This window comes from Leptospira dzoumogneensis (assembly GCF_004770895.1).
GTDB classification, from domain to species: domain Bacteria; phylum Spirochaetota; class Leptospiria; order Leptospirales; family Leptospiraceae; genus Leptospira_B; species Leptospira_B dzoumogneensis.
The window spans coordinates 1-57,671 of record NZ_RQHS01000001.1; the positions used below are offsets into that span (position 1 = coordinate 1).

General features: G+C 41.0%; 48 protein-coding genes (1 of these 48 running past the window's edge). 26 read left to right on the forward strand and 22 right to left on the reverse strand.

What is annotated here, in order from left to right:
* Window positions 1–226 precede the first annotated feature (226 nt).
* Window positions 227–1,141, reverse strand: coding sequence for an NAD(P)/FAD-dependent oxidoreductase (locus tag EHR06_RS00005; RefSeq protein WP_135755139.1), 915 nt, complete (start codon window positions 1,139–1,141; stop codon window positions 227–229).
* Window positions 1,142–1,290: 149 nt separating this feature from the next.
* Between EHR06_RS00005 and EHR06_RS00010 the strand changes: the two genes are divergently transcribed.
* Window positions 1,291–2,208, forward strand: coding sequence for a LysR family transcriptional regulator (locus tag EHR06_RS00010; RefSeq protein WP_135755140.1), 918 nt, complete (start codon window positions 1,291–1,293; stop codon window positions 2,206–2,208).
* 11 nt (window positions 2,209–2,219) lie between these two features.
* On the opposite strand, the gene EHR06_RS00015 is transcribed toward EHR06_RS00010, so the two are convergent.
* On the reverse strand, window positions 2,220–3,362 hold the full coding sequence (locus EHR06_RS00015; RefSeq protein ID WP_135755141.1) for a TauD/TfdA family dioxygenase: 1,143 nt from the start codon (window positions 3,360–3,362) through the stop codon (window positions 2,220–2,222).
* A gap of 199 nt (window positions 3,363–3,561) precedes the next feature.
* On the opposite strand from EHR06_RS00015, the gene EHR06_RS00020 reads away from it, so the two are divergent.
* Window positions 3,562–6,792: an acetyl-CoA carboxylase family protein gene (locus EHR06_RS00020; protein ID WP_135755142.1), complete on the forward strand. Its 3,231-nt coding sequence runs from the start codon at window positions 3,562–3,564 to the stop codon at window positions 6,790–6,792.
* A gap of 97 nt (window positions 6,793–6,889) precedes the next feature.
* Window positions 6,890–7,249 carry an LIC10280 family protein gene (gene lfb1 / locus EHR06_RS00025; RefSeq protein WP_135755143.1) on the forward strand — a complete coding sequence of 120 codons (360 nt, stop codon included), beginning with the start codon at window positions 6,890–6,892 and terminating at the stop codon, window positions 7,247–7,249.
* 71 nt (window positions 7,250–7,320) lie between these two features.
* On the opposite strand, the gene EHR06_RS00030 is transcribed toward lfb1, so the two are convergent.
* From EHR06_RS00030 to EHR06_RS00045, 4 genes are all read right to left on the reverse strand, one after another.
* Complete coding sequence (locus tag EHR06_RS00030; protein WP_135755144.1) at window positions 7,321–8,394, reverse strand: sulfate/molybdate ABC transporter ATP-binding protein; 1,074 nt, start codon at window positions 8,392–8,394, stop codon at window positions 7,321–7,323.
* A gap of 9 nt (window positions 8,395–8,403) precedes the next feature.
* Complete coding sequence (gene cysW, locus EHR06_RS00035; RefSeq protein ID WP_135755145.1) at window positions 8,404–9,279, reverse strand: sulfate ABC transporter permease subunit CysW; 876 nt, start codon at window positions 9,277–9,279, stop codon at window positions 8,404–8,406.
* On the reverse strand, window positions 9,276–10,103 hold the full coding sequence (cysT, locus tag EHR06_RS00040) for a sulfate ABC transporter permease subunit CysT (RefSeq protein WP_135755146.1): 828 nt from the start codon (window positions 10,101–10,103) through the stop codon (window positions 9,276–9,278). The genes cysW and cysT overlap by 4 nt, the downstream gene beginning before the upstream one ends.
* Before the next feature lie 106 nt (window positions 10,104–10,209).
* Window positions 10,210–11,259: a sulfate ABC transporter substrate-binding protein gene (locus EHR06_RS00045; RefSeq protein WP_135755147.1), complete on the reverse strand. Its 1,050-nt coding sequence runs from the start codon at window positions 11,257–11,259 to the stop codon at window positions 10,210–10,212.
* A gap of 192 nt (window positions 11,260–11,451) precedes the next feature.
* Between EHR06_RS00045 and EHR06_RS00050 the strand changes: the two genes are divergently transcribed.
* From EHR06_RS00050 to EHR06_RS00080, 7 genes are all read left to right on the forward strand, one after another.
* A complete protein-coding gene (locus EHR06_RS00050; RefSeq protein WP_244288444.1) occupies window positions 11,452–13,497 on the forward strand; it encodes a PP2C family protein-serine/threonine phosphatase in 2,046 nt (681 codons plus the stop codon).
* Window positions 13,498–13,643: 146 nt separating this feature from the next.
* On the forward strand, window positions 13,644–13,778 hold the full coding sequence (locus EHR06_RS19330; protein ID WP_008589440.1) for a hypothetical protein: 135 nt from the start codon (window positions 13,644–13,646) through the stop codon (window positions 13,776–13,778).
* A gap of 96 nt (window positions 13,779–13,874) precedes the next feature.
* Window positions 13,875–16,352, forward strand: a complete 2,478-nt coding sequence (locus tag EHR06_RS00060) for a hypothetical protein (protein WP_135755149.1) — start codon at window positions 13,875–13,877, stop codon at window positions 16,350–16,352.
* On the forward strand, window positions 16,352–17,500 hold the full coding sequence (locus tag EHR06_RS00065; protein ID WP_135755294.1) for a DUF445 family protein: 1,149 nt from the start codon (window positions 16,352–16,354) through the stop codon (window positions 17,498–17,500). The genes EHR06_RS00060 and EHR06_RS00065 overlap by 1 nt, the downstream gene beginning before the upstream one ends.
* Before the next feature lie 42 nt (window positions 17,501–17,542).
* Window positions 17,543–17,839, forward strand: a complete 297-nt coding sequence (locus EHR06_RS00070; protein WP_135755150.1) for a hypothetical protein — start codon at window positions 17,543–17,545, stop codon at window positions 17,837–17,839.
* Window positions 17,836–18,183 carry a hypothetical protein gene (locus tag EHR06_RS00075; protein WP_135755151.1) on the forward strand — a complete coding sequence of 116 codons (348 nt, stop codon included), beginning with the start codon at window positions 17,836–17,838 and terminating at the stop codon, window positions 18,181–18,183. The genes EHR06_RS00070 and EHR06_RS00075 overlap by 4 nt, the downstream gene beginning before the upstream one ends.
* A gap of 123 nt (window positions 18,184–18,306) precedes the next feature.
* On the forward strand, window positions 18,307–19,020 hold the full coding sequence (locus tag EHR06_RS00080) for a pirin family protein (RefSeq protein WP_135755152.1): 714 nt from the start codon (window positions 18,307–18,309) through the stop codon (window positions 19,018–19,020).
* Between the two features lie 194 nt (window positions 19,021–19,214).
* Here the strand turns inward: EHR06_RS00080 and EHR06_RS00085 are convergent, their stop codons facing one another.
* Window positions 19,215–20,222: a S1C family serine protease gene (locus EHR06_RS00085; RefSeq protein ID WP_135755153.1), complete on the reverse strand. Its 1,008-nt coding sequence runs from the start codon at window positions 20,220–20,222 to the stop codon at window positions 19,215–19,217.
* A gap of 115 nt (window positions 20,223–20,337) precedes the next feature.
* On the reverse strand, window positions 20,338–20,649 hold the full coding sequence (locus EHR06_RS00090) for a putative quinol monooxygenase (RefSeq protein WP_008597036.1): 312 nt from the start codon (window positions 20,647–20,649) through the stop codon (window positions 20,338–20,340).
* A gap of 82 nt (window positions 20,650–20,731) precedes the next feature.
* Here EHR06_RS00090 and EHR06_RS00095 point away from each other — a divergent pair, with 82 nt between their 5' ends.
* A complete protein-coding gene (locus tag EHR06_RS00095; protein ID WP_135755154.1) occupies window positions 20,732–21,649 on the forward strand; it encodes an NAD(P)H-dependent flavin oxidoreductase in 918 nt (305 codons plus the stop codon).
* Window positions 21,650–21,697: 48 nt separating this feature from the next.
* Here the strand turns inward: EHR06_RS00095 and EHR06_RS00100 are convergent, their stop codons facing one another.
* From EHR06_RS00100 to EHR06_RS00125, 6 genes are all read right to left on the reverse strand, one after another.
* Complete coding sequence (locus EHR06_RS00100; RefSeq protein ID WP_135755155.1) at window positions 21,698–21,979, reverse strand: hypothetical protein; 282 nt, start codon at window positions 21,977–21,979, stop codon at window positions 21,698–21,700.
* 368 nt (window positions 21,980–22,347) lie between these two features.
* Complete coding sequence (locus EHR06_RS00105; RefSeq protein WP_135755156.1) at window positions 22,348–22,986, reverse strand: MXAN_6521/LA_1396 family lipoprotein; 639 nt, start codon at window positions 22,984–22,986, stop codon at window positions 22,348–22,350.
* The gene (locus EHR06_RS00110; RefSeq protein ID WP_135755157.1) at window positions 22,983–25,901 is read right to left on the reverse strand and encodes an MMPL family transporter; all 2,919 of its coding nucleotides are present in this window, start codon (window positions 25,899–25,901) and stop codon (window positions 22,983–22,985) included. Before EHR06_RS00110 ends, EHR06_RS00105 begins: the two co-directional genes overlap by 4 nt.
* A complete protein-coding gene (locus tag EHR06_RS00115; protein WP_135755158.1) occupies window positions 25,901–26,485 on the reverse strand; it encodes an ABC transporter substrate-binding protein in 585 nt (194 codons plus the stop codon). Before EHR06_RS00115 ends, EHR06_RS00110 begins: the two co-directional genes overlap by 1 nt.
* Before the next feature lie 120 nt (window positions 26,486–26,605).
* A complete protein-coding gene (locus EHR06_RS00120) occupies window positions 26,606–27,418 on the reverse strand; it encodes a hypothetical protein (RefSeq protein ID WP_135755159.1) in 813 nt (270 codons plus the stop codon).
* Between the two features lie 178 nt (window positions 27,419–27,596).
* Complete coding sequence (locus tag EHR06_RS00125) at window positions 27,597–28,229, reverse strand: TIGR04282 family arsenosugar biosynthesis glycosyltransferase (protein ID WP_135755160.1); 633 nt, start codon at window positions 28,227–28,229, stop codon at window positions 27,597–27,599.
* A gap of 182 nt (window positions 28,230–28,411) precedes the next feature.
* Between EHR06_RS00125 and EHR06_RS00130 the strand changes: the two genes are divergently transcribed.
* The 3 genes from EHR06_RS00130 to EHR06_RS00140 all read left to right on the forward strand — a co-directional run bounded on the left by EHR06_RS00130 (window position 28,412) and on the right by EHR06_RS00140 (window position 30,440).
* Complete coding sequence (locus EHR06_RS00130) at window positions 28,412–28,597, forward strand: hypothetical protein (RefSeq protein ID WP_135755161.1); 186 nt, start codon at window positions 28,412–28,414, stop codon at window positions 28,595–28,597.
* Window positions 28,594–29,835, forward strand: coding sequence for an LIC_12337 family protein (locus tag EHR06_RS00135; RefSeq protein WP_135755162.1), 1,242 nt, complete (start codon window positions 28,594–28,596; stop codon window positions 29,833–29,835). Before EHR06_RS00130 ends, EHR06_RS00135 begins: the two co-directional genes overlap by 4 nt.
* A gap of 113 nt (window positions 29,836–29,948) precedes the next feature.
* Window positions 29,949–30,440: an SRPBCC family protein gene (locus EHR06_RS00140; protein WP_135755163.1), complete on the forward strand. Its 492-nt coding sequence runs from the start codon at window positions 29,949–29,951 to the stop codon at window positions 30,438–30,440.
* Window positions 30,441–30,507: 67 nt separating this feature from the next.
* On the opposite strand, the gene EHR06_RS00145 is transcribed toward EHR06_RS00140, so the two are convergent.
* Window positions 30,508–31,842 (reverse strand): sterol desaturase family protein, encoded by a 1,335-nt coding sequence (locus EHR06_RS00145; RefSeq protein WP_135755164.1) that lies wholly within the window; start codon window positions 31,840–31,842, stop codon window positions 30,508–30,510.
* Window positions 31,843–32,011: 169 nt separating this feature from the next.
* Here EHR06_RS00145 and EHR06_RS00150 point away from each other — a divergent pair, with 169 nt between their 5' ends.
* From EHR06_RS00150 to EHR06_RS00160, 3 genes are all read left to right on the forward strand, one after another.
* Window positions 32,012–33,073, forward strand: a complete 1,062-nt coding sequence (locus EHR06_RS00150) for a saccharopine dehydrogenase family protein (protein ID WP_135755165.1) — start codon at window positions 32,012–32,014, stop codon at window positions 33,071–33,073.
* 78 nt (window positions 33,074–33,151) lie between these two features.
* Entirely contained in the window at window positions 33,152–33,820 is a 669-nt protein-coding gene (locus EHR06_RS00155; protein ID WP_244288446.1) for a hypothetical protein, read from the forward strand.
* An 8-nt stretch (window positions 33,821–33,828) separates the two neighbouring features.
* The gene (locus EHR06_RS00160) at window positions 33,829–34,734 is read left to right on the forward strand and encodes a hypothetical protein (protein WP_208757718.1); all 906 of its coding nucleotides are present in this window, start codon (window positions 33,829–33,831) and stop codon (window positions 34,732–34,734) included.
* Here EHR06_RS00160 and EHR06_RS00165 read toward each other — a convergent pair whose 3' ends face one another.
* Window positions 34,735–35,580 (reverse strand): SGNH/GDSL hydrolase family protein, encoded by an 846-nt coding sequence (locus EHR06_RS00165; protein WP_244288447.1) that lies wholly within the window; start codon window positions 35,578–35,580, stop codon window positions 34,735–34,737. It abuts the gene before it with no gap.
* A 315-nt stretch (window positions 35,581–35,895) separates the two neighbouring features.
* Between EHR06_RS00165 and EHR06_RS00170 the strand changes: the two genes are divergently transcribed.
* The 7 genes from EHR06_RS00170 (at window position 35,896) to EHR06_RS00200 (ending at window position 48,892) form a co-directional block, all read left to right on the forward strand.
* The gene (locus EHR06_RS00170; RefSeq protein ID WP_135755167.1) at window positions 35,896–37,320 is read left to right on the forward strand and encodes a circularly permuted type 2 ATP-grasp protein; all 1,425 of its coding nucleotides are present in this window, start codon (window positions 35,896–35,898) and stop codon (window positions 37,318–37,320) included.
* An 84-nt stretch (window positions 37,321–37,404) separates the two neighbouring features.
* Window positions 37,405–38,349 (forward strand): alpha-E domain-containing protein, encoded by a 945-nt coding sequence (locus tag EHR06_RS00175; RefSeq protein WP_135755168.1) that lies wholly within the window; start codon window positions 37,405–37,407, stop codon window positions 38,347–38,349.
* A gap of 2 nt (window positions 38,350–38,351) precedes the next feature.
* Window positions 38,352–41,639, forward strand: coding sequence for a transglutaminase family protein (locus tag EHR06_RS00180; protein WP_135755169.1), 3,288 nt, complete (start codon window positions 38,352–38,354; stop codon window positions 41,637–41,639).
* Window positions 41,640–41,749: 110 nt separating this feature from the next.
* On the forward strand, window positions 41,750–43,024 hold the full coding sequence (locus EHR06_RS00185) for an imelysin family protein (RefSeq protein ID WP_135755170.1): 1,275 nt from the start codon (window positions 41,750–41,752) through the stop codon (window positions 43,022–43,024).
* Entirely contained in the window at window positions 43,024–45,444 is a 2,421-nt protein-coding gene (locus EHR06_RS00190; protein WP_135755171.1) for a TonB-dependent receptor family protein, read from the forward strand. The genes EHR06_RS00185 and EHR06_RS00190 overlap by 1 nt, the downstream gene beginning before the upstream one ends.
* 33 nt (window positions 45,445–45,477) lie before the next feature.
* Window positions 45,478–47,994: a circularly permuted type 2 ATP-grasp protein gene (locus EHR06_RS00195; protein ID WP_135755172.1), complete on the forward strand. Its 2,517-nt coding sequence runs from the start codon at window positions 45,478–45,480 to the stop codon at window positions 47,992–47,994.
* Window positions 47,987–48,892: a transglutaminase family protein gene (locus EHR06_RS00200; protein WP_135755173.1), complete on the forward strand. Its 906-nt coding sequence runs from the start codon at window positions 47,987–47,989 to the stop codon at window positions 48,890–48,892. The genes EHR06_RS00195 and EHR06_RS00200 overlap by 8 nt, the downstream gene beginning before the upstream one ends.
* A 544-nt stretch (window positions 48,893–49,436) precedes the next feature.
* On the opposite strand, the gene EHR06_RS00205 is transcribed toward EHR06_RS00200, so the two are convergent.
* Window positions 49,437–50,525, reverse strand: coding sequence for an acyl-CoA desaturase (locus EHR06_RS00205; RefSeq protein WP_135755174.1), 1,089 nt, complete (start codon window positions 50,523–50,525; stop codon window positions 49,437–49,439).
* A gap of 176 nt (window positions 50,526–50,701) precedes the next feature.
* Here EHR06_RS00205 and pyrE point away from each other — a divergent pair, with 176 nt between their 5' ends.
* On the forward strand, window positions 50,702–51,259 hold the full coding sequence (gene pyrE / locus EHR06_RS00210; RefSeq protein ID WP_135755175.1) for an orotate phosphoribosyltransferase: 558 nt from the start codon (window positions 50,702–50,704) through the stop codon (window positions 51,257–51,259).
* Entirely contained in the window at window positions 51,259–51,978 is a 720-nt protein-coding gene (locus EHR06_RS00215; protein ID WP_135755176.1) for a hypothetical protein, read from the forward strand. Before pyrE ends, EHR06_RS00215 begins: the two co-directional genes overlap by 1 nt.
* On the opposite strand, the gene EHR06_RS00220 is transcribed toward EHR06_RS00215, so the two are convergent.
* The 5 genes from EHR06_RS00220 to EHR06_RS00240 form a co-directional block, all read right to left on the reverse strand.
* Window positions 51,965–52,915 (reverse strand): hypothetical protein, encoded by a 951-nt coding sequence (locus EHR06_RS00220; RefSeq protein ID WP_135755177.1) that lies wholly within the window; start codon window positions 52,913–52,915, stop codon window positions 51,965–51,967. The two genes, EHR06_RS00215 and EHR06_RS00220, sit on opposite strands and share 14 nt — an antisense overlap.
* Before the next feature lie 49 nt (window positions 52,916–52,964).
* On the reverse strand, window positions 52,965–55,472 hold the full coding sequence (locus tag EHR06_RS00225) for an FtsX-like permease family protein (RefSeq protein WP_135755178.1): 2,508 nt from the start codon (window positions 55,470–55,472) through the stop codon (window positions 52,965–52,967).
* Window positions 55,469–56,176, reverse strand: a complete 708-nt coding sequence (locus EHR06_RS00230; protein ID WP_135755179.1) for an ABC transporter ATP-binding protein — start codon at window positions 56,174–56,176, stop codon at window positions 55,469–55,471. The genes EHR06_RS00225 and EHR06_RS00230 overlap by 4 nt, the downstream gene beginning before the upstream one ends.
* A gap of 232 nt (window positions 56,177–56,408) precedes the next feature.
* Window positions 56,409–57,530 (reverse strand): SpoIID/LytB domain-containing protein, encoded by a 1,122-nt coding sequence (locus EHR06_RS00235; protein WP_135755180.1) that lies wholly within the window; start codon window positions 57,528–57,530, stop codon window positions 56,409–56,411.
* 60 nt (window positions 57,531–57,590) lie between these two features.
* Window positions 57,591–57,671, reverse strand: the final stretch of a protein-coding gene (locus tag EHR06_RS00240) for a class I SAM-dependent RNA methyltransferase (protein WP_135755181.1). It continues 1,263 nt past the right edge of the window; only the last 81 of its 1,344 coding nucleotides appear in the window; its start codon lies beyond the right edge, outside the window; it ends in the stop codon at window positions 57,591–57,593.

Here is a 57,671-nt window from a genome sequence, read left to right on the forward strand (position 1 = left end):
TAGCTTCGTTAAAATAGGAATATTCAATGAACGTAAGAAAAAGGTATCTAGGATATTAAAAGTGTAACCCATGTCTCCGGTTTAAACTGTTACCTATGTCCCAGGTTTTTCAAGGTTCGGGTGGAGGAGGCGGGCTTGTGGGAGAAGCCTTTCCCCCCATACACTAAAATTCCCTATCTTGCAACTCCAATTTCCACCTATATCTCATGTTGGAATTCCTACAAAACTACTCCAATAATTTCTCGCTTAATAACTCATGAACTATACCTGCTCCTGCCATTCCTCCGGAAGCCGCGGCTAGTAAAACGGAATGTGCACCATTCGAGTTGTCTCCGCAGGCATAAACTCCATCTACACTCGTCTTTCCTCTTTCTCCAACTTTATAGAAGCCGAACTGATCCTTTTCGCAGCCAAGTTTTTCTCCGATTGTGGATTTTAAGTTAAAAGGGAAAGTTGGAAGTGCATAAAGACCGTCTCTCTCTATATTTTCACCGTTTTCAAAAGTAATAGCTTGGAGTTTTTCTCCTTCATACACAAAACCTGTGATCTTATCTTCTACGAAACGGATCTTCTTTCTCTCCAATAAGGTCCTCTGCTGTTCCTTGAATTCCGCTTTTCCATTCGTAAAAATAACCAAGTCGGATGCAAGATCGTATATAAGAGGAAGCATATAGAATAAAGTATCTCCGTTCCCGATCAGACCCAGCTTGGAACCTCTAACTTCGAATCCATGGCAATAGGGACAATGGAAGATCGATTTTCCCCAAAGCTCTTTATACCCGGGAACCGATAGATATTTGTCTTCTACCCCGTATGCAAGAATGACTTTTTTGAAATGAAGTAGTTTATCCGAGGATAATTTGGCCGCAAAACCCGATCCTGATCTTTCTACAGAGAGGACACTTCCTTCGAAAAAGCCGATCGTATTATATTTTTCTAAATCTTTTCTTACTAATTTTCTCCATTCTGCAGGATGGATCCCGTCTCTGGTCGGAAAATTATTTAAATGAGAAGAAGCTGCATTCCTAGGACGACTATCATCGCAGACTAGAGCGGTCCTGCTCATTCTTCCCAAAGCCAAGGCTGCGCTGAGTCCTGCAGGACCTCCGCCTATAATTAATACTTCATGATCGAATTTCATTTTTTCCTCCCTCAGGATCTTTAGATGATATTAATTATTTAAATTTTACCATCCTGAAAACTGTAAATACATTTGGTGAAAATTCGGGATTTTTTGGTTTTATTCCGAATTTAGTTGATTTATTGATACTTATTAGGTATCAATAATACATGGATTTATCTAAATTAAGATCTTTTATAGTCGTTGCCGAGGAATTGAATTTTAGGAAGAGCGCTGAAATTTTGGGAATGTCCCAGCCTCCTTTGACTAGATTGATTTCCTCTTTCGAAGAGGAACTTTCCACCAAATTATTCGAAAGATCTACAAGGCATGTAAAACTTACCGGAGCGGGAGTTCATCTACTGAAAGAAGGCAGAGAGATCATTGCAAAAGCGGAAAAAATAGAAAAAGAAGTCCGTTCTATCGGTAAACTCAAAGCAGGAGGGCTCAGTATCGGTTTTTCTACGACTACATTTATGGCGAGTCTGCCCCAGATCATTAATGAGTTCCAGGATCGTTTTCCCAGGATCAAACTACAGCTTCAACAGGAAACTAGGAACAGGATCATCAAAGGTCTAAAATCTGCTCAATTCGATATTTGTTTTTTAGAAGGAGAAGTCTCCGATCCTCGTTTAGAAAAACACCCGGTTCATGACGAGGTCCTCGGCGTGCTTGTTCCTAAAAAACATCCTCTTGCTAAAAGAGAAGAGATAGAATTTAAGGAATTAAAAGAAGAGACAGTCATCTTGCATCCTAAAAAAGATTCGGGAAGTTTTTACGATACCATCTCCCAACTTTTTAAACAAAGCGGGATCAAACCAAAAGTATATATAAAGAATGAAAGAGAAAGTTGTCCGATCTTGGTTGCCACAGGAAAAGGAGTTTCTTTAACGATTTTAGGCGCACAGAATTTTGCGCCTGCAGATACTAAATTTGTTCCGATCAAACAATTGTATTTGCCCGTTTCCGTTTTTTATGTTCCGGAAAATCAAAACCCTTCTTTAAGAACTTTTTTAAGTTTTGTATCCGAAAGTAGTTTTATCAAAAACAAACATGCGGAATGCCTTATGGACGTAATGAGGCTTTAACTTTCGATTTCCTATTCCGTCCAAGCGACTTGGATCTCTCTTGGGCCCACAAACGGAAGCCTTCCGTGAGAAACCGAATAGTTGTCTATATAAAGAATATCATCCTTCTGCCAGGAGAAAATTTGGATATTCTTCCAGAATACACCTATGATCGTTTTGATATCTTTATTAGAAATTTCTGATCCATCCCCGTAGGTAGCGTGAACATCCAGATCCTCAGATTTGCTGAATCCTTTTTTGATGGCAGTCAGTAAGTTTAAGATCAGATAAACTCCGAATCCTCTAAAGGTTTTTTGTCTTTTGAAAACATATTCGTATTCTAATCTCGGAGAATCTATATGAAACGTTTGACTGTGATTATGCCAGGCTTTTGATCCTGAGATCGGATGTTTTCTGACCCCTACTTGAGAATTAATTAATCTTAATTTATTTCCGGGCAGCCATTCATGTTCGAAATCCTGTTTTTTTATCTCCTTCTCCGCTTCTTTTTTATCCGCCGTTTTGAACATTTCGCTCCAAGGTTTCGTTTTCCAAAGACTATAACGGGAAGCTCCCGGACCGTCATAATGACGAATGTATCTGATCCCTTGCTTTTCCACTTTGTCCGAGATATGAGAAGGCATTTCTCTCAAAACGGTTCTTAGATCCGTGATAGGAGTTTCTCCGTTTTTGGAAGGAGCAAGTTTTGCATAAAAGAAAAGTTTTTTAGGAGGTTTATTTAAGAAGCTCATCTCTGCATGCTGCATGATCGGATAAGCGGATGGAAGTTCACTCGCAGTATGAACAAACTTTGTCTTTTTATCTCTGGGAGAAGTTCCCAAATATGCTTCCGAAAGATTGTGATCCAAACCCAAAGCAACCTTCTCGAAATTTTCGGAAGAACCTATATTAAAACCTCTGAATAGAATCGCGCCATAGATCAACAGATCTCTTTGTACTTCCTTATGGTTCTTTTTGATCCAATCGGTTAGATATTTTAGGTCCGCTTTTTCCGGAGAAGAAGGAGAATAAACGATAGGAAGATTCAGACCTTTGATCAGATTTTTGGAAATTTCTTCCGAAGTTTTGGAAGGCCTAATTTTCTTTTTTTCTGCAACTTTTTTGACCAGTGCCTTCTTTTTCCCTGAAGTTCTAACAAGACTAGTAGCGGACATATTGATTCTCCCTAAAAACCATATCAATAAAACGGTCTTCCGGTTTCGATTTGTATATCTAATATATTGGAATAAAAATCGCTATTATGGATAATGATTTATGCGAATGTGCAGTTAATTGTACATTCGTTTAAAATTTGTAGATGGCTTGGAAACTGGATCGACTTGGAGACTTTTCTCACAAAACTTCCTCCAACTTATGAAATTATCCAAATTATTAATCGCAAATCGGGGAGAAGTTTCCATCCGAATTGCAAGAGCTGCCTCAGCGTTGGGAGTTCCTACCATCTCCATATATTCCGAAGATGATTCCAATTCCAGGCATAGATTGGCGACTGATATATCAGTTCCTCTCAAAGGAAGAGGAGCAAAAGTTTATTTGGATCAGGAAGAGATACTTTCTATCGCACTCAGAGAAGGTTGTGATTCTATCCATCCAGGTTATGGATTTTTAAGTGAGAATACTGACTTCGCAAAAAGATGCGAGGATTCTAAGATCAATTTTATAGGCCCTGATCCTAAGACCTTAGAGATCTTAGGAGATAAATTAAAGGCGGTCCTGCTCGCGGAATCCTTAGGAGTTCCTACCTTGCCGGGATTTCGCAAGGTAATCGATCTAAAAGAAGCAAAAGAGTTCTATTCCAAAAACGGAATATTTCTTTTAAAAGCGATCGCTGGAGGAGGTGGAAGAGGGATCCGGATCATAAACAATATAGAAGAATTAGGAACAAAGTTCAAAACTTGCTCGGAAGAAGCATTACATTCATTCGGAAATCCTAATTTATACGCCGAAAAATATCTACCGATCGCAAGACATGTAGAGGTCCAGGTTTTGGGAGACGGTTCCGGTAAGGTCTTGCATTTTTGGGACAGGGATTGTTCTCTACAAAGAAAAAATCAAAAGTTACTCGAGATTGCGCCTGCTCCTTTTTTAGATCCAAAAATCCGGGAAAAAATAATCTCTTATTCTTTGAAAATTGCTTCTCATCTTTCTTATAGAAGTTTAGGCACTTTCGAATATTTGATCAGCCCTGATTTGGAGATCTATTTTATAGAATCCAATCCAAGACTGCAGGTAGAACATACGATTACCGAAGAGATTACTGGAGTAGATCTAGTGGAAGCCCAGTTGGAGATCGCTTCCGGAAAATCGTTCCAAGAGATCGGATTGGATCAGAAAAATATAGAATTCCCAAAAGGTTATGCGATCCAGATCAGAATTAACTCCGAAACCTGGGACCAAAAAGGAGAGATCATTCCTTCTTCCGGAAAAATAAAAGTATTCGAGCCAAGTTCCGGTCCAGGGATCAGAGTGGACAGTTCCGCATATTCGGGTTATGAGGTCGGCCCTAATTTTGATTCTTTACTCGCAAAATTAATCGTTCATTCTAAACATTCCGAATTTTCTAAACTCATTCATTCCGCTTACCGTGCATTATCCGAATTCAGGATAGAAGGTATTAAAACGAATCTTGCTCTTCTTCTGAACGTATTCAAAAGGAAAGAACTGGGAACATATTCTATTTGGACAAAGTTCATAGAAGAGAATATTCCCGAGCTTCTATCTTCTACGGAACATAAAAAATATAATTTCGATCAGGGAACGCAAGATAGTTTAGAAAATCATAAAATAAAAGAAGATATTCCGGAAGGACTGATCTCTTTTCATTCGCCCATGACCGGAAGTCTTGTGGAAATATATTCGAGAGAAGGGGAAACAATTCGGAAAGGAGAAAAGGTCGCTCTACTTTCTTCCATGAAGATGGAACATCTTTTACATTCCGAGACTACCGGAATTATAGAAAAAGTTTTGATAGAGCCCGGAAAAATTATCTCGGAAGGAGAAGCAGTCATTTGGATCCGACCGGAAGATTTGGAACATTCTTCTTTTCATCATTCGGAAGAAATCGATCCGGATCGAATTCGTCCGGACCTGAAAGAAGTTTTAGATCGTTTACTTTTGAATGAAGATATTTCCAGGCCACAGGCCGTTTCCAAACGCCATAAAAGAGGACAAAGGACTGCAAGGGAGAATGTGGCGGATCTTTGCGATCCGGGAAGTTTTGTAGAATACGGAAGTATGGCGATTGCAGCCCAGAGAAGAAGAAGGTCTCTGGAAGAATTGATCAAACTGAGTCCTGCAGACGGGCTCATCGCCGGTCTTGGTACAGTGAATGCCGAACTATTTGCGCCTCACGTATCAAGAGTTTCTGTATTAGCTTATGATTATACGGTTTTTATGGGAACCCAAGGAGCAATAGGTCATAAAAAGACGGACCGGTTTTTGGAAATGGTAGAAAGCCAGAAACTTCCCATTGTGTTTTTTACGGAAGGAGGAGGAGGGCGTCCAGGAGAAGTGGATGTGCCTGCAGTTGCAGGTTTGGATCTGCATACTTTTCGAAAATACGCCGGCCTAAAAGGAAAAAGTCTTAGGATCGCAATTGCTGCAGGCAGATGTTTTGCGGGAAATGCAGCATTATTCGGTGCAAGCGATATTAGGATCGCAACAGAAGATTCTAATATAGGAATGGGCGGCCCTGTGATGGTCAAAGGTGGAGGCCTTGGTAACTTCTCCGCAGAAGAAATCGGTCCTGCGGAGATACAAACAAAAAACGGAGTAATCGATATATTAGTAAAAAATGAAGAAGAGGCCGTATTTATCGCAAAAAAGGCCATTTCCTATTTTCAGGGAAATATCAGAAAATTCGAATATAAGGATCAAAAAATCCTCCGGACCCTAATTCCGGAAAACCGTTTGAGATCGTATGATATTCGTTCCGTGATCTCTTCTCTGTCGGATACCGATTCCGTTCTGGAATTTAAAAAGGATTTTGCAAAAGGGATCGTAACTTCTCTCATTCGAATAGAGGGAAGACCGCTCGGACTTATCGCGAATAATCCGACTCATTTAGGCGGGGCAATCGATGCGGAAGGAGCGGAGAAGGCTTCCGAGTTCGCTGAATTCTGCGATCTGAATAAACTTCCTATATTATTTCTTTGTGATACACCCGGTTTTATGGTGGGACCGGAAGCGGAAAAGAAAGGTTTAGTCCGTAAAGCGGCAAAACTTTTCGAAGCAGGCGCTTCTTTACAGGTTCCCGTATTTACTATCGTTCTCAGAAAAGGATATGGTTTGGGAGCGATGGCTATGGCTGCAGGTAGTTTTCATTCTCCAGTATTCACAATCTCCTGGCCAACCGGAGAATTCGGTGCAATGGGTATAGAAGGAGAAATTAGAACTGGATACCAAAAGGAACTCGCAGAAATAAAAGATTGGAAAGAGAGACAAATTTTGTTCGAACGTTTGGTTTCCGAGGCGTATGAAAGAGGCAAGGCGATCAATATGGCTTCCTATTTGGAAATAGACGCAGTAATAGACCCTGAAGAATCCAGAAAATGGATCTTGAGGGGTTATGATTCCTGCATTTAGAGAGATTCCAGTTGGAAATAAATGTTTTCTAAACTCGCATAAAAATCTTGATTAGATCCGGATCTATGTTTTCATTTTGCCCTCACCGGAGGTATTCATGTTTAGAAGTCCTAAAGCTAAAATTATAGCTTTATTTACCGTGATCGCTTTAACCGTTTCCTTCTCTTACTTGAACGCTCAGTCTTTGAACGTTTATGGAACGTATAAAGTGACAGGTACAAATCCAGACGGAAGTAAATATAGAGGAAGTGTTACAGTCACTTTAAACGAGGATGGGTCTTATAATTTCCAATGGTCCGTGGGAAATAGTTTCTCCGGAACAGGCTCATTGAGCGGGAACACTTTAACGGTGGATTGGGGTGATACTTATCCGGTGATCTACACGGTTAAAAGTGGGGGAAGTAGATTGGAAGGTACTTGGGGAAATGGAACAGGTACTGAAATCCTTTCCAAATAAGATCTATTAAACCGAAAAATCCCCGTGATAAGCGGGGATTTTCCTTATTATTCTTTTCTAATTCTTTCCGACTAGATCGAAAAATCTTCCATATATTCCACATATACTTTGGCTTTTTTGATCCTGAGATAAACCGTTTCACCAGGAAGTAAGTTTAATTCTTTAAAACTGGATTGGTCTAATAAGGACTCGATTAAAGTCCCTGAATCTAAACGTTTTAATTCTATTCTTACATTTCTGCCAGTAGAATGGATGTATTGGATCTCTGCAGGAATTCCTTGGGTAGAAGTTCTGGAAATTTCCACATCATAAGGTCTAACGTATGCAACTCCTTTTTTATCCACCACGTCCGAATGTTCCGGAGTCGCTACATCTATATCGCCAATCTTTGCGGTCCCTTCATGGATCCTTCCGTGGAAAAGGTTTACATCTCCTAAAAAGTGGAAAACGAAAGGTGTTTTAGGCTTATTGTACACTTCGTCAGGAGTGCCGATCTGTTCTATTTTACCGGATCTTAATATTACGATCGAGTCGCTGACTTCTAACGCTTCTTCCTGGTCATGGGTTACGAATACGCTTGTGATATGGATCTCGTCGTGAAGTCTTCTGAGCCAGGTGCGTAATTCTTTCCTTACTTTCGCGTCTAAGGCACCGAAAGGTTCGTCCAAAAGTAAAAACTTAGGTTCTATCGCTAATGCTCTTGCTAAGGCCACCCTTTGTCTTTGTCCTCCGGATAATTCGAAAGGAAATCTTGCATGGAAATTTTCCAACTGTACCAATTTCAAAAGTTGGAATACTTTCTCTTGGATCTCTTCTTTAGAAGGTCTTGTGGACCTTGGACGAACTTTTAGACCGAATGCGATATTTTCAAAAATCGTCATGTGACGGAAAAGAGCATAATGTTGGAATACGAATCCTACTCCTCTGTCTTTTGAACTTTTGGATTTGGATCTTTCTCCGTTGAATAATACTTCTCCTTCGTCCGGAGTATCTAGGCCTGCTATGATCCTAAGAAGTGTGGTCTTACCGCTTCCGGAAGGGCCTAGTAACGCTACTAGATTTCCGTCAGGGATTGTTAGGTCCACTTGGTCCAAGGCTTGGAATTTTCCGAATCGTTTGCTTACATTTCGAATTTCAATAGACATTCTATTCTCCTAGGATTTGGAAACCTGAACATTTTCTTTTCCGAGACCGGTTGTTTCCGGGATCTCTATTTCTTCTTTGCGATGAAGATTTTTTTCTAAGATCGTTTTTAAAAGCAGGGTCAACAAAGAGAGAAATACAAGCACCGATGCGGCGGAAAATGCTCCGACCGAGTTGTATTCATTGTATAACATTTCAATCTGTAGTGGAAGGGTATTCGTCTTTCCACGGATATGTCCGGATAATACGGAAACCGCTCCGAATTCTCCCATGGCTCTCGCATTACAAAGTATAAGTCCGTATAAGAGTCCCCATTTGATATTAGGGATGATAATTTTGATGAATGTTTGGTAGAGAGAAGCTCCGAGTAAAATACCCGCTTCCTCTTCTTCTTTTCCCTGGCTTTGCATGAGAGGGATGAGTTCTCTTGCGACAAATGGAAGTGTGATGAATACTGTTGCGATCACAAGACCGGGAGTATTGAATACGATCTTAATATTCCACTCTTCTAATATATCTCCCATCCATCCTTGTTTTCCGAATAATAATAGGAAGATCAGTCCGGAAATTACAGGAGAGACTGCAAAAGGAGAATCTATGATCGTCAGCAGAATATTTTTGCCCGGAAATTCGAATCTGGTCAATAGAAATGCGGCAACTAGTCCGAATGCAGTGTTCAAAGGAACCGCGATACCTGCTACTTTCAATGTCATTAACATCGCAGAGATCGTATCGCTGTCCTGTAACCCTTGTAGATAAGCTTCCCATCCTTGTGCGAATGCTTCTAAAAAAACTACTGTGATCGGCAGGATTAGAATGATGAATGCAAGAACTAAGACCGAAAAGATCAAAGCCAAGCGGATCCAAACGGATTCTGTTTCTTTCATCCAAGTCTCCTAGAGGCTCTGTTTTGCAGATAGTTGATCCCGAACATGATCGTAAATGAAAGGACTAACATCAATACTGCAATCCCGGTCGCTTTTGCATATTCGTACTGCTCTAATTTGGTAACTATGAGTAACGGAAGAATTTCAGTTTTACCGGGAAGGTTTCCTGAGATAAAAACAACCGATCCATATTCACCGATCCCTCTTGCAAACGCCATACTGGTTCCTGCAAGTAGGGAAGGTATCAATTCAGGTAAGATTACCCTTGTAAAGGTTTGGAATCTGCTAGCTCCTAAACAATATGCGCTTTCTTCCAATTCTTTTGGAAGATCTTCTAAGATAGGCTGGACCGTTCTGACAACGAAAGGAAATCCGATAAAGACTAAAGCGATAACGATCCCGATCGGAGTGTATGCGATCTTGATCCCGTAAGGTGTCAGATATTTTCCGATAAAACCGTTAGGAGCATAGATTGTGGTAAGTGCGATCCCCGCGACTGCAGTGGGAAGAGTGAATGGAAGATCCACAAGTGAATCTAAGATTTTTTTGCCAGGGAAATCATAACGAACCAAAACCCAGGCGAATAAAAATCCAACGAATAGATTGATGATGGCTGCAACTCCACCGGCCCCGAAGCTTAAATATAAGGCCTGCTGGATACGATCCTCTGAAAAAACTTCCCAGAGACCTGAAACGCCTAAGGTAGCGGATTTAAAAAATAATGCGGATAATGGAATGATGACTAGAAGACTAAGGTAGAAGACTGTAAGTCCTAAGGACAGACCAAAGCTTGTTTTAGAATAGGGACGAAAAATTAGCTTCAAACGGGAAACCCTTTCTAGTCGATTCTTGAGAAACGCCCTATTTCGTCAAACCAAGAGCCGCCCTGAGGCGGCTCCCTTTAATAAATGGTTCGGTTGGAGTTCCTAATTACTTCTTTGCTTCGCCATAGATGGAGTCGAAAAGTCCGCCGTCAGCGAAATGTTTTTTATGAGCTGCTGCCCAGGAACCTTCTATACTTCTTACATCGAATAATTGAAGTTTAGGGAATTTAGCAACATTCGCTTTTAGAATAGCCGCATCATTCGGGCGGAAGAAATGTTTTGCGACGATTTCCTGGCCTTCTTTAGTGTATAAAAATTCCAAGTAAGCTTTCGCTACTTCGGTAGTTCCTTTTTTAGCAGCCACTTTTTCAACGAGCGCTACAGGAGTTTCCGCAAGGATACTTGTACTTGGATAAACCACTTCGAATTGAGCCGTTCCACCGTTCGCTTTTCTGGATTCGGATAGAGCAAGTTCCGCTTCATTTTCCCAAGCAAGGAGAACATCACCTATTCCTCTTTGAACGAAAGTAGTAGTGGATCCTCTTGCACCTGTATCCAGAACGGAAGTGTTCTTATAAAGGTTCTTTACGAATTCAGTAGCAGCTTCTTCCGTTTTATATTTTTTCTTAGCGAATCCCCAAGCAGCTAAATAATTCCAACGAGCTCCACCGGAAGTTTTAGGGTTTGGTGTGATCACTCCGATCCCCGGTTTTACGATATCATCCCAATCTTTGATCGCTTTAGGATTTCCTTTTCTCACTAAAAAAACGATGGTAGAGTAATAAGGAGTAGAATGGTTCGGAAATGCCTTCTCCCAATCTTTGGAAACGGATCCGCTGTTCGTAACGATACTATCGATATCATACGCGAGTGCAAGAGTTACCACATCCGCTTCTAATCCGTCGATCACGGCTCTAGCTTGTTTTCCGGATCCACCGTGGGATTGTTGGATGGTTAGGTTTTTGCCGGACTTCTTCTTCCAAGCTTCTACGAACTTTTTGTTAATTTCTTCATAAAGTTCCCGGGTTGGGTCGAAAGAAACGTTTAATAGGGTGTCATCCGCATATGCGGATAAGGAAAAAATACTGGTTAATGCTAGAATACCGATTCCTTTGGCAATTGACCGCAGTACAGAATGATTAGATTTTACTTTCATAAGGTTCACTTTTACGTCCCTTCCGACGATAACTCGGAATTTTTATCCAATAAATTGGATATTTATCTGTTATAGTCGGATTGGCCTTCTTTTTGTCAAGAAGGGTTTTATATTTTAGAACATTTTTTTCCTATTTTGAACGCTTTTTTGATTCTATCCCTCAGACTTCGGTTTAAAGCGGATTTCCTAAAAATGAAAAAGGCCTTCTCTATTTTAATTCCGGTATTTCTTTCATTCTCCTTCTCCGGATGTTCCGAATCTTTTACAAACATAGAACATCCTTCTATCGTTCAGGGAGTACTCGAGTTAAAGAATTATGATCTGGAAGAACAAGGGCCCATTCTACTTTCCGGGCTTTGGAAATTCAGATGGTTGTATTGGAAAAGTTCAGGATTAGAGAGCCAGAACTCCTACGAGATAGTCAGTGTACCTTCTTCTTGGAACGGAAAGAACGGATCCAGGCTGGGAGAAGGTTACGGGACCTATGAACTCGCACTTAAACTAAATCGAAATTACGGAGAGCTTGCGTTTATCTTACAAGAGCAAAGTTCTTCCTATTTCTTGTATGTGAACGGCAAACTATTAGCTTCCTGCGGAGAAGTTGAATTTCCTTCTTCTTCCGATATAACCATCTTCGAAGTCAAACCTGCTTGGTGTAATAAGCTCGTGAAATTCACTCCTGACGGAGAAGAGTTGAAGATCGATATGCAGATCGCAAATCGGGACCATAGACTGGGAGGATTTTGGGCGCCCATCCGATTCGGAACTTCTTCCAGTATGGAAAAAACCTGGAATGCGGAAAGATTTTTGGATCTATTCCTAGCGGGAGGACTTTTCTGTATAGGCCTATTAAATCTGATCTATGCAGTTGTGAGAAGGGGAGAGGCAGCCTCCCTATATTTCGGGACTTATTGTCTTATCATGGCTACAAGGGGTCTATTTTCCGGAACTAGGATCATTTCAGAATATCTTGATTTTCTAAAGTACCATCATTATGTAAGAATAGAATACGTTACATTCTACCTTGCAATCCCTGTTTTTTTAAGTTATATACTCTCCGTTTTTCCAAGAGAATTAAAAAGGATCCTGGTGGATCTAGTATGGTGGATCGCTATCGGTGCCTGCATTGTGGTCTTAGTATTCCCTGTCAGAATATTCACGTTCACAATTACGATCTATTATCTGGTCGCATTCCTTGCAGGAACACTCGGATTATTTTCACTTACTAAAGCTTCTTTAAGAAGAAGAAAAGGTGCACTCATTATCCTAGCCGGCTTCGTATTCGTCTATGCTGCAATGATCCATGACATCTTATACGCGACTTTCTATTTGGATACAGGATATTTTACAAATATTGGTGCGTTCGTATTTATAATAGCTCAATCTGTATTCTTATCTATTAGAAGTTCTGAAAGTTTGGACAGACTTTTGGATCTTTCCAGAAATTTGGAAAGAAGGGTAGAAGAAAGGACCAAACAGCTCAGAAATGCTCTCCGTCTCATCCAAAATGATCTGAATGTTGCAAGAGAGATCCAAAAGGGACTCTTAAATCTGGAAGATGCCGCTGAAAAAAAGATAGGGCGGATCAAATTCGGGATTTTACATAAACCTTTGGCGGAAGTAGGAGGAGATCTTTACGATATAGCCGAACTTCCAAGCGGCAAAATACGTATCTTTTTAGCGGATGCGACAGGTCACGGGATACAGGCGGCACTCATTACGATACTGATCCGAAGTGTTTATGAGGATCTAAGATTAAAAGAAGAAAGTCCGGGAAAACTTCTCTCGGCGATCGGCTCTCAGTTCCATGGCAAGTACGGAAATGTGTCCACATTCTTCTCCGCATCCATTTTAGAAATTTCTCCCGATGGAAAAAAACTGACTCTTTCTTTAGCAGGATCTCCTCCGGTTTTGGTCCAAACAAAAGATGAAGAGCATATAATCGAATGCGAAAATCCGTTAGTGGGTCTTCTGGAAAATTTCAATTTCGAAGATAAGGAGATCCAACTCACTCCGGGTTTTAGGATACTTTGTTTTACGGACGGACTCACCGAATCTTCCAGGCTGCCTGGAGATTTTTACGGAATAGAAAGAGTATTGGCTTCAGTCCGAACCGGAGACTCTCAAAGTTTAGAAGAATTATTAAGCGGCATCCAAGAAGATCTATTCAGATTTTTAGGAAGTTCGGAACCTAAGGACGATATACTAGTCTTGGGAATAGAAGACCAACGTTCCTAAGCCGTTAAAACATTTATTCTTTCGGAAAACTTGGATCGTTTTCTAGTTTTATTGTATTCGACCCCGAAAATCATGGTTAGAGAGAAGGTGAACGGGTCCATACTTTTAAGAGTGGATCCCGAAATCGTTACCTTGTAGAGGACCCTATGGCATTCAAGCTCGACGGGGCAAAATTCCCCACCTTGGAAGAGTTGATTACGGCTCTGTATCCATTGTATGCGGACAAGATGAGCGAAGCTGAATTTAGAAAGTACGTTCAAGAGAATGTAAAAGAGGAATAGTATTCCTCTTTTTGCCCCGATCCCTCGGGGCGAATCCTTTCCGTATAAAGTCCTCTTTTGCTTGTCAATTCCAGGGGTTTTCCTTACCCTCTCGGCATGCCTTTTTTTCAGAAAAAATGGAGACTTGCTCCGGCTTGGCGAAGGCCATTATTACTTCTCGCCTCATTCTTAGTTCTTATTATCAAATTTAGATTCTTATTCAGCGAGGACACTCTTTCGGGTTGGAGCCTTCATGCCCAAACCCATTTGGCGGAAATTTACGATTCATTTTTGGATAACGGCCAATCACTCGGCTATGATAGCCGCTGGTTTTCAGGGATGCCGGTATTTTACTTCCAGCCCCCATTCTTCTATTTTATGGTCGCTGTCCTTCATAAGACGGTGTTCTTCTGGTCTTCACTTTCTCTTTCCTTCAATATAGGAGTGCTTCTTTCTATATTACTTTTTACGTATGCGTTTATTAAGTTCAGCCTCTTGCTCCTAAGTGAGACTAACCATAGGGCGAACACCGTGATGCTCGCGATGTCCGGGCTTTTATTCTTCTTCTTATGTGCGGGAGAGGAGCCGTTCGGACTTTCCTTAGTGGGACTATTCAGCGGTTCAGTGACCGGATTTTTCGGATTGGGATGGAGTTTATTAGGTTTTTATTATTTAGAAAAATACAGGACTACCGGAAAATTATCCTCTCTTTCCAAATATCTGGTGGTTAGCGCTTGCGTTTATTATTCCGATCTTCCTTCTTCTTTATTTTATCTGATCTCTCTTTTGATCTATTTTTTATTTTTAGGAGAAGAGCTTGGGAAAAGGGCATTCTCCATCGCATTCTTCCTTCCACTTCTTGTTGCCACGCCTGTTTGGTGGAATTTTCTGAAATATTCTTCCTACCGCGCGGAAACTTTCCCGATGGATACGACTCCAGGTCTAATCTCCATTTTAGGTTCCGAAGCATTGAGACCGATTTGGGAAGGAAGCGGGGTGATTGCCTTCTTATGGAATTTTATCATAGGACTGCATTGGACACAGGTAGTATTCCCTGCTTTGTTCCTATTAGGAATTCGTTCTATTCTAAAACGTAAAATTTTTCCTCCTGCATCCAGATTCGTATTCTTTGCGAGTTTGATCTTTTATTGGATCGGAGTGGATACTTCTCTTTCTAAGTTTTTTCCTGGTCTAGGATTTCCTTGGTATAGAGCATTAGATCTTTCTTTATTATTCTTAACTCTTTCCGGACTGGAAACTGCGGTCCATTTATTAAAGAACAAAACTTCTTCTTTGGCCGCTCAATATTCAGTAGCAGCACTTCTATTTTTTGCATTAGTAAGATTTTTCTTATGGCATCCCGAATTGGAATGGAAGGAGAATACTACATTCTTAAAAGACAGCTTCTCCGCTATGGAGATGAAAGATGTAGAAGTCGCACTTTCGGAACTTCCTAAAGATTCTAAAATTTTTCCGGAAATAGATTCTCATAGAAAATGGGGAGACAGTCCTTTTACTTTAGGTCTATTGATCAGAAGGGCAGGTCATCGAAATCTACTCGGAATGGAAGCGGATGCATCTTTGACTTCTCTTGCTCTTCAACCTTATTTGAGTCGTTATCTTCCTTGGACTGCTTGGAAAAAGAATCCAGGTTACGAAGAGGAACTTTCTTTGGAAGACGCAGGCATAGGTTTACACCGATTTTTGCAGGCGAACGGAACTTCTTATATTATAGGCTCCACTGAAAAACTTTATAAAATTTTAAAATTGAATCCCGCTCGTTTCGAATTACTAAAGGGCTGGGTAAACAGAGAAGGACTACGTACAAATGATTCTCCTTCCGAAACTTACGAGAAAGAATTGGAGAATAAATCTTTCTTATTTCTATTCAAGGTAAAAGATCCGGGGGCGGATATTGCCGTTCTGACGGAAAAACCTTGGGGAGTTGCGGATTATAAGGAACTGAGCGGAGGAAAATCACTTCGTCCAAAAAGATTCTTATATAATACGAACGAAGCGATCCTGCACGAAGGATTAGATGCCGGGATCGTATTCGCTCGGATCGGCAGAAAAGAGATAGAGGCAGTCGGTCCAAACTATAACAAATGGTTCCAAGGCCTGTTGGTTTTAAATGTCCCTAAAGAAGACATAGCTTGGAAGGACGAATTCAAATCCAAATACGGAGATCTGTCTTTTTCGGATAGGAATGAATTTTTAGGAAGATTTTTCCCGGTAAAAGAAAAACCTAAAGAGCCTGTATTATTACCTGAACTTCCGATACTGCCTCGTATTTTTTCGGATGAAGAAGTTTTTGCAGGTCCTGAAATTTCTTCCTTAGGAAAACCGGAACAATCTGCATTAGAAAATCATAATTGTAAACTTATTCGAAGATCTTTTTTTCCTAGTTGGGAAGATGCGGAAGGAGGGATCCTATTCCAAACCCAAAGGAACGAAATTTTGGTCTGTTCTCAAAAACAGAATTCTGATCTGAAATTTTCGAAAGGGAATTCGATCTTCTTAACCATTATTCTTTTCCTTCTGCCTGCATTTTTCATATTCTCGTCCTTTGTGAAAGGAAGGTGGTTTTTCCGTTGATCGTTCCGTACGGCAACAAACCGTACTCTAAACTTCAGTTCGTTTCGAATTCACTTTTAGTGTTATTCGGAAGTATTCTTCTTTTGGGGCTCTGGCAAAAATGGAGCCTCTTTATTTGGGGAAATATTTTTATACATGGCTTAGAAGGTGGATTGGTCGGAGCAATCTGTGATTGGTTTGCAGTTTGGAAAACCTACAAGGCGGTAGAATCGGAAAGTGAAACGATCGCGGAAGAGATCGGTCACTGGGTATCTTCCGATCTGATCAGCGAACATAAACTAAAATCCTACCTGGACGGGATTTTAGATGAACCGGAAAATATCCAAGCGATCAGGGAACTCTTGGATACACATCTAAAAGGTGAAAAAGAAGTCAGAGAATTCCTGAATCTGATCTGGGATAAAATAGAAGAAGATATAGTATTATATGTTTCTAATTTTAAATTCTCCGGCGCTGATAAACAGATCTTACATGAATTAAATAGCCGCAAGGAGATACTTTCCACTGTTCGATTTTTAGTGGGAGAAACCTTGATGAAAGTTTCGGATCATCAAGATTTCGGAGAAAGGGTCCAACGGATCACAAAAGGACTTTCATTTCTCGCAAAACCTTTGATCTGGCTTATCGATCCGCAGAAAAGGATCAAAGAATTCGGAGAAGGTCTGAAGGAAGGAAAAGATTTCGAATCGGAAGAAGAGGAAGTACTATTCGAATTATATTCCATATTTTCGGAATGTGCGGAGTTATACATAGGTTCCTGGAACGAATTGCCTGTCGAGAGAAGAGAAGAAGCCGTCCGTGCCTTGGCGGATTTCGGCAGAGAACAATTGAATCGACTCATCAGCGAAGTAGTTCTCGCTCATAAGGAAGAAATTTCCAGACTGGAAAATTTGAGAGAATACGGACCGATCCGCTCCTTCTTGGAATTCTTAAGTTCTAAAACGAATGAGTCCGTTTCCGAATATGTGGGAGAACAAATCTCTAAAGGGCTGAAATTATTGGAGCCCAAACAATTTAGGGAAAATTTAGAACTGAAAACCAGAAGAGTTTTGGAGAAGATCCGCATCAACGGAAGTTTATTAGGTTTTTTAGTTGGATCTGCAATAGGATGTGTCGTCTTATTATTCGAAGGAAAATTAGGATTATAAACTCTTGCATAATTTGCAGGTTATTGTTTAGTATTCAAGATCATGGAACTAAAGCGGATCTATATTCTTCTACTCTGTGTAGTATTTAGCGGATGTTATTCTAAGACTATCTTCTTCTTCCAGAACATCCGGATGAGACCTCTTCCTCCTCAGGTAGAGCAAAGTTTATATAAACAGAATGAAAAGGGATGTAATGAGAATATCCGTAATATCCTAAAAAGAATTCCTGAAAAAAATCCTACTGCTACTCATATCAGGGATCTGGAGATCTTCCAATATGACCAAGGAATGTTCGATACATGTTATCGGCTCTATTATGGTTTGGAGATCTCTCAATGAAAGTTTTACGATTTGGGACCTTCTTCCTTTTTTTAATTTTATTCTCATACTGCAGCGGCGCTGAAACAATGATCTACCGTGTGGAAAGGATCATACCTGCAAAAGAAAGACCTGTCTTCTCTCCTAAAAGAGTAGAGGGAGAAGATTGTGTTGTCCAAATTTTTCCTTTTATGTTCGCGAGATATGTTCCTGACTTACAAAGCGCATACAACCATGCGATCGAAAAGGCTCCACCAGGAACTCAATCACTTGCATACGGAGAAGTTTATACAAAAGGTTTGTATCTTCCTCCTATCTTTTTATTTCGTTGTATCGTAGTATCCGGGACTCCAAGCTTCGATTAAGGTTCGAAATTAATTTATAGCTAGCTCAGTTTTAAATTTTCGCGAAATACTTTAAATTTGAACTATCTAAGACAGGGTCTGTCTAAAAGTTAATAAGCCCCGAAAAGGGGAAAGGAGATAAAAATGGAAGCGGTAGTTCATAAGGCAAACACGAGAGGAAGAGTGGATTTCGGTTGGTTGAAATCGAATCATACATTTTCTTTCGGAAGCTATATGAATCCGGAAAGGATCAGATTCGGTTCTTTGCGTGTATTGAACGACGATATCGTTGCCCCGGGCAGAGGTTTCGATCCGCATCCTCACCAAGATATGGAAATCATCTCTATACCGATCAAAGGTGCTTTGGAACATAAAGACAGTATCGGAACTTCTGGAGTGATCACCTCCGGAGAAGTGCAGGTAATGTCTGCAGGAACAGGGATCGTTCACTCGGAGTACAATCATTCCGAAATGGATCCTGTGAACTTCTTACAGATTTGGGTGATACCTGATAAAAGAGGTGCACAACCTAGATACGACCAAAGGAGATTCCTTCCGGAAGATAGAAAGAATCGATTCCAAGTGGTGGTATCTCCTAAAGAATCCGCGGAAGGCCTTTGGATCAACCAAAACGCATGGTTCTCTTTAGGGAACGCAGAAGCGGGGAAGGAGCTGCAATACGAGTCCAGGAATAAGAACGGTGGAGTTTACGCTTTTCTAATATCAGGAAAAGTGAATATTAACGGGACCGAACTTTCCACTCGGGATGGGGCGGGTTTTCCAAGAACGGACCTTCTGAAAGTAAACGCTTTGGAAGATTCTGAACTTCTTTTAATGGATGTTCCTGAAATCCAGTAAGGAGCCGCTGAGTTTAGGGAGGGGCACAGAGTTAAAAGAGACGCCGAGATTAGGCACGCAGAGGCGCAAAGTCGCAGAGAGTTTTTAGAAAGGAAATCGAAAAATCTCTTTTGACAATCAATTGGAAATTATCCTCTGCGTCTCGGCGGCTCTGCGTGCGAAAAACGCTGCGGCTCTATTCTTCTCTGCGCCTCTTACTTTAGTTCCCCGGGTTCGATGAAGAAACTTCTGATGGACCCGTCTCTTAATAAACGAATTCCCAATTTTTTACCGATCGAAGTTTCATCCAGGATCTTATGAAGATCATCGATCGTGTGGATCTCTTTCTCATCCAGGCTTATGATCAGATCCCCATTTCGGATCCCCGCGCGATCCGCAGGAGAGCCCGGTTCTAAAGATAAGACCAAGATCCCGGATCCAGAGTCTATCTTGTTCAGGGTTTTGGTGAATGTTGGTATTTTTTGGTTTTGGCCTGCGATGCCTAGGTATCCTCTTTTGACTGCGCCGTTCGTGATTAGACGAGTGATCACATATTCTGCAGTATTTGAGGCCACTGCAAAACAGATCCCTTGGGCAGGTAGAATGATCGCAGTATTGATACCTACAATTCTTCCTTGGAAGTCCACTAATGGTCCTCCTGAATTTCCAGGATTTAAGGCGGCGTCCGTTTGGATCACATTGTCTATCAGACGTCCATTACGGGATCTTAATGTTCTTCCGAGTGCGCTTACCACTCCCGCTGTGACTGTGGACTCGAATCCGTATGGATTTCCGATTGCCACCACCAATTGTCCTACTCTTAGTTTTTTGGAGTCCGTGAAGGTTGAATGAGGAAATAATCCTCCATGAACTTTTAGGACTGCAACATCCGTGTGAGGGTCGTTTCCTACAAGTTCCGCTTCTTTACTGGAACCGTCTGCAAGGTTTGCCTTTATTTTAACTGCGCCATCTACCACATGGCTATTGGTTGCTATAAATCCGTCAGGTGTGAGGAAAAATCCGGAACCGCTTCCACCTTCTCCTTTTTTGTTTGTGACTTGTAGATGAACTACGCTTGGGCCGACAGAGTCGACCGCGTGTATCACGGATTTGGAATAGGCGTCTAAAATTTCCGCCTCATTCGGTCCATGATGATCTTTGGGATGAGAGTTATGCCCGAGAGAAGAAATAAAATCCGCGCTTGTATTTGTGAATAGTACCATAATATTTTTGGACTCCGTGTCCAAAAATAAAGTCCCTAAAAGAGCGGAAATCGGTTTAGAAAAAATGAACTTTCTTTAAACAGACCGACCTTGTTGCTCAAAGCTTATATTTTAATTATTTTTTCCAATCTTCAGGCTTTGGGGATACGGGTTTATAATAAACAGTGGTAGTTCCTTGGGAAAACATTTCAGGCACTGTCCTTCTCCAATTCACAAAATGAGGGGTTTCCAGATGAGACTTACGTTTGGATTCGCTTTCATAAGCTTCTATGATCAGAAATCTGCCTTCGTCTCCATCGTTTTGTAGTAGATCGAATCTAAGAACACCGTTCTCTTTGAGAGATTCTTTGGAAAGTTCACTGCTGATTTCCTGAAATTCTTGGATCCTTTCCGGAAGTATTTTGTAAGAAGAGACTGTAACGATCATAGTCCCCAGTTTCAATATCCGATTTTCTTCTGCCAGAAAAAAAAGATAGATGGAATCCGATTAGAATGAAAGCTTTCCTCTTATGAAAATAAAAACTCCCGTAACGGAGATGCTTGGAATCGATCTGCCCATTATCGGGGCTCCCATGTTTCTCGTTTCATATCCTGATCTAGTTGTTGCAGTTTCCGAAGCCGGAGGCCTTGGAACATTCCCCTCTCAAAACTACAGAACTGTAGAAGAATTAAGAAGAGGTTTGGAAGATATCCGATCCAGGACCAAAAAACCGATCGGCGTGAACTTAATTTTACATAAGGCTCATAATCCTAACTGGGCAAAACATTTAGAAATACTTTTAGAATTCAAAGTAGAATTGATCATCACCAGTTTGGGAAGCCCTCGTTCCATTATCAACGAGGCGAAATCAGTAGGTACAAAAGTTTTCTGTGACGTAACTACATTAAGACATGCGAATCTAGTCGCTAAGTCCGGAGCGGACGCTTTAGTTGCGGTTGCTCAAGGTGCCGGTGGACATGCTGGAAATATTTCTCCTTTCAGTTTATTCCCATATCTTAAAAAAGAGATAGGTCTTCCTGTTCTTGCAGCGGGTGCGATCAGCGGTGGAGCACAAATGGCTGCTGCAATGTCCTTAGGAGCGGATGCAGTTTATATCGGAACAAGACTGATAGCTACTAAAGAGGCTGCTGCTTCTCAAGAATATAAAGAGATGATCGTTCAGTCCGCACCGGAAGAGATCATCTATACAGAAAAAATTTCGGGGATCCCCGCGAACTGGCTGAAACGTTCCGTAGAAAAAGCGGGAGATAATTTCCATAATGAAGGAAGCACCGATATAGACCAGGAATTCAAACGTTGGAGAGATATTTGGTCTGCAGGACACGGAGTGGCTCAGATCGATTCCATTATTCCTGCGGGAGACGTTATAAAAGGTATGGCTGCGGAATACTCGGATATCGTAAATAAGCTCCCTAAACTAGTTTAATATTTTAGAATATTCTAAACCCCCGGTCCCGGGGGTTTTTTGTAAATTTTACTTTTTATCCGAAAAACTTACGGGGATTAGGTGGAATACACCGAATACAAAAACCTGAGCTGCATCCGCGATCTTGAATCCGCCTCTGTCTCCTGCGCGAAAGGAATAGATCCCAACTTCTAAAATATGGATCCCTAAGATCACCCAGCCTAGAGTGAGAATGATCCCATCTAAACTTGGATGTAAATTTACGAGTTGTACGATTCCGCTCAATACTCCCAACCATAAAAGCCAAAATGCAGCTGTGGAAGCCTTGGATATATTATTTACTAAATTCATTCTTTTCCTCTCGAAAAATCGATTCCGAGTATAGCAATTGATACAGAGGTTTTGGTCAAGAAGAAGTTTGGAGATACAGGAATGGACTCACGTAGAGACCAGGAGCCTCTAAGGGTTTTTATTTTTAAAAAACAATGTTCGCTATTTAAAAATGGAACAGAGTTTCTTTGAGTTGGAAACTGCCGCTAAGATGAACTTGGAATGAAAATTCCGAGGAAAACTTGCTTATGAATTGCGAATATGATGATTTTATGATATAGGGAGCCAGGGGTTTCCCACTGACCCGCCTCCACCACCCGAACCTGGGTGGGGGCCGCCTTTTGCCATTAGGGCCCTGAACGTAGAATCCGATTTCCGGTCACTACTCTTCAGGCGCCGGATTCTACTTCTATCTTCTCGTCTTGCTCTGTTTCGTTTAATACAGGGCTTGCGATTTTGTCCAATAGAGACTTTAGAATATCATAATATGGAAACACCTTAGGACCGACCGATTTTCCGAATTTGTTCTCGTAACTGGTCCTAAGTGTGGCTTCTTCATCTCCTCCCATAAAGTAAGAAGAAGAGGCATTTCCTTCCCAAAGGATTTCCTTGGTATCACATTTTTGGATCTGTGCTTGGATGGAAATTTTGATCCCGTCGGAAGACGGACCGAATGTAGCAGGGCTCAACCAAACTAAAAAGGACGGTGTGGACCCTTTCAAAGTTTCCTCTAATTTAAGTGTAAGGACTCCTTGTGATTTTCCGACCGGGAATTTACAGTTTTGGTTTTTACTGGATGGGTCCGGATAAACGATAAATTCCTTATGATGGGCGAGTTCTTGTTCCGCCATGGATTTTACCAAGCTTGCCTCAACCTTGTCCACTTTCGAACTGGAATCGATCGCTACAGTCAGTCTTTTAAATCTGTCCAGAGAAGATTCAAAATTAGGTGCGATCCTAATTTGTTTCACCGCACAATTGGCGAATGAAGTAGAAATTAAAAATAGAAGTATAAGTTTGGATCTCATTTTTTCTTTCCGGTTTTCTTTTTAGGAGCCGCCTTTTTCTTAGCGGCTTTTTTGGCCTTAGGAATAGGAGAAGTTTCCTCTATTACAAATTTGGAAACTGTTGTTTCTGGACCTTCGTCCTCCTCCGGTCCTAAACCCAACGGCACTGCTTCGTCTTCTTCCTGTTTGCGGCTTCTATATGCTAATTCTAAAATTGCAGGAAGTAGAGTAAGAGCGATCAGTAGACAAGCGGCAATACCGATTGTTGCTACTTTTCCGATGGAATGTAGGCCTCTTTGATTCGCAAGAAGTAGTGCACTCCATCCTACCAAAGTGGTCAATGTGGATGCGATCACTGCAGGACCGACCATTGCCATTGCTTTTACTATATCATGATCTTCTCTGAATCTATAATAGATATAGATGCCGTTCTGTATCCCGTATCCTATGATGACCGGAAATACCAGAACATTCATAAAATTTAATTTAAGATCTATGATCGCCATGAGTCCCACGGTGACCAAGAGTCCGAGTAGAAGAGGGATCAAGGAAAGTAGCGCTGGTAAGAATGCCCTATAGAATAGTATCAGGACTATGATCACAAGCACTAAGGTGATAAAGAATGCGGCAACTCCTTCTCTTTTTACGATCATGATGAGCTGAGCAAACAACATCAAACTTCCTGCCGTATCCGTTTGGAATGTATAAGATCTTGCCTGGGCAATATCCTTATAAGGCCTATGCTCCAAGATGGTATCTACTGTTCCCGGCAGGATCTTTATGGAGAGAAGTTTTTCTTTAGAGTAAGTATTCAGTGCGTTTAATAGAATTTTATTTTCCGCAGGAGAATAATTCTCTTTGGTTGGATCTATCTCGGATTCTTTTTGAGTTCCAGTGGAGTAAAGGATCGCATTCAAGGTCCTTCTGGAAATTTTAGGAACTTCTAATCTGCCGATTGCGGCAAAAAATTCCAATAATTTTCCACCATGCCATAAGGCTACCTTAGGATATAGGAATAATAAATGTCCTTTGGATTTGGAGCCTGCAACTTCTTTGAACTGAGAGGAAAAATAATCCGGAACCGCAGTGTAATCGTAAGGTTTAATGGATAAGAACAACTTTGCCTTAGGCAAATATTTTCTCTGCTCAGGCTTTAAGAAGGAAGCTTTTACAGGCTTCATATCTTTAGCAAGTTGGTCCAAAACTTTACGGTTTTCTAATTGTTGAGAATAAGGAGGAACAAAATTCCAAAGAGAAACCACCTGGTCCACGGAACCGGCAATCGACTCAGGGACAGGATTTAAGTAATCGAATACAGCTTCCGATTCTTCCAGACTTTTTACTACGATTGCTTGAGGATCGGAGGAAATATCGAAACGATCCGCTATCTCATCATATAAGTTTACGGATTCCAGATTTTCCACTAAAAGGTTTCTTCCGTTCACATCGAATTGTACTTTTGGGGCAAAAACTCCAAAGAGTAAAACGAGAATTAAGACACTTATCGATAGGATCCCGGGCCTAGAATAAAATTTTCTTAATAAACCGGAAGGTGTTTGTTGTTCCTCATTTAATAGGAAAGCTTTAGATAGGGAAGGGAACCACTTTAAAAGCAGGGCTATCTGTAATGCTGTAACTCCATACATTGCGATTGAGATCAGAATGATCCCGTAAGTTGCGATAATCCCGAACTCGCTGAATCCTCTGAATTCGGAGAATGAAAGAACTACGAATGCGGAAGTAGTGGTCAACGCGGAACTAAAAGATGCGATCCCCGTATGATAGATAGTATCTTTGATCGCTCTTACTATATCTTGTTTTTTAGTAAATTCTTCTCTGAACCTGTATAAAAATTGGATCCCATAGTCTATTCCTAGACCCATCAGAATGGAGCCGATAATACTAGTGATACTATTCAATTGTCCTATGACAAGACCGGTCAATCCGAATGTCATGAGTAATCCGCTGAGCAGGGAGAACAGAAGGATCACTATAAAAAGTGGATTACGGAAAAATAATAAAAGTAGAAGTCCTATTCCTAAGAAGGAAGCGATCCCGATAGGTTTTAACGCTTTCAACAAGGTCTCATAGTCGTCTTGGTTGAGTTTGTAAGCTCCGGTATAACCGGCGTAAATTCCGTCTTCTTCTATCCCTAAAGTTTTTACTAAACCTTGGACTTTTGTATCTATTTTTTCCAAGAACTCGATGTCCACAAAGGAGCCGGTAGGCTTGATGAGGACGATCAACATTCCTTTTTCGGGAGAAATATTATATTCGTCGAATATATCTCTTTTAGCGAGTTTCTGGTATTTGGAGATGATATCGGTGAAGTCAGGATTATATTCTTCGTTGGTAAGTTTGATGAAGAATGGATTTGCTTTTTCTATTTCGTCGTCTATCTTACGTTTTACTCTTTTTCGGATCTCCTTTAGATCTTCCGTTTTTAAGAATAAAGGTAGTCTGTCCTGTAAAAAGGATACATTATATCTATAAGAAACATAACGAACTAATTCTTTGTCTTTTAGAACTTCTGTCGCAAGTTTATCGGAAGCTTTTTTAAGTGCGATCTCTCTGCCTTTATAATAAGAGACATTCTTACGTTTTGCCTCGTCTGCCAGTTCTAATTCTTTTTTCTGGGTTTCTGGATCACCATTACGTTTGGCTTGGAATGCCTTAGTAAGATGTTCCGTCATTCCCTTATCGTCTTTGAATTTAAGAGCTACAGTGTAAAATCCGCTTCCACCGATCATTTCGATCACACGTTTTGTTTGGACAACGGACGGGTTATCCGAAGGAAGAAGCTGCAGATTATCGCTGTTAATGGAAAGTCTGGTGGCTAAAAAACCGGAAATAACCAGGAAGATAAATAGGATTGCGGAAGAAGCGGCCGGTTTGGTTAATACCAACTCGGTCGCTTTAGAAAGAAATTTTCTCATCAGTTCTTAGCTGCTTTTTGTATTAGGGAGATTGTTCCCTTGATTCCGTTTTTCTTAATAGACGGCTCTATGTTTTTAGTGCGGTTGATCTCTGTAGCGAGTTTACCTTCTGTCTCGAAATCGCTGATGTACCAAGCTCCTTCTGATTCGGAAAGTATCCATGCAAACTTGATCTGATCGGAACCCTTATAAAGAATGGAAGAACCGATCCTGGCTTGTTTACCGTTTACGGCAGGTTTGTCGTAAGTGATGTCGATCTTATCAAAATATTTTAATGCGATCGGAAATGCTTTGTTTATAATATACTCGGAGATCGCTTCTTCGAATTCTTTTCTTTCCGCTGCGGAAACTTTATGATCACCGATGAGTTTTTCGGAAAATTTTCCTACATGGATCAAAGCTATGGCCTTGTCATTCTTCTTATAACGGATAAAGCCGATCAATTTTTTAACGGCGGATAACGTCTGCTCGTCTGCCGAAATTTCGGGAGAAGTGGTTTGGGTTTCGTTAGTAGTTTGGGGATCCTGGGCATAAAGAAAACCCGAGGAAAGTAAACAAAACAATAAAATTTGAAATAGTTTCACAGATATTACCTAAGGAAGGATCGATCCGGAAATTTTACAATCAGGTAAAAACAGACTGCATACTGGCCGGACAAATTTACAGTAATGTACGGGGAAGGCTTAAGTCAACGGAAATTAGACTTAATTCGGGCGGAGAAAATCATAGGCTTGGCTTCCACAAGAAAATGATAAAGTTTTCGGTGTTAGGCAAGTTAAGATAAGAGGATGTTTTGCCTTGTACTGCTCCACTAAAATTTGAACAGTATGTTCCTTTGCCAGCTCTGCAGCCCAATCATGATAGCTGATCGGTATTCCAGGGTGAACAGTTTTGAGACTTCTATGACTGTCGGAGGTATCCTTGTTCAGACATGCATGGGTTGCAAACGTATAATTGCCGTGTAGACCTTCTTCCGCATCAAAACAATTTCCGGCTTCTTCCGTATGTTCTATGATGGGTAGAAGATTAAAATAACCCGTTTGGATCTCTTTCATACTTAGAAAGATCCAAGGATGTTCGATCGGAGCGAGAATGCTTACCATAGGATAATTCTCCGGCCAATTGGAATGGGAATAAAAATCCTGAGCGATATGTAACGCCATTCCTAATTTCATCAGCCCAGTAATATGGCTGGTCTCTCTATAAGAGTCGTCCTTTAAGGTCCTAAAACGATCCGCACATCCTAGAATATTATCATTATCGCAATGATATGCGTCATTATTCATGAAGGCTGCATCCGCTCTCAAATTACCTTGGACGATCAACTCCATACAGTCGGCTCTAAGATCCCAATCGGTCTTATTCGCAAATTCGAGAAATGCTTCCTGCGTAATACTAATATGAGTATGCGGGCCCTTCTTCCCAAAAGCTCTTAGGGGAGATAGAGAAGATAAAAAATAAGCGAAAAATCCAAACGCCAAAAATTTTAGAAAAATGAAGTTAGTTTTACTGCTCATATATGTAATCAACCAATTACATATATGAGACCTATGATTTTCGATAAGTACGCAAATAATTACATAATGAAGAAGAAAATATTAGATCCTTCTCCGGGCTTTGGTCGAGACCGAAGTCTATAGACTGTATTCTATTTTTTTAATGTAGGGGATGTGAGGTATTTCGTGTGACCTGAGATCAGGAGCCGTTCTTTTTCCAGTCCCAAATCCCATTAGATTCGAAATATTCCAAATCTTGGACATCGTCCAGATCGGATAATACCGGAAGAAGTCCCACTTGTTTTCTGGCCCATTGTAGTTTTTCCAAACTTCTGGCAAAAACGGTTTCGGTGCTCCATTCTATTCCATGAAAAAGTTCGGGAGTATCCGACTTTAGTCCTACTAAATAATAACCGCCGTCTTTCGCAGGTCCTAAAACCACATCCTTATGATCTAAGATCTGAAACGCTTCCTTTAGATGTAATAGGTCCAGCTCAGGGCAATCACTTCCGATCAATATTGCCGGACCGGAACCATTTTGAAAACAATACAAGAAAGCATTCCTCATCTTCTCCCCTAGATCCTTTCCTTCTTGTTTACGAATAAGCAATGGAGAATGTCCCCAGCTTCCTAGATCGGAAGGATTTGGAAGATAAGAATCGAACCAAAGTACCTTAGGAACATCCAAGTCTTTACATGCGGATCTGGTTTTTTCTACCAAGGCTTGGTATACTTCCAGTGCGGCTTCTTCTCCTATATCCTTGGCTAAACGTGTCTTAACTTTTCCCGGGACTGGGTTTTTCAGAAATATATTCAAGATTGGACCTTTCATTTTTGTCTCCGGGATAATGATCTTAAGGCATCTATTCCTTGGAGGACGTTTTTTCCAAGGATTTACCGAAATAAAGCTATCTTTTGATATGATGGTTTATTAATTAGAACAAGCTCTTTAAATCTAAAGCAATATGAAAAAAATGAAATCTCAGATGTTCATTATTCTATAAGGAGATACTAATGATCTTAAATCTAAAAAGAGGGATTCTACTTATTAGCCTAGGGATCATCCTGACTGGATTAGTCGGGACCGCCTGCGCACCGGGAGGAAAGGACCCATTGATCCCTCTATTCAATTTCGGATACCAATTGGAAAAAAGCAAAACCGGATTTTTTATCATCGTTCCCAAAGGAATTGCACAGTGAAACATCTAAATCGTCGTTCTATACTTCCTAAAGTCGTTCTGGCTTTATTGGTTTTTTTCGGGATCACTGCGGGTGTTCAATTTAATACAGGATCCAAAAAGGAAAAGAATCAATTTCCATTAACATTAAAGTTTAACTTACTTCAACCTTTGCATGCAAATGCAGATGAGTGGGGTTTTGTTCGTCAATCCGCAACATGGGCAAGAGGGAATTCCCTTTTTATGGATGATATCATTGCGGGTATCCAATCCAATGCTCTATTAGTTCTATTAGCGTCCGGTAATACGATAACTGCTACCAATCTCAGACTCGGAGATGGTGGAGGGATTTTTGATGTTCGTTTAACTTTAGCTAATAGCGGAAATGAGTTTCAACCCAGTTCTTCGGTATATACCTCAACAAAAATTTTTTCAAACTATCTTGAGTTAAAAGTGGCAAACACTACAGATGTTGCTCTTCAGTTTTATTGGGATGATAATCCGAGACTTGCAGGAGGAGATGGAGCTTTATTAATTTATAATTTAGCTCGAATTGCTCCATCGGAATGGACCGCGCAAGCAACGATTGAAAGTTATGTTTATATGCCGGATGCGGTTAACGATAGCACTTATAGTAGTCTCTATCCAAACCAAGGTTTGGTCCAAACTTATTCTTGGGCAGGGCCTCTTGGAACTGACTCTGAACTTGGTCTACATGCTCAGAGAGGAAGGGTAATTTTGGAAGAGATGGATAACCAAACGGTCTTCTGCTTTAAAACCGTAGTTCGTTTAGATAAAGATGCAAATTTATTTCCTACGATACCTGCCTTTTCAAGTAAGGCATTATGTCAGCCGGGAAATACTAATGACGAATATTATAAGTTAGCTTATAGCCAGAAGTTAACTGGTAATTTGAATGTAACTGCAAAATCAGGCTGGGAAGAAGGTGCAGTTACATACCCCGCGACTCCTGCGACAGATACGATTTGCGGCCTAACGGCAATAAATTATGGTTTGTTCGATATGAATGGCTTTGTTCGCGATAGGGTTGATAGCTCTGCAATTCCTAGTGATTACGTACCCGCCACTCGAGTGGATGGGCTTTACGGAAGAATTGGTTCTACGGGAAAAAGTGGTAGTGGAGATGGACATAGCGTAAAATGGGACGATACAAGTAAATCCACAATTGATGCATTAGATACTGTAGTAAATTTTAAGGCATCGGAAGAGAATGTTGGATCAGTAATCCCGGTAAATTAATTCAAATCTCTTTTATTCTCCTTTTTCCAAAAACCCCCGGATCTCGGGGGTTTTTTATTGCCCGGAAACATTTTTTACCTTATTACATATTTAGAAGATAGAGGATTCGAAAAATGAAACAAGGATCGGACATCAAATTCGTTTATACAATATACATTGCCGCCAGTCCGGAAAAAGTTTGGGAGGCTCTGACCGGTTCAGAATATTCACAAAAATATTGGTTCGGAAGTAAGATAGAAGGGGATTGGAAGGTAGGAGGAGGGTTTAAGTTCCTAGATCCGAATGGAGAACTTTTGGTGATAGGTAAAATCCTGAAATGCGAAAAACCGCATATACTTTCTTATACCTGGGAGCTTCCTCCTACATTCAAATCCATTCCGCCTGAATTGAAAGCTAGACTGGATAAATCCAAAGAGCCGACTCGAGTGACTTATTCTTTAAAACAAATGAAAGATCTTACAAGGCTTACACTTCTTCATGAAGATCTTTTGCCTGAGGATTTTATAGAAAATCCGGATACTTTTGTGGGATTGAATAACGGTTGGCCTGCAATTTTTTCCTCACTCAAAAGTTTACTTGAGACGGGAAAGGCTTTGCAGTTCTAATTTCATTTAGGTAAACTTCTCCGCTATAAACGATCTATTCAAGCGGAGAAGTAGTAGAAGGTATCGATTAAGCGGCTTTGCTGCGGATCTCTTTTACCGGATCAATATCCTTCCATTCCGCAAATAAATGTCTCTGAGACAAAAACCATGCGAGTGAAAGTGCTCCGAATCCTGCTGTGATAAATGCAGTCCCGGTAGAAACCCCTAAAACAAAAGTAGTCCCTACCAAAAGTGCGATACGGATCGGTTCCAGATATAAGGTCCAACGTTTCAAATCTAAGATCCCTCCTACGGTCGTTAAGGAGAATATACTAAAGAAGAAGATCAGATACAATAATCCTGTCGGGATCGAATGTATTTTTACGAGCATTGAGAATGTTCCGACCAGTGTAAGGACAAACCAAGTCACTGCATATGTTGTTAAACTCTTGGAGAGAGATACATCATATTTTTTGAATGTTTTTTCATCCACTTCAGGGATAGGATATTGTCCTCCTAATTCCTTGGGTCTCCATCCTGGCATTGCTAAGAACGCTTTGATCTTATCCGACCAACGAGGGCTTTGTTTTGCCTGCTCCCACATTTCCACCCAATAATGAACGTTTGCCCATAATGGATTGAAGCTGCGAAGAGGTTTGACTGTTCCGTAAACAGGAGTTTCTTCTTCCGCTTGGAAGGTTCCGAACCATCTGTCAAAAACGATCAATGTTCCTCCGTGGTTTCTATCTATATATTTAGGATTGATACCGTGATGAACTCTATGGTGGGAAGGTGTATTGAATACTGCCTCGAACCATTTTGGGAATTTATCGATCGCTTTTGTATGGATCCAGAATTGATAGATCAAATTTAATTGTCCGTTTAGGACCATCACGATAGGAGAAAATCCTATGATCGCCAAAGGAATATAGAAGATCCAAGTAAATAGTCCGTGAAAACTTGCCTGGCGTAATGCAACAGTGAGATTATATTCTTCACTTTGATGATGGACCACATGTCCTGCCCAAAGAAAATTCACTTCATGACTCAATCTATGCAGCCAATAATAAGCTAGATCATACATGACAAAGCAGCTGACCCAAACTCCTATAACAATTATCCAAGCCCAGGTAGAAGCGGAAAGTCCTAATACTTCGGAAGAAGGCATCCAAGAAACTGGTTCACTCGGCCAAGAAGGAAGATTGAATATTTTCCAATTCTCATATACCCAAAGATATGCGAAGAATGTGATCGTCTTAAAAATGATCCCGAAAATCTGACTAGCGATCCCAGCACTTAGATCGTTGATGGAATCGTTCAGACGATAAAGTTTTCTTTTATGATACCAGGAGAATGCGAGTTCTAACCCGATCAGCAAGAAGAAGAACGGAATTGCGATTGTGATAAGATTTATTTTTTCCATAATACAAGCCGGTTAACTTCTATCATTCCTCGTTCCATAACTAGGTCAATCTAAAACTAAAACGAACTCCAAATCGAAAATTCTTTACCTATCAATTGTGTGAAAAAAACTAACTCGTTCGTGGTATGCAGGTTGACTAAAACTTAAACGATGTCGTAGTTCCTACCTTATGGCTGTTTCAAAATGGATGATTTATGGAGCGAATGGTTACACGGGAGAACTCATCGCAAGAAGAGCGGTGTCTCGGGGTTTAAAACCTGTGCTCGCAGGAAGAAGCCGGAGCAAAATAGAAGAACTCGCAAATGAACTGCGTTTAGAATATAAAATTTTCGACTTAAACAACCCGAACGAGGTCGGCACGAATATCCAAGGATTCCAACTTGTGCTTCACTGCGCAGGGCCCTTCATCCAAACTTCTGTTCCGATGGCAAAGGTATGTATTTCTAAAAAGGTTCATTATCTGGATATCACAGGAGAAATCCCGGTGTATGAATCTTTACAATCTTTAGGAGAAGAAGCGGAGAAAGCGGGGGTTCTTCTTTTGCCCGGGGTCGGTTTTGATATCGTTCCTACGGATTGTTTAGCTGCTTCTTTGAAAGAATCTCTTTCTAAGCCTAAGTTTTTGGAACTTGCGTTTGTTGGATTGAGTGAAGTCTCTCCGGGTACGATGAAAAGTGCTCTCGCTCAATTGCCTTACGGTTCCAAGATCAGAAAGGACGGACAGATGGTTGGGGTTCCTCATCTGAGTAGATCAAGAGAAGTCATCGCGGGTGGGAAAACCTATAAGGTGTATGGAATTCCTTGGGGAGATGTTTTTACCGCTTATATTTCTACAGGTATTCCAAATATAGATGTGTATACTGATATTCCTTCCGGACAAGTGAATGCGTTACGCTATTTTAAGCCGATCATTTCTTTATTAAAAATTCCTTTTGTATTAAAAGGAGTCCAGGCGCTGGTGGGAAAAACGATCAAAGGTCCTGGAGAAAGAACAAGGACCCTGGTCAAAACGACTGTATGGGGAGAAGTTCGATCGGAAGAAGGAAAAAGATCCACCAAAGTTTTAGAATGTAAAGAAGGTTACGAATTCACTGTCGAATCTTCTCTCGCTGCAGTTTCTAAGGTACTTTCCGGAAAAGGCGGAAAAGGATTTAAGACCCCGAGTCTTGCATTCGGTTCAGAATTCGTTTTAGAAATTCCGGGATCTAAATGGAAAGATATTCCAAATTGAATAGAAGTCTCCTTATTTCCTTTTAGAATTTATTCTTTACATACTTCTTCCTATTTTTAGATTACAAAGCTGTATATCATGTCTTATTTTCTTAAGAGTATATTATCATTTTTTTTAATATTTCTTATCTCTTGTACATCCATCAAGGTGCATATTCCTAAAACTCTTTCAGGTGCTCATGAGATCCAAGAACACTGGATGGAGGTAAGGTCCGGTGCTCCGGATTATGATTCTAAGGATCCTGATTTCGAGGTGGAGTTTCCAAATGAAGATCCTTCCCGCTTTGTATATTACGAGGATGGATTCACTTCTTGGACCGGATGGGGAAAGGATTATGAGAATTTATACGGACCAATTTCCAAACTGATCCGAAAGGAATTGAACGATCATAAGGAAGAATATCCGGGAAAACATAAGATCATCATCCAAAAGTTCAAATTAGAGTCCATTGATCATTGCGGTTACAACCAAGTGAATGTGGAGATGGAAGCGGATATAATCTCTTCCGGGAAATCCTGGCATTACCAATTCAAAGACGGGATAGATTCCGGTGCCACAGATTGTATGGCGACTTTTGCAACGCTTCCTATTCTACTCGGATGGATTATTTATCTTCCTTATTTGGGACATAGAGGAAGCAGAGAAGATCAATTAAACCAAATGGGCAGGGTGGCTCTTTTGGATTTTATGGAAGAGATCAAAAAACATTCCATAGATGCTAAACGGATCTCGAACAAAAAAAGGTAATAAGTAAGATGAAACGGAAAATCCTAATATTCTTACTTGCCTGTGCGACCTTTCAATCCTGTTATTATTCCACCGAAAAAAGATACACAGTTGCACAACCTTTCGAGCCGAACGACCAAATGTATTTTGATGAGGAAAATCCCCAGTTCGAAGAAGGTAAACCTTATTCGGTATTGGATTTTATAGGAAGTTGGATCTGGATCGATAGTTTGTTCTCAAAGGTCATGATCTGGGACCGCAGGATGCAAAATCATAAGTTTTCTTTCGAAACGAAAAAGTATCTCATGGATTATATCAGGGATAATAATCTGAAAGATGTTAAGGTGCGATTTAATCAGTATGCTCCTATAAGTGATTTCAAAAGGCTTTGGGATTCTAAATCGGTAAATCCGATTTTAAAATGGACCATAGGTTTGTATGCCTATGTGGTGTACGATGTACTTTTTATAGGTCGTATTTTTGGAGGAGATCATTATAATCCTTACTCTAATACGATCCATGTCTATTCGGATATTCCGGCGGTAGTGATCCATGAAGGCGGTCACTCCAAAGACTTTGCCCAAAGGGAATATCGTTCCTTATACGCGTTAGGTTATGCGGTTCCGATCGTTGGGGCCTTCTACCCTGAAGCGAGAGCTTCCGACGATGCGATCAGATACTTTAGATATCTCTGTGACAAAACGGAAGAAATGACGGCGTATCGCACATTGTACCCTGCCTACGGATCTTATGTGGGAGGCGGGGTCTCTAAGTTACTTCCAAGTTCTCCTTATCTAGCCTTATATACTTATTCTATTATAGCAGCTGCGGCCAGCACGGGTCATGTAGTCGGCTATGTTCGCCAAAAACAAGCGGAGAAGGAATGGGTTCCGAAAGAGTGTATGATCGCGGCAGAGCTGGAGAAGAAAAAATAATTATTCTTTTAGATCCTTTTGGATCATATCTTCCAAAATTTTTCCTGCCCTCGAATTCATATGAATTCCATCCGTCATAAAAATAAGATCGGACTGATCTGAAATTTTATCCCAAGATTGAAATAGACCGAAATGTTTGAATATGATCCAATACATTTTCATAATATTGCGGGAATACGTATTTCCGGTTCGATTAGGTCTGTTCTTTAGATCTGCGACTAAGGTCTCATTCAGAGGAATATAATAGGAATTGGATTCTTTCGCGATATTTCGTATGATATTGGAATAAGTGATGGATTGTTTCAGAGGAGTGCTGTCTAAGGATTCTCCTAATACGGGGATCGAGATCAAATGGATTTTGGCATTTGTCTCCGCCTTTAAGAGAGATACTATCTTTCTCAGATTTTTTTCATAAGTAGAGATAGTTGGAACTTCCGGAAGATTCCAGAGAGAATGATATCCTTCGTATTCTTCTTCATTTAAAGAAGCTTTCGCATCGTTTGTGCCGATCAAAATAAAAATATGTTCCGGAGCCAGCCGGATCGTATCGTCTAATTTTTCCAATATTTGGTACGTTAGGCGGCTATTGATCCCTTCGTTCACGAAAGTGAATTTTTTAAGATTAGGCTCTTCGGATAAACTTTGAACGTAATTATGGCTTACTGTCCCGTGGGTTATACTATCTCCTAAAAAGACTACGAACCTTTTGGGAGTCCTATCTTCCGATTTTAAGAACGAATCCAAATTATTCTCAGGGACCTTGTATGCGGAGATGATCGTATAAATTATCGAACCGATAAAATAGAGAATGATGATGATCAGAAAAGAATAAATAGATCGTTTCATATTTTCCGAAAACCTTCCTTTGGAACTTTCGACTGTATAGCAAAATATATTGCATGGACGAACATTCGCAAAGCACGCGAACTTGTGGGCATGTCCGAACATTCGCAAAACCACCACACATCTGCTTTAGGCTTTTTCCTCGAATTTCCCATTAAATTAGATTTCTTTTCCAACACTTCGATTAATATTTTAATAAAATGTATAATATTTGAACATTGATAAATGATCGGTATAAAAAATAAGCGCATAATTTAATTTCTGCTTGTTTATTAACGCCAAAATTAGTCTCCTTCAGATAGATGGGAGGAGGATTTTATGCTCCTGACTAATTACCAAACGGATTCTTTTTACGACGAAATGTTCTCTGAAGAGGGGGGGATTCGCCAGAGTTATCATATCTTAAAATCCAGGATAGAAGGCATGGATGATAAGGAGCTTTTGAAACGGAAAGCTTCCGCAGAGAAGGCACTTCTTTCCTTGGGTATCACTTTTAATGTGTACGGGGATGAGGAAGAAGAAGAGAGGATCATGCCTTTCGATATTATTCCTCGCATAGTAACTTCTTTCGAATGGAAAAAAATGGAAGAAGGTCTTAAACAAAGGATACGTGCACTAAATCTTTTCATCCAAGATATATACGGAGATGAGAAGATCATCAAGGACGGAGTGATCCCTGCTGAGATCGTTTATAGTAGTTCCGGTTATTTAAAAGAATGTAAAGGGATCAAACCTCCTAAGGGGATCTGGATCCATATTACCGGAACGGATCTTGTGCGGGACGGGGACGGGCGGATGTTGGTCCTGGAGGATAATCTTCGTTGTCCTTCCGGAGTTTCTTATGTATTAGAAAATCGTGAAGTGATGAAAAAGACTTTCCCGGAACTTTTTGCGAGTCTTTCGGTTAGGCCTATCTATGATTATCCGATCCGACTCCGCGGGATGCTGGAACATCTTTCCGATAAACCGAATCCGAATATCGGGGTCCTGACTCCCGGTATCTATAACTCAGCTTATTATGAGCATAGTTTTCTTGCATCTCGTATGGGAGTTCCTTTGGTAGAAGGCACCGATCTTACCGTAAGAGATGATAAATTATATATGAGAACCACCAAGGGCCTGAAACAAGTGGATGTTCTCTACAGAAGGATAGACGATACATTCATGGATCCTAAAACTTTCCGTAAGGATTCTCTTTTGGGTGTTCCAGGTATATTCGAAGTATTTAAAAAAGGAAATGTTGCATTAGCGAATGCACCCGGCACGGGAGTTGCCGACGATAAGGTAATCTATTCTTATGTTCCCGATTTTATTAAGTATTATCTGGGAGAAGAGCCTATTATTCCGAATGTTCCTACTTATCTATGTTCCAGGGAGAAGGACCTGAAATATGTCTGTGAGAATATCGGAAACCTAGTCGTAAAAGCGGCTAACGGAGCGGGCGGATATGGAATGATCATAGGACCCGTTGCGAGCGAAAAAGAAAAAGAGGAATTCGTAGAGAAAGTAAAAGCGGATCCTCGCAATTATATCGCCCAGCCTGTTTTGAGTTTATCCAGGATCCCCACATTGATCGAGGATAAATTAGAAGGAAGACATGTGGATCTAAGACCTTTTATCTTATACGGAGAAGAGATCTATGTGATGCCCGGAGGTTTGACTAGAGTTGCACTACGAAGAGGTTCCTTAGTTGTGAATTCATCCCAAGGCGGCGGCTCTAAAGATACTTGGGTGATGGGTTAATATCAAAAAAAGAAGAAGAACTGGCAATCAGGGGAATATCCCAAGCGGAACCGAAAAACATCATAAAACTAGAGAGGTTTCCTAATGCTAAGCCGAGTCGCTGAATCCGTATACTGGATGAATCGTTATATGGAAAGGGCCGAGAATTATTCACGCTTTTTGGATGTGAATTTTCAACTTTCCTTAGATTTGAACGAGGACTCCAACAGACAATGGATGCCTTTGGTGTATACCACCGGAGATAATGAATTATTTTCCAGAAAGTATAATACTCCAAGCAAAGAGAATGTGATCCATTTTATGAGTTTGGATACTGAAAATCCGAACTCTATCATGAATTGTTTGATCCGCGCCAGAGAAAATGCAAGGACCATCCGAGAAAATATTTCCACTCCTATGTGGGAAGTGATCAACGAATTCTATCTTACTATCAAATCCAAAAAAAAATTCGAAGAATCTGACATGCCCGGGATCGCCGAATTTTTCAAAGCGATCCGAAACCAGTGTTTATTATTTTACGGTTGTCAGGAAGCCACAATCTCCCACGACGAAGTTTGGCATTTCGCATTACTCGGAAGATTGCTGGAAAGAGCGGATAAGACCACACGTATCTTAGATATGAAATATTTTATACTTCTTCCTTCTAGAGAAGAAGTTGGATCCACTTTGGATCTGATCCAATGGCTTTCTCTTTTGAAGTCCGCGAGCGCTCATGAGATGTTCAACCGTTTTTACACAAGGATCACTCCTAAAAATATAGCGGAGTTCTTGATCTTGGATAAAATTTTTCCGAGAGCGATACGTTTCTGTTTATCTAAGACATTCGATAGTCTTAAAATTTTAAGCGGGACCGAGAAAGATAGTTATGGGGACGAAACGGAGAAGAGAGTGGGTGTTCTTCTTTCAGAGATGAATTATGCATCCATAGACGAAATTTTTTCTTCAGGAATGCATGAGTATTTGGACCAATTGCAGGTGAGATTGAACGGGATCGCCGCTCAATTGGACGAGACCTATTTTAGGAATTGATCATGTCCCTATTAGTTTCTCTCACTCACGAAACTTCTTATGAGTATGACAGGCCTGTTGCGCTATCTCCTCATATCATTCGATTGAGACCGGCACCTCATTCCAGGACAAGAATTGTTTCTTATTCTCTATTGGTGGAACCTTCCGAACAATTTTTGAACTGGCAGCAGGATCCTTTCGGAAATTACCAGGCAAGATTGGTATTTCCTAAGAAGACTGAAAAATTAAAAATACTAGTGGATCTGGTTGCCGAGATACAAGTTATCAATCCGTTCGATTTTTTCTTGGAGCCCGACGCAGAAGAGACTCCGTTTATTTATTCGGATGCTTTGAGAAAGGAACTTCTTCCTTACCTAAGCGCAACGGATGGTAGTAACGCTCTCGCTAATTATATTTCATCTTTAAGAAAAGACGGAATTTTAAGATCGAAACGCACCGTAGACTTTTTGGTAGGACTCAATCAAAGAGTGTACCAGGACATTTCTTATGTGATCCGAATGGAACCGGGTGTCCAGACCTGCACGGAAACTTTGGAAAGAAGATCAGGTTCCTGCAGAGATTCCGCATTTTTACTCGTTCAAATTTTAAGACATATAGGTCTCGCATCCAGATTTGTTTCCGGTTATTTGATCCAATTGAAACCGGACGAGGTCTCTATCCATGGACCTTCCGGAGCTAAGGAAGATTTTACGGATCTTCATGCATGGGCGGAGGTGTTCCTACCGGGTGCAGGCTGGGTGGGTTTGGATCCTACTTCAGGTTTGTTTGCAGGAGAAGGTCATATTCCTTTAGCGGCAGTTCCTGAACCCGGAAGCGCTTCTCCGGTATTCGGGTATTCGGACCCTGCCGAATCCAAGTTTGGATTCAGAATGGAAGTGAAACGATTCCAGGAATCTCCTCGAGTTACTAAACCTTATACGGATCCGACCTGGGATAGAGTTCTGAAACTCGGAAAGGATCTGGATACTAGATGCAAAAAAAATGATATTCGTGTTTCGATAGGCGGGGAGCCTACTTTTATTTCCGACAGCTCCAGGCAGGATCCTCAGTGGAATACTCTCGCACTCGGAAAAGAAAAACTAGAGTTAGGCGAAACTCTTCTCACTAAACTTCGTAAAAAATTTTCACCCGGTTCTTTGGTCCAGGTGACTCAAGGTAAATGGTATCCCGGAGAACCTTTGCCTCGCTGGTCCTTGAATGTTTTTTGGAGAAAAGACGGGGAGTCCTTATGGAAAAACGAAGGATTATTCTCTTCTTCCTCTGAAAAAGAAAAACAGGATTTAGATCAGGAATTAAAATTTTCCGAGAAATTCGGAGAAGAAGTCTGCAAAACCTTGGGAATTTCTCCCAAACATATGGTTTCCTTATATGAGGACGGTTTCTATTATTTATGGAAAGAGGGTCAACTTCCGGAATGGAAGGACCCTAAGAGCGAAGATTTTAACCCCGAAGACTTTTCTTTCGAGGCTTTGGAAAGGAAGAAGGTCCTCTCCTTGGTGGATAGAGACTTCAAACTTAAAAAAGCGATCGCAATCCCATTACAATTTAATTATACAAAATCGGAATGGGAAAGTTCCGAGTGGAAATACAAAAGAGAAAGATTATATCTGATCCCTGGAGACGGCCCTGCAGGTTTTAGATTACCGTTCTCTTCTATCTCCGAAAATTTCAGGCCGAATGCGGTCCTTACGGATCTTTCTAAGAGTAAAAAATTAAGTTCCCGAAAAGATCTGGATTCAGTGTTAGAAAAAAGATCTTCTAAAGAACCTAAATTTTTTTCAGCCGGAAAAGAACTTCCGATCCGAACTACTTTAGTTATTGAGCCGAGGTTTGGTTCTATACATGTATTTTTACCTCCGGTAGAAGGTTTAGAACCTTGGATGGATCTGATCTCTTCTCTGGAATTTGCTTCCGAAAAAGCGGATGTAAAGATCGTATTGGAAGGTTATGAACCTCCTTCCGATTCCAGGTTAGGCCTATTTCGGATAACGCCGGATCCGGGAGTTTTGGAAGTAAATTTACACCCTTCTTCTAATTTTAAAGAGCTGGAAGAAAAGACACGTATCTTATACGAAGAAGCAAAGGAGTTAGGCCTAAGTGCCGAAAAATTCCTGATAGATGGAAGGCATACCGGAACAGGAGGAGGGAATCATATCACTGTAGGCGCAATGTCTCCGGAAGACAGTCCATTCTTACGAAGACCGGACCTTCTGCGCAGCTTAGTAAGTTATTGGCAGCATCATCCTTCTCTTTCTTATCTTTTTTCAGGTCTGTTTATCGGTCCTACTTCCCAGGCTCCTCGTTTGGATGAGGGCAGGGACGAAATATTATACGAATATGAATTAGCTTCTTCTCAATTAGATAAAATTAAAGGATCAAATCCTTGGCTCATTGACCGTTTGTTCCGGAACCTGCTTGTGGATCTAACAGGAAATACTCATAGAGCTGAAATTTCTATAGATAAACTTTACCCTCCTATGGGTTCTCGTTTGGGTCTTGTGGAGTTAAGAGGATTCGAAATGCCTCCTCATTATAAAATGAGTGTGGTACAACAACTTTTGGTTCTTTCTTTGATTTGCAGATTTTGGGAAAAACCTTATGTGCAATCTCCTATCCATTGGGGAACGGAGCTGCATGATCGTTTTCTTCTTCCTCATTTTGTTTGGGCCGATTTTAAAGATGTTCTGAAAGATCTGAAAGAACACGGGTTTGCATTCCAAGAGGAAGAGTTCCTTCCATTTTTCGAATTTCGCTTTCCTGTATATGGTACGACCCAAAGAGAAGAAGTATTCTTAGAACTTAGAATGGCATTGGAGCCTTGGAATGTTCTTGGAGAAGAGTCTTCTTCTTTCGGAACTTCCAGAGCAGTAGATTCTGCATTAGAAAGATTGCAAGTAAAGGTAGAAGGCTGGAGTGATCGTTATCTTTTGAGTTGTAATGGTTACAAAGTTCCGCTCAAAGGCACAGGCAGGAAGGGAGAAGCAGTTTCAGGAATTCGATTCAAGGCTTGGAATCCTGTGTTCACTTTGCATCCGAATCTTCCGGTCCATACTCCTTTGGTGTTTGATGTTTGGGATACTTGGTCTTCTCGTCCTTTAGGCGGCTGTCGTTATTATGTTTCTCATCCTGGCGGAAGATCTTACGATACCTTCCCGGTGAATTCTTATGAAGCTGAGTCTCGCAGGATCTCCAGATTTTTAGCGGATGGTCATTCTGCATTAGATGGTTCCGAGCCTAAACGATTGAAGCACGCGAGTGGCTATACAATGGACCTTCGGTGGGTTGAATAATTAGTATTTATCAAACTCAGTTTGTGAGAACAGATCTCAAAAACAGTTGCAACCAGTTCTAGAAAAATAATTCTGATTCTCAAGATAAAGAGCCCAGTTTCGAGGGAACTATGCGACAAAACAATTCTGTTAGAAGCGGACGATTCGGCAGGTTTTTCCGGATTAAAAAGCTGATCCTTACCGCTTGGATCATTTTAAGTATCTTATTACTTTCTATTTTCATTTCTTGTTCTCATAAAAACTCCGCATCGGGTGCGGCGAATACGAACGGATATCTCTACCAGATGTTCAATTCATTCGATCCTAGATCCCTTTTGCAGAATTTAGGAAATAATATAATTCCCCCACTGTTTGTGAATTTGAAATCAAGCAGTGATGCTCTCGTTGCCGCAACTGACGATCTTTGCGCTTCCGATTCTTTATCCGCGGCACAAGCAGCATGGGTCGCTCATAAATCTGATCTGAAAAAAGTAGAGCCTTTTCGTTTTGGAACCACTCTCGCTTACTTTACTCGGATGGATCCTTTCTTGATCAATTATCTAACCGAGTCTTCTCCTAATACAGGTGAGTTGGATGATTTAGATGTAATTACAACCGGGGACATTTCGGACGCACAACAAGCTATAGGTCAGATGAAAAACAAGGCCAAAGGTATTAGTGCGATAGAATATATTCTTTTTAGCAGAGCCGGAGCGAATAGGGGAACTGCACCAAGTTGTGGTGTCGATTTTTCTAATGCTCCAGATGGAAGAGCGGCACTTTTGAGAGCATTGGTCTTAGAATACAGCGGGCATGTGCAGAATGTGACTGATGCCTGGAAGGTGAGCGGGACAAATCCTCTTGGGACTCAACTTGCAACTGCCGGTAACGGAACTTCTGCTACCTTTCCAAGTTCGGGTATCGCGTTAGATGTCGTTTTATCATCCGCAATCCAACTTTTAAGTATCATGAAAGACGGAAAACTGGAAATTCCGGAAGGTCTTTCCGGAGGCGGGAATGGTTCTTCTCCTAACTCCGACCGAGCGGAGTCCAGATTTTCAGGACGGTCTTTCGATAACTTAATAGATAATTTAAGTACTTTTAAAGCGATTTATACCGGAAACGGAACTGGGGCAGGGCTTAAAGATTACGTAAAATTTTATAGTCCTGATTTGGCCGAAGAGATAGATGGAGAGATCGCGGAACTGGAAGAACATTTAGGTGATATTACTCCTTCAACCTCTAATCCACCTGCTGCGTGGGGAAGTGCTAATGCCACGAATTTTACAGCGATCAAATCGAGTATCAATGACTTAAGCGAATTATTAAAAATTCTGAACACTGAACTGGCTGCTCTTACGGGCTCGAGTCCGGTTTCAGGCGGACCGGGAGGGGACGGAGATTGATGTTCCAAAAACGATTCCGTTCTTCTCTCATTTTAAGTATTTTCATTTTTTCTAATTCTTTTCTTTTCTCCCAGCCCAATGGAAACACTGGGACGAACGGAACTTCTTCGGATTCCGAACAAGAAGATCCTTCTAAAAAGGAAACATCCAAACAAGAAGAAACTCTTGCGGAGAAAAAAAGAAGATTTTTAGAAAGCGGTCAGATCAATGTGATCGGTGCCAAGGATGATGATATTAAGAAGATCCCAGGTTCCGCGAGTGTGATCGGTAAAAAGATCTTAAAAGAAACGAATCCGATCGATTCTATGGAAGCTTTGCGCAGGGTTCCCGGAGCTACGATCCGTTACCAAGACGCGGTTGGTCTTACTCCGAATATCGCATTCAGAGGTGTGAGTAACGAAGAATCTAGAAAAACTTTGATCTTAGAAGACGGTGTTTTCACTTCTTTAAGTCCTTACGGACAACCTGAAAGTTATTTTGTGCCTCATATAGATAGAATGGAAAGAGTGGAGGTCGTGAAAGGTTCGGGCTCCATTCTTTTTGGACCGACCACTTTGGGCGGTATCGTCAACTATGTGACACGAAAACCTCCTGAAAAACCTACGTTTAGTGCGAAGGTGATCGGAGGAATGAACGGTTATGCTTCCAGTCTGATGCAGTATGGCGGGACCAACCAAACCACGAATACCGGTTATGATATTTCTTATATGCATAACCAAGGAAATGGTTTTAGGGACTACCAAGGTTTTAGAGTGAACGATCTGAACCTGAAGTTGATCCAGAAATTAGGGGAGAAGGATTCCGTTTTTCTAAAATACCAGTCTTATCAACAAGAGGCTCAATCTACTTATTTGGGATTGACCCAAGGTTTGTATTGGAAAAATCCAAGGATCAATCCTGCCAGATACGACCAAAAGTCCATAGATAGGCAGGCTGCGGTGATTGGCCATGATCATACTTTTAATGAAAATTGGAAGATGATCACAAGAGCCTATTGGACCAATGTGGGATTCTTATTTCGCCAAGAATCTTATTCTTATAATAATTTAACTGAATTCGGTTTTCCTGCAAGGCCTCCAGAGAATGCTTTTGGTGTTTACGCTCCGGATATTATCGGTAACCAGCCGGGAGATGTGATTTATATGTTAAATTCCACTCCTAACAGACATTCTTTCTTTAAGACAGGCGGTCTGGAATCCAAGGTAGAGGGTAAATTTAATACATTCGGTTTGGATCATGAGATCGCTTTTGGTGCGAGAATGCATTACGAATCCGTAAATGCAGCGAATAATGTATTTCCTTATCCGACTCTTACAAAAGGGATTACCACCCAACAACAAAATCGTAATGCGAGAGCTTACGCTTTATATGTGCAGGACTCTATCAAACTTACTGATAAGTTCAAGGTAATACCCGGAGTTCGTTACGAACATATTTTCCAAGGAGTATATACTCATAGAAGGCTTGCGACTTCGGATGATGTTACTAAGGGATATGCGAATACTGTTGGTCAATCCATGTTAGTAAATGATGCAAATGAAACTTATACTAAGGTAGTTCTACCTGGAATAGGGCTTACATTTGATATTACCGAAAAGTTTATCTGGTTTGCGGGTGCTCACACTGCATTTTCTCCACCTACATTCTCCACCGTTCAAAATCCTGCATTAGGTTTAGGTTATAAACTCAGTGCGGAAAGATCCAATAATTACGAGACGGGTTTCAGGGGAAATATAACCCGCTACTTCTACACTCAGGTCAGTACATACGCATTATATTTTTCGAATCAAATCGTAAATACGAACGAAGCAGGTTCCGGCTTAGGAGCCGTCCCGATCAATGCGGGAAGATCGGTGAATAGAGGAGTAGAGAGTAATTTTGTTTTCGACTTCGGAAAATTTGCGGAATCCAGATGGGAAATTCCCCTGGAATTTACTTATTCCTATACAAAAGCGATCTCTACTACTTACATTCCTGTCGGGACGATACAAAATGCAGATGGTACTGTGAGTATCACGAACCAACCTTTGTATGCGGTTAACTCCGCGGGAAACTTGATCAAGGTGAACACAAACGGAAACTATCTACCTTACGTTCCTATGAATGTTTTTATAGGTGCGATCGGAGTGAAAAGCCCGTCCGGATTTTATGCCAGAGTGGAGTATCAATATTTCGACAAACAATATTCCGACCTTCAGAATACTAAAAACCAAAGTACGGACGGAAGCCAAGGTGTTGTTCCTGCATATGGAATTTGGAATGCAGACTTCGGGTATGAGGCCCCTGGAGGAAGATGGTCCATCTTCGTGAACGGAAAAAATTTAGAAGATAGAGTGTATATCTCAGGAAGACTTCCTGTCGGGATCCAACAAGGGCCGTACAGACAAATCAATATCGGGGCTACTTTAAAGCTGGATTAAAATCGGACGGGAGATGAAAATGTCTCTCGGAAGATGAATCAGAGAACTTCCCAAGCAGCAAATCTTCTTTCCGGATATAAACCTGCTCCGGGAGTCTATGACGAGCTATGCCTCCCTGACGGAAAGTCCAGGGATAAATACGAATTTTTACTTCGCTCTTTAAATAATCTAGGCGGCGCAGAATTAAGAAGACGCAAAGAAGATAGTCTCCGTATCTTAAAAGAAAGCGGAGTAACGTATAATGTTTACGGGGATGAAAGAGAAAGAGTCTGGGGATTGGATCTTTTTCCTCTTCTCATGGACAGCAAAGAATGGGACGGGATAGAAAGAGGTCTCGCCCAAAGATCCGAACTACTTAATGAAATTCTAAAGGACATTTACGGTCCTAAAAGATCCTTATACGAAAAAAAGATCCCTCACGAAGTCCTATTCCAATCCGGCGGATTTTTAAGAGCCTGCGCTCCGGTTTATGATTTTACGAATTTCCGTTTAGCCTTTCTGGCGACGGATATCAGCCGGGACAGCCAGGGAAATTTTTATGTGATAGGAGATCGTGTTCAAGCACCTTCCGGTTCCGGATATGCTCTTGAAAATCGGATCGTTCTCTCTCGTATTTTTCCTTCTCTGTATAGAGACTCTCAAGTCCATAGAGTGGCTCTATATTTCAGAGCATTAAGAAGGACCTTAAATTCGTTTTCTTCCAATAAAGATAGAGAACCTCTTACGATTCTTCTGACTCCCGGACCCGGGAACGAAACCTATTTCGAGCATGCTTATCTTGCGGGTTATCTGGGATATATTTTGGCGCAAGCGGAAGACTTGACTGTTAGAGATAATAAGGTCTTTTTAAAAACGATAGAAGGTCTGCAGCAAGTAGATGTGATCTTTCGTCGTGTAGACGATTGGTACATGGACCCTCTGGAATTAAAGGGAGATTCTCTTTTGGGAGTTCCCGGTATTTTGGGTGCGGTGAGAGCAGGGAATGTCACTGTAGCAAATCCTATCGGTTCCGGATTCTTGGAAAATCGTGCGATCCATGCGTATCTTCCTAGTTTATGTAAATTTTATTTGGGAGAAGATCTGATCCTTCCGAATGTTCCGACTCTTTGGATGGGAGACGAAAATTCCCGCAAAGAAGTATTCTCTAATCCTCATAAATATACGATCAAACCGGCAATTCGTTCTCCTTTAGATCCTTCCGTATTTCTCTCTACTTTGAAAGAAAATGAAATGTTGGATCTAAGGACCAAGGTGGAGACAAGGCCGGAACGTTATGTTGCACAGGAAATACTAACCGGTTCCACATCTCCTATTTTTTCGGGAGATTCGGAAGAGCTACTGATAGGTAAGTCGGTCTTAAGAACATTCACTTGTCTTTCCGAGAACGGCTATACATGTATGCCTGGAGGACTTGTCCGAGTTTCTCCTAAGCCTGATGAACTTATCATTACCAACCAAAGAGGAGCCATCTCCAAAGATCTTTGGATCTTAGCTTCCGAAGAGAAGAAGGAGTTCAGTCTTCTGCCTGGACAGATCGGCAGGATGCCGATCAAAAGAAAAAGTTCCGGTATTCCGAGCAGGGTCGCAGACAATATGTTCTGGATGGGACGTTATGCGGAACGTGCAGAAAATATGTCCAGACTTCTAAGGGAAACTGTACACAAGATATTAGAAGCGGAAGAATCTTACGAAAAAGAACAATTCTCTATATTACTCGGGATCTTGGACCAACTTTCGGGATACAGCCTCGGGTTTTTCGAAACGAATGGATTAGATTCTTTGGATTCCATCCGGGAGAAAATATTCCAATTGGCGATATCTCCTTATTCTTCCGGAAGTATCCGCCACGATCTGAACTTTTTTGTGGGAAGCTCGAAGGCGGTTCGAGACAGGATCTCTGACGATACACGTTATTTGATCTCCAGATTAGAATCCGAAGCGCCTGGAAATTCAAGTTATGACGAAGTGTTGGAATACCTGCAAAAGCTTGTGAACCTCTTTGCTTCTCTCTCGGGACTTGCGAATGAAAGTATGAGTCGTGAAACCGGATATTTCTTCCTGGATATGGGAAAAAGATTGGAGAGAGCACAGTTTATAGCTAGGCTCTTACTTTCCACAATAGAAAGATCTTCCATACATAACAAAAGTATGTTCGAAAGTCTTTTGAATGTGAACGATATCCGGATCACTTACAGAAGACGTTATAAATATAGAATAGAAGCGGAATCGGTCGTGGACATTCTGATCTTCGACGAAAGTAATCCTAGATCACTCGCATTCCAGTTGGAAAGATTAAGAGAGAACACACTCTTCTCTTCTTCCGGAAAAGAAGAAGAAATTTCGGAAGAGATCCAAAGACTTACGGATGTTTTAGTTCGTTTCAGTGAAGAAGATGCAAAACGAATTTTCGAATACGCGGATCCTGCGGGCGGACTCCGCAGATGGCTGGAAGATATTCTTGCCCAATTAAAATCCGTCTCCGACGCAGTCGCCGCTAAATACTTCCGCTATGTGGAAAACCAAGTTAGATTGGGAGGACCTTATGGCTGAGTATTCGGTTCGTCACTTGACCCATTATACTTACGAAAAGGAAGTTTCTCATTGTTTGAATTTGGCTCATCTTTGTCCTACATCCAATGAGAGACAGATCTGTAGAGAGTTTAGGATAGAGATCCTTCCTAAACCTAAATATACCGAATTCAGAACCGATTATTTCGGGAACACAGTATATTCTTTCGCTGTGGAAACTCCTCATAATATCCTTTCTGTGACTGCGGAAGCAAAGGTTTTTACATCCGAACCTGAAAAGAAAAAAGACCAAGTCACGATCACCGCTTCCGAAATATTGCAAAAATTGAAAACTGTTACGGAAAAGGAAGATCTGGAGGCGATGGAATTCGTAGGAGATTCTTCTTTTGTAAGCCGCTCGATTTCCTATAAGAATTTTTTGGAAAAATACCTTCCGATGGATCGTCCTTATTTGGAATCCGTTTTGGAATATGTAAAAAGATTCAGAGAAGATTTTAAATTCAAAGCAGGAAGCACTAATATTTATACACCTCTGGATGAGGTCTTAGAAAAAAAAGAAGGGGTCTGCCAGGACTTCACTCATCTTTCCTTGGCTGCTTTCCGCTCTTTGGGTCTGCCTTGCAAATATGTTTCCGGTTATATAGAAACGTATCCTCCTCCAGGTAAACCTAAGTTAAGAGGAAGTGATGCAACCCATGCCTGGATCTCCGTATATTGTCCCGGACAAGGTTGGTTCGACTTTGATCCTACAAACGGAAAGGCAATCACGGACGAATACATTCATACTTCCGTAGGCAGGGATTTTTCGGATGTTTCTCCTTTGAAAGGAATTCTATTCGGTGGTGGAAAACACAAATTAAAAGTAGAAGTGGATGTTTCTCAGTTAGGAGATCCTAACGCGATCGGGAATCATATTTAAAATTACATGATATCACGCAGAGCCGCGGAGTCGCAGAGCGGGGGAGGATTTGTGACGATGGGCGTCCATTCCGAAAGCCTCTGTGAGCTTGGTGTGTTCTCCGCGTCTTAGCGTCTCTGCGTGAGAAATTGAATGTACTTGAATCTGACACACGGGCTGAAGTAAAAAAATAGCTTGGAATAAGTGAAAAATATTTCTTTCAGAACCCGCGAAGGATCGCAGCGTAAATCCGGCGATGCACCATGCGATAAGAGGAAAGAACTCGAATTTAAAAAGATGGAATGGTGCTTCGCTGATTGAAGCGAAGAGCCTGACCCGAGCGTGAAAAATAAAAAAGTCAGCGAAGTAAGGGTAATCGCGAGGGACGCGGCCTATGTTAAAAGAATGAGCTAAGTTTATTTTTTAAATGATGTAGGAGTTCCTACGCGGCGAGAGTTTCAATTATATTTGTTTTGTTGGAGTTCCAACACGCGGGAAACTGCGGTGGATTAAATGAAAAAAGCCCTCCCGAAGGAGGGCAATGGATCAGGTACTGGGAATAATATCAGACCGGAGCAAGATCTCCGGAAACGAATCTTTTCCAAGTGTTCAACGCCACTTTGTATTCCGACTCAGCTTCTTTAACTGCTTTCTTGCCTGCTTCTTCTTTCACAGATTTCAAATTGATCATTCTGGCTTGGCTTTCCTGAACGGAATTACGCAGAGCCTCTAATCTTTCTTCGAATCCTTGGTTTAAGGTTTGAGATTTTGCTTCTAGTTTTTCACGTAGAGCCTTCTCTTCCATCACCATTTTTTTACGCAGGATCTGTTCTTCAGAGATAGTCTTTCTATCGCTTGCTAAACCGAAGAATGCGAATGTATTGATGAGCCATTTGGTCGGATCGTAATCGAACCAACGAATACCGTTTCTGTAATCCGCTTGGAACTCATGGTGGAAGTTATGATAACCTTCGCCGAAAGTGAATAATGCGATGATCCAATTGTCCTTAGCGGTATGTTTACCGGAGAAAGGTTGATCTCCTTTATAATGTGCCAGGGAATTGATGAAGAATGTCATGTGGTGGTTGACCGCAATTCTTAAAGAACCTGCTAATAATAATCCGCCTAACGCATCTCCCCAAAGAGCACAAAGAAGGGTAGGGAAGATGAATCCCATGAAAATAGCGATCGGATAATAATGATCGTCTTGGAATTTCACCCATTTGTCTTCGTAAAGATCGTTTACGTTAACGGGGGTTCTATGATCTCTATTCTCGAATAACCAAAGAATATGAGCATACCAGAATCCTTTTGTGATCGCATAAGGATCTTCTTCCTTATCTACGAATCTGTGGTGGATCCTATGATCTGAACTCCATTCGATCACTGATTGTTGGAACGCGGCGGCTCCGAAAAGAATATAAAAAAGTTTTACCGGCAAAGAAGCTTTATAAGCTCTATGCGAAAACAGACGGTGGTATCCCCCGGTGATCGCTAACCCGGTTGCAGCGGTCATAAATAGATACACAAGCCATGTGTTTAATGGAATACCTCTGGTAAATAATAAGGCACCCGTCCCGATGACCCCGATGATCGGAGTCGCTATTAAGAAGATTGTGGTCTTCAACGCTAATTTCTTTTTCGTTTGTTCCATGTCGGTTTTTCCCGTCTTGGTTTTTCTGATAAGAGCGAAATCGGGGACCCAGGTTGCGAAAAAATTCGAAAATTTAGAATTTTTCCCCTCGGCTGCAATCCGGCTCAAAAATCTGTTTTTTCCTGAGGAGTTCCTACTATCATGGAATTCCGGGCGATGCCCGAGGGAGATCCGCTTTGAGGGAAGAATTATTTCAACTCATTCAAACCCACGCCTATCGTTTCCGAGAGGAACCGTTCACCCTGGCCAGTGGTAGAAAATCCAGGCATTATTTTAATTGTAAGGAAATCACTCTCCATCCTCAAAGATTAGAATTACTTTGTAAGTATATTGTGGAAAAACATCTGCCGGAATCCGGTCTGGACGGAGAAGAGGCATTCGGTGGTCTCACAATGGGAGCGGATCCTATCTGTTTCGGGATCTCTTTGGAATATAGAAAACAGTCCAAGAACGTATTCCCATTGATCGTGAGAAAACAAGCCAAGGACCATGGTACCAAAAATTTGGTAGAAGGCGGAGTAAACGCGGTCAAATCCTGTGTGGTCGTGGATGACGTGATCACTACCGGAGGTTCTACATTGCAAGCCATCAAAAGTTTGAGAGACGCCGGATTGGAAGTAACCGCATGTATCTGCATTTTGGACAGAGAAGAAGGCGGAAGAATTGCTATAGAAGAAGAAGGGATCAAAGTTTTCCCTTTATTTAAAAAATCCGAATTCGGAAGTTTAGACTAATGTCCGTATTTCAATATGATTCTCCCGTTTTTAAGAAAAAACTACTGATCCGCACAGGACTTGTGGTTTCAGTTTTTGTAATATTCATCGGGGTCAGTTTTGTTCAGGTGGAATTGGATAAAAGATCCGCATTTCTATCCATGTATTTGCTGCTCAGCGGGGTTCTGATACTTCTTCTTTTAAAAAATTACAGAAGACAGTTAAAAGTATTAGAAGGTGCTAAAGTAGAATTGGACTCTTCTTCCTTAAAACAATGGAACGCGAAAGGCCAATGTATGGAATTCGAATTCCGTGATCTGGAAAGTATCGAAAAAGATAGATTTAGAGGCTACGAAAGAATTCTACTCATCTCCAAACAAGGAACTTATATCCCTATTCTAAATTTAGAAAATATGGATCAGTTCTTAAGCGAACTAGAGAAGAAGTCCGGCAAAAAGGCAAAAGTTTTTGAAGAAGATACAAAAGTCCTAAGCTGGAAAACTCTTATCGCATTCCTGCCTTCTATAGGAGCTGCAATCGCTTTCGGAAGCGGATACTGGAAAGAAAAACAAGACGCACTCTTTATAGTATTCGTAGCGAATGCACTTTTGTTTATGATCTATTTTCCTAAAGATAGAATGGACACAGGATATTCCGCAAGAAGGAGATATATCTTTATCTTAGTGGTACTATTGATCGTTCTGCTCGCTAGATATTTCGAGTGGGTTAATTTTGGATAGATCCTGAATTGGTGATACCTTTCAGAATATTCATTTTTTTCTGAGCAAGTCTTCTAAGTTCGGTCATCTCTTCCGTAAAATTTTGTAAGATAGGATCCAGATGTACATGGTTTTCCATGGTCTGGACACTATCTCTTACATATTTTAGATCATCAAAGCTTACTAATTTTCCGCCCAGGATCAATTTACGCACGGTATCGAATTCGTATTTTCTCAAATGAATACGAACTAAAAACTCCACTGAAAATTTGGAGGTAAGTCTGGACCAGGGGCTTTTCGGATTAAATGCAACTTCATTAGACGCGACTGCGTCGGCTGCTCTTTTAAAACCTAAAGGAGAACCTCCACCTCCTCCTAAGGAAGTGATCTCATAATCCGGAATATCTCTGGCTACAGCGACCGGGGTCCCGTTTCTTTCCAATAACTCGGATAATACATTCCTGCGCCTATTATCATCGTAATCGTTTGGAGCTGCGGTAAGAACCCTTTGGTATTCTTCCAACATCACCGCGATATTGATAAACCTTCCCAAAGGAGTATTATTATGTTCTTTGATCTTAGGGAATAATTCGCGTGTGATCTGGAAGGGAGATTTTCTTTTATAATAGGTGGCCTCATAGGCCTTCTCCAATTTTTTTTCCGCAAAACCTTTCAGTTCGTTTACGATCCTTAGGTCCGCATAGATATAAGCGTCCACTCCCTGGTCTTGGTCCCTGGCACTTTTGGATTGTTCCGGGAGAACGATCTTGATGATAAAAATATACTTAGCTTCCCGGAGCATTTCCAGGACTTGTCGGATCTCATGCATATCCCTGGAAAAGAATGCGATCATATCTTTCAAAAAAGAATCGGAAGAAGGGATACGATTGTCTTCTTGCTGGTTGATCTTCTTGATCTCTTCCGCAAGTTCCAGGGCGATTTCCAGCTGAGTAGCCATTGAAGGAATAACTTACTTCCAGGCTAGTTAGGAATCAAGATAGTTTTCCTCATTCAGGACTGAGCTGAAAGCTCATTTTTCTCAATAAACGCAGAGGATAGATCGCGGAAATCCAGCCTAATATAGGTGCAAAAATTAGGATTAGGACCGGGGTTTCCGGCAAAAAGGAGAAGGTCAGAGTCCAGCCGAACGCGTTCTTATTCACCACATAAAGAATAATAGGGGACATGATGAGGGAAGAGATGATCCCGAAGAATGCCCCGAATCCGGTCAGATACACGGACTCCGTTTTTAAAATAATCCCAAGTTGATCCCCGGATGCTCCTAAATATTTTAGAAGCCCCAAGATCCTGCGCTTATCGTACAAAGTATGGACGAGAGAAGAAAGTAGAGAGATCACCGAGATCAGAATGGCCGTCGCCTTGAGCGAATCCAGGACCCTGAATACTTTATTGATCTCATATAGATAAATTTCCCTGAGTTGAGCGGAATCGAGTAGAATAAGATCCTTATATTCAGGATCCGACTTTAAAAAATCCGAAATTTTCTTTTTAGAATATTCTATTCCGGAAGCGTCAGAATGTTCTTTTTTTAAGAAAAGTTTAATAGAGTTCAAGGTCTTGAATTCGAAATTTTTTTCGTAGGAACGTACATCCATCATCACTGTTCCTTTTTCGGAGAAGAAGTGTTCCTTGATCCCTTTGATATGAAAATCCTTTTTGCCGAAAGGGGTTTGAGCTACCAGAACATCTCCCACTTTCAATTTTTTCAAATGGGCCATATTGGAAGAAATTAAAACATCCGTTTCTTCCTTTACCTCATTCTCTATTCTTTCCGGTTTATCTTGGTAGACTGAAAAATCATAAGCGTGAATAATAAAATTTCCTTTGTCCGTTTCAAAGGATGTATTCACTAAAAATCCGTCCAGATAAGAGCTAACTCCTAATTCTCTGATCTTTTCCGGAAGATCTTTAGGAACCCCGCCGTGGATACCCGAATGGAAGAACCGATCATTGATGATCGTAAAATCGGAAGGATATTCCGAATCCACCCAATCATTCAGAGATTTTTTATAACTGTCTGTCAGGATTGTCAGGCATAAAACCAAGGAAACCGCAAGCATTACGGTTGCAGCGGTTAAGGTATTTCTTCCAGGATTTTCTTTTAGTTCTTCCAGACCGATCCTGAAAAAGGGAAAACTTTTATCACTTCTATCCAGAATTTTAGAAACACCTGAACTGAATAAGGAAAGTAAATAAGGAAAAGCGAATGTGATCCCGATAGTCACACCTCCTACACCAAGTAAACCGGGCAGAGGCAGTTTCCAAGGAGAAGGAAGATTAGAAATTCCTAAAGAAGAAAAAAACAGGATCCCGCCATAAATCGCCAGTCTTGAATTCGGGATCTGTCTTTTTTCTTTTTGAGAATCTCGTAGTATGGAAAGGGGAGGGACTTTTCCCGCTCGTATCGCAGGATAAACGGAAGAAATAACCGAACCCAAAATTCCAAGTCCTGCAGCAAGACCTAGATCAGAAAGGGAAATTGAACTGTAAGTGGATAATAGATTTTTATCCACAAGCCCTGACTCAGGACGGAAAAAATCCAGACCGGAGAAGAATATTCCGAATACTATTCCTAAAACTGTGCCAATACTCCCGAGCAATACTGATTGGCTTAAAAAAAGAAAAATAGAGGATTTTACATCCAATCCTAGAGTTCTTAAGATCCCCAATTCTCTTTCTCTACTCAAATACAGACCGGTCATAGTATTTGAAACCATGAAGAATGCGATCAGAAGTGAGATAAAAGAAATGATCAAAAGGTTTAACTGGAAAGAACGAAGAGCATTTGCGGATTTTTCTTGGATCTCTTCCGAAGTTTCTATTTTTACCTTAGCTCCTAAGATCTTTTGTAAATTTTCTTTCGTTTGAGAAAGATTCAGGTCAGAGGATTTCAAAAGAAGATAATCCGCTCCGTTTATATCTGAAAATTTTTCTTGGATCAGAGAAATGTCTTCAATGATCAAAAAGCCGCCTTCCATTTCTACCGGGATATAATCCTTAAACTCCCAGTTTTTTCCATTCAGAAGTAGGGTAAATGGGTCGCCTTCGAATTTTTCCGCTAAGGATTTGGATACATACGTTTTTTCTAATGGACCGGAGCCGTCCGAGCCTGTATTTTCTTTTAAAGGGATTCCTAAATGTTCTTTGGTCAGGTCCATTCCCATATAAAGAACTCTTAGATTGTCCGAAGAAATTCCCTCCTGCTGTATCCTAGGCCGTATTGCGGAAATATTTCTTAGATCCCGATGAGAATGTATTTCGGAAAGAATTTGCCAGTCCAGACTTTGGCCCGGTCTAGTCGGAGAAATTTTTAAATTAAAATCACCTTTTAAATATCCCATGGAAAAATCGACTAGAGACTTTTCCGCCTTGTTTGCATTGCTTGTGGTGGATAAAAAGAGGCCCACGCCCAAGGAAATTCCTAAAAGTGCAAATATGAATCTGGGAAGATGGGTCTTAAAATATTCGTATAAGAATAAGAAGTATAAATTCATACAAGATCCAAGGCGGGATTTTGTTCCGGCAAGATGAGTCCGTCTTTCATTTTAAGCCGGACTTTTCCTTTTTCCCCGATCTCTCTATCATGAGTGACTATGAATAAAGAGAACTTTTCCTTCTCTTGTAATTCCAATAGAAGTTCCAAAATTTTATGAGCATGGTAGGTATCTAAATTTCCGGTAGGCTCATCCGCTAAAACGATACTTGGTCGTTTTGCAAGCGCTCTTGCGATCGCAACTCTCTGTTGTTCACCGCCGGAAAGTTCATCCGGTTTATGCTTAAATCTATGAGTGAGATCAACTTTCTCCAAGGCTTCTTTTGCGATCTCTCTCGCTTTTGATTTTCCTAAACCTGAGATATAAAGAGGTAAGGCCACGTTTTCCAAGGCGCTTAGGTAAGGAAGAAGGTGAAAGAATTGGAAGATGATCCCGGTTTCGTTCCTGCGATATTCCGTAAGTTCCTGTTCCGTAAAATTGTTTAGGTTTTTGCCGCCGATCCAAACTTCTCCTGAATCTGCTTGGTCGATCCCGGATAGAATATTCAAAAATGTGGATTTACCGGAACCGGATGGGCCCATCAAAGTTAAAAAAGTATCAGCAACCTCTAGGTTGATCCCTTTTAGGACCGGTACGTTTTGTTTTCCGTTACTATAAGACTTGGTTAGATTTTTGATTAGGATCTTGTTTGTCGAATTCGACATGATCCTATTTTGTTTTCTTTATGCCAAGAAGCAAGGTAATATTCACGCAGAGGCGCAAAGACGCGGAGATAAAGGGACCACGGAGTTGAGTAGCTAAGATCTCCAAGGACTTCGAATTGTAGGAATTCCAACACCGCATATAAAAACCTTCCCGGCTTCTCTCCGCGGCTCAGCGGCTCAGCGTGGGAATCTTTGCAGCCCTGTGTTCTCAGTGCGCGAAACTCCGAGTCTCTTACCTAGTGATCCTTGCGAATTCAATTCCTTGGTAATAATGACGGATAATCTCTGCGTAGGTAAAATTTTGTTTCGCCATACCGAAACTTCCCCATTGACTTAGGCCCACACCATGACCTGCACCCATACCCTTGATCAAAAATCCTTCACTTTCTCTTTTGATACCGAAACGAAGAGACTTCACCGAAGTTCCAAGTAAGCTGCGGAATTCTTTTCCTTTAATTTTAGAAGTTCCTTGTTTACCGATCACTTCTAAAAGATCCACTCTACCGGAAGGAGTTCTGGAAAGAACTTGGACGGATTGGATAGAACCCACACCTAAGGAAGAAAGGGTCTGGTCCATTTTATCTTGGTTTAAAATTTCTTTCCAAACGAAATTATCGCCGGCCTCATCGAATCTGGAAGGAACGGATTCTAAATAAGGAAGTCTTTTTCCTCCCCAAACTTGGTCAGGAGTTTCGGTCCTTCCCCCGCTATTGGAATGAAAGAACATATGGATAGGATCATCTTCATAAACCGCGAGAACACCTTCCGTATCACGGACTGCTTGGGTGGTTCTTGGATTTTCTTTCACCATACCGGAGTAAGCTTGTGAATTCACGGTGGATTCCACATCATAAGCGGTATCTTTTTTATTCAGGATCTCTCTGATCGCATACGTTCTGGAACAGATCGCCTGAGCTTTTAAAGCCTCGGTCGGCCAGCCTGCAGGAACTTCTGATGGAACAACTGAATACAAATATTCTTCTAATGGAACTCTATTGATGAGTAGAACGTTGCCATTCTTATCAGGCTGGAGTAAAATTTCTCCTCTGAACTTTCTTCCCTTATATTCCAAACCTGGATTGTCCGCTACGAAACGGATCGGAGCTTTCAATTTTTTAGCGTCCAAAGAGATCGCATCGTAAGCACGTTTGATCAGAAGATCATTCACATCATATACGAAAATTACTCCATCCGCTTTGATCATCAGATCGGACTCAGCCTTTCCTAAAAAGACTCTGATCTTTTCGGAAGTTTTGAGAGCATTCGGAGCATTCCAAGGACGGATGATGACTGTATTACAACCCCAAACCGCTAAAATTAAGAATGATAGAATGATAATAGAAAATCGTTTCATGGGCACCTGTCGGTTTCGTATACCTTTGGTACTTACTATCGAAGGAAAATCGGATTCCCTTCAGCGATTTTTAGGGGAGAAGATGGATACTGCTTCCAAATGAGGGGTCTGAGGGAACGGATCGCAGAGTAGGAACTCCTC

What these genes read in the sequence shown, in the direction of transcription:
- EHR06_RS00005 (WP_135755139.1), bottom strand. Translation starts at nt 1,141, where the DNA reads ATGAAATTCGATCATGAAGTATTAATTATAGGCGGAGGTCCTGCAGGA.
- EHR06_RS00010 (WP_135755140.1), top strand. Translation starts at nt 1,291, where the DNA reads ATGGATTTATCTAAATTAAGATCTTTTATAGTCGTTGCCGAGGAATTG.
- EHR06_RS00015 (WP_135755141.1), bottom strand. Translation starts at nt 3,362, where the DNA reads ATGTCCGCTACTAGTCTTGTTAGAACTTCAGGGAAAAAGAAGGCACTG.
- EHR06_RS00020 (WP_135755142.1), top strand. Translation starts at nt 3,562, where the DNA reads ATGAAATTATCCAAATTATTAATCGCAAATCGGGGAGAAGTTTCCATC.
- lfb1 (WP_135755143.1), top strand. Translation starts at nt 6,890, where the DNA reads ATGTTTAGAAGTCCTAAAGCTAAAATTATAGCTTTATTTACCGTGATC.
- EHR06_RS00030 (WP_135755144.1), bottom strand. Translation starts at nt 8,394, where the DNA reads ATGTCTATTGAAATTCGAAATGTAAGCAAACGATTCGGAAAATTCCAA.
- cysW (WP_135755145.1), bottom strand. Translation starts at nt 9,279, where the DNA reads ATGAAAGAAACAGAATCCGTTTGGATCCGCTTGGCTTTGATCTTTTCG.
- EHR06_RS00045 (WP_135755147.1), bottom strand. Translation starts at nt 11,259, where the DNA reads ATGAAAGTAAAATCTAATCATTCTGTACTGCGGTCAATTGCCAAAGGA.
- EHR06_RS00050 (WP_244288444.1), top strand. Translation starts at nt 11,452, where the DNA reads ATGAAAAAGGCCTTCTCTATTTTAATTCCGGTATTTCTTTCATTCTCC.
- EHR06_RS19330 (WP_008589440.1), top strand. Translation starts at nt 13,644, where the DNA reads ATGGCATTCAAGCTCGACGGGGCAAAATTCCCCACCTTGGAAGAGTTG.
- EHR06_RS00060 (WP_135755149.1), top strand. Translation starts at nt 13,875, where the DNA reads ATGCCTTTTTTTCAGAAAAAATGGAGACTTGCTCCGGCTTGGCGAAGG.
- EHR06_RS00070 (WP_135755150.1), top strand. Translation starts at nt 17,543, where the DNA reads ATGGAACTAAAGCGGATCTATATTCTTCTACTCTGTGTAGTATTTAGC.
- EHR06_RS00075 (WP_135755151.1), top strand. Translation starts at nt 17,836, where the DNA reads ATGAAAGTTTTACGATTTGGGACCTTCTTCCTTTTTTTAATTTTATTC.
- EHR06_RS00080 (WP_135755152.1), top strand. Translation starts at nt 18,307, where the DNA reads ATGGAAGCGGTAGTTCATAAGGCAAACACGAGAGGAAGAGTGGATTTC.
- EHR06_RS00085 (WP_135755153.1), bottom strand. Translation starts at nt 20,222, where the DNA reads ATGGTACTATTCACAAATACAAGCGCGGATTTTATTTCTTCTCTCGGG.
- EHR06_RS00090 (WP_008597036.1), bottom strand. Translation starts at nt 20,649, where the DNA reads ATGATCGTTACAGTCTCTTCTTACAAAATACTTCCGGAAAGGATCCAA.
- EHR06_RS00095 (WP_135755154.1), top strand. Translation starts at nt 20,732, where the DNA reads ATGAAAATAAAAACTCCCGTAACGGAGATGCTTGGAATCGATCTGCCC.
- EHR06_RS00100 (WP_135755155.1), bottom strand. Translation starts at nt 21,979, where the DNA reads ATGAATTTAGTAAATAATATATCCAAGGCTTCCACAGCTGCATTTTGG.
- EHR06_RS00105 (WP_135755156.1), bottom strand. Translation starts at nt 22,986, where the DNA reads ATGAGATCCAAACTTATACTTCTATTTTTAATTTCTACTTCATTCGCC.
- EHR06_RS00110 (WP_135755157.1), bottom strand. Translation starts at nt 25,901, where the DNA reads ATGAGAAAATTTCTTTCTAAAGCGACCGAGTTGGTATTAACCAAACCG.
- EHR06_RS00120 (WP_135755159.1), bottom strand. Translation starts at nt 27,418, where the DNA reads ATGAGCAGTAAAACTAACTTCATTTTTCTAAAATTTTTGGCGTTTGGA.
- EHR06_RS00125 (WP_135755160.1), bottom strand. Translation starts at nt 28,229, where the DNA reads ATGAAAGGTCCAATCTTGAATATATTTCTGAAAAACCCAGTCCCGGGA.
- EHR06_RS00130 (WP_135755161.1), top strand. Translation starts at nt 28,412, where the DNA reads ATGATCTTAAATCTAAAAAGAGGGATTCTACTTATTAGCCTAGGGATC.
- EHR06_RS00140 (WP_135755163.1), top strand. Translation starts at nt 29,949, where the DNA reads ATGAAACAAGGATCGGACATCAAATTCGTTTATACAATATACATTGCC.
- EHR06_RS00145 (WP_135755164.1), bottom strand. Translation starts at nt 31,842, where the DNA reads ATGGAAAAAATAAATCTTATCACAATCGCAATTCCGTTCTTCTTCTTG.
- EHR06_RS00150 (WP_135755165.1), top strand. Translation starts at nt 32,012, where the DNA reads ATGGCTGTTTCAAAATGGATGATTTATGGAGCGAATGGTTACACGGGA.
- EHR06_RS00155 (WP_244288446.1), top strand. Translation starts at nt 33,152, where the DNA reads ATGTCTTATTTTCTTAAGAGTATATTATCATTTTTTTTAATATTTCTT.
- EHR06_RS00160 (WP_208757718.1), top strand. Translation starts at nt 33,829, where the DNA reads ATGAAACGGAAAATCCTAATATTCTTACTTGCCTGTGCGACCTTTCAA.
- EHR06_RS00165 (WP_244288447.1), bottom strand. Translation starts at nt 35,580, where the DNA reads ATGAAACGATCTATTTATTCTTTTCTGATCATCATCATTCTCTATTTT.
- EHR06_RS00170 (WP_135755167.1), top strand. Translation starts at nt 35,896, where the DNA reads ATGCTCCTGACTAATTACCAAACGGATTCTTTTTACGACGAAATGTTC.
- EHR06_RS00175 (WP_135755168.1), top strand. Translation starts at nt 37,405, where the DNA reads ATGCTAAGCCGAGTCGCTGAATCCGTATACTGGATGAATCGTTATATG.
- EHR06_RS00180 (WP_135755169.1), top strand. Translation starts at nt 38,352, where the DNA reads ATGTCCCTATTAGTTTCTCTCACTCACGAAACTTCTTATGAGTATGAC.
- EHR06_RS00185 (WP_135755170.1), top strand. Translation starts at nt 41,750, where the DNA reads ATGCGACAAAACAATTCTGTTAGAAGCGGACGATTCGGCAGGTTTTTC.
- EHR06_RS00190 (WP_135755171.1), top strand. Translation starts at nt 43,024, where the DNA reads ATGTTCCAAAAACGATTCCGTTCTTCTCTCATTTTAAGTATTTTCATT.
- EHR06_RS00195 (WP_135755172.1), top strand. Translation starts at nt 45,478, where the DNA reads ATGAATCAGAGAACTTCCCAAGCAGCAAATCTTCTTTCCGGATATAAA.
- EHR06_RS00200 (WP_135755173.1), top strand. Translation starts at nt 47,987, where the DNA reads ATGGCTGAGTATTCGGTTCGTCACTTGACCCATTATACTTACGAAAAG.
- EHR06_RS00205 (WP_135755174.1), bottom strand. Translation starts at nt 50,525, where the DNA reads ATGGAACAAACGAAAAAGAAATTAGCGTTGAAGACCACAATCTTCTTA.
- EHR06_RS00215 (WP_135755176.1), top strand. Translation starts at nt 51,259, where the DNA reads ATGTCCGTATTTCAATATGATTCTCCCGTTTTTAAGAAAAAACTACTG.
- EHR06_RS00220 (WP_135755177.1), bottom strand. Translation starts at nt 52,915, where the DNA reads ATGGCTACTCAGCTGGAAATCGCCCTGGAACTTGCGGAAGAGATCAAG.
- EHR06_RS00225 (WP_135755178.1), bottom strand. Translation starts at nt 55,472, where the DNA reads ATGAATTTATACTTCTTATTCTTATACGAATATTTTAAGACCCATCTT.
- EHR06_RS00230 (WP_135755179.1), bottom strand. Translation starts at nt 56,176, where the DNA reads ATGTCGAATTCGACAAACAAGATCCTAATCAAAAATCTAACCAAGTCT.
- EHR06_RS00235 (WP_135755180.1), bottom strand. Translation starts at nt 57,530, where the DNA reads ATGAAACGATTTTCTATTATCATTCTATCATTCTTAATTTTAGCGGTT.